38 protein-coding genes and 1 pseudogene are annotated in these 49318 nt (G+C 68.1%); 12 read left to right on the top strand and 27 right to left on the bottom strand.

Annotation, left to right across the window (positions count from 1 at the left end; genetic code table 11):
• Window positions 1–28 precede the first annotated feature (28 nt).
• Window positions 29–283: pseudogene (locus AC6LKG_RS18695) on the top strand (phosphonate monoester hydrolase); the annotation flags it as partial.
• 66 nt (window positions 284–349) lie between these two features.
• Here the strand turns inward: AC6LKG_RS18695 and AC6LKG_RS18690 are convergent.
• The 10 genes from AC6LKG_RS18690 to AC6LKG_RS18645 form a co-directional block, all read right to left on the bottom strand.
• Window positions 350–2044, bottom strand: a complete 1695-nt coding sequence (locus tag AC6LKG_RS18690; protein WP_498166738.1) for an AMP-binding protein — start codon at window positions 2042–2044, stop codon at window positions 350–352.
• Between the two features lie 2 nt (window positions 2045–2046).
• On the bottom strand, window positions 2047–2643 hold the full coding sequence (locus AC6LKG_RS18685; RefSeq protein ID WP_498166736.1) for a chalcone isomerase family protein: 597 nt from the start codon (window positions 2641–2643) through the stop codon (window positions 2047–2049).
• Window positions 2604–3152, bottom strand: coding sequence for a DUF4442 domain-containing protein (locus AC6LKG_RS18680; protein WP_498166734.1), 549 nt, complete (start codon window positions 3150–3152; stop codon window positions 2604–2606). The genes AC6LKG_RS18685 and AC6LKG_RS18680 overlap by 40 nt, the downstream gene beginning before the upstream one ends.
• A gap of 13 nt (window positions 3153–3165) precedes the next feature.
• On the bottom strand, window positions 3166–4365 hold the full coding sequence (locus tag AC6LKG_RS18675) for an acetyl-CoA C-acyltransferase (protein ID WP_498166731.1): 1200 nt from the start codon (window positions 4363–4365) through the stop codon (window positions 3166–3168).
• A gap of 130 nt (window positions 4366–4495) precedes the next feature.
• A complete protein-coding gene (locus AC6LKG_RS18670; RefSeq protein WP_498166729.1) occupies window positions 4496–6886 on the bottom strand; it encodes a 3-hydroxyacyl-CoA dehydrogenase NAD-binding domain-containing protein in 2391 nt (796 codons plus the stop codon).
• A 60-nt stretch (window positions 6887–6946) separates the two neighbouring features.
• Complete coding sequence (locus AC6LKG_RS18665; RefSeq protein ID WP_498166726.1) at window positions 6947–8257, bottom strand: OmpP1/FadL family transporter; 1311 nt, start codon at window positions 8255–8257, stop codon at window positions 6947–6949.
• A gap of 107 nt (window positions 8258–8364) precedes the next feature.
• Window positions 8365–10314 carry a 3-hydroxyacyl-CoA dehydrogenase NAD-binding domain-containing protein gene (locus AC6LKG_RS18660; RefSeq protein ID WP_498166723.1) on the bottom strand — a complete coding sequence of 650 codons (1950 nt, stop codon included), beginning with the start codon at window positions 10312–10314 and terminating at the stop codon, window positions 8365–8367.
• The gene (locus tag AC6LKG_RS18655) at window positions 10314–11603 is read right to left on the bottom strand and encodes an acetyl-CoA C-acetyltransferase (protein WP_498166720.1); all 1290 of its coding nucleotides are present in this window, start codon (window positions 11601–11603) and stop codon (window positions 10314–10316) included. Before AC6LKG_RS18655 ends, AC6LKG_RS18660 begins: the two co-directional genes overlap by 1 nt.
• Window positions 11604–11628: 25 nt before the next feature.
• The gene (locus AC6LKG_RS18650) at window positions 11629–13977 is read right to left on the bottom strand and encodes an acyl-CoA dehydrogenase (protein WP_498166717.1); all 2349 of its coding nucleotides are present in this window, start codon (window positions 13975–13977) and stop codon (window positions 11629–11631) included.
• Window positions 13978–14036: 59 nt separating this feature from the next.
• Entirely contained in the window at window positions 14037–14711 is a 675-nt protein-coding gene (locus AC6LKG_RS18645; RefSeq protein ID WP_498166715.1) for a TetR/AcrR family transcriptional regulator, read from the bottom strand.
• A 356-nt stretch (window positions 14712–15067) separates the two neighbouring features.
• Between AC6LKG_RS18645 and AC6LKG_RS18640 the strand changes: the two genes are divergently transcribed.
• The 3 genes from AC6LKG_RS18640 (at window position 15068) to AC6LKG_RS18630 (ending at window position 18962) form a co-directional block, all read left to right on the top strand.
• On the top strand, window positions 15068–16672 hold the full coding sequence (locus AC6LKG_RS18640) for a glucosamine inositolphosphorylceramide transferase family protein (protein WP_498166712.1): 1605 nt from the start codon (window positions 15068–15070) through the stop codon (window positions 16670–16672).
• A 562-nt stretch (window positions 16673–17234) separates the two neighbouring features.
• A complete protein-coding gene (locus AC6LKG_RS18635) occupies window positions 17235–17984 on the top strand; it encodes a response regulator transcription factor (RefSeq protein WP_498166709.1) in 750 nt (249 codons plus the stop codon).
• A 306-nt stretch (window positions 17985–18290) separates the two neighbouring features.
• Window positions 18291–18962 carry a helix-turn-helix transcriptional regulator gene (locus AC6LKG_RS18630; RefSeq protein ID WP_498166706.1) on the top strand — a complete coding sequence of 224 codons (672 nt, stop codon included), beginning with the start codon at window positions 18291–18293 and terminating at the stop codon, window positions 18960–18962.
• Between the two features lie 69 nt (window positions 18963–19031).
• Here the strand turns inward: AC6LKG_RS18630 and AC6LKG_RS18625 are convergent, their stop codons facing one another.
• The 13 genes from AC6LKG_RS18625 to AC6LKG_RS18565 all read right to left on the bottom strand — a co-directional run bounded on the left by AC6LKG_RS18625 (window position 19032) and on the right by AC6LKG_RS18565 (window position 32591).
• Complete coding sequence (locus AC6LKG_RS18625; protein ID WP_498166703.1) at window positions 19032–20300, bottom strand: glycosyltransferase WbuB; 1269 nt, start codon at window positions 20298–20300, stop codon at window positions 19032–19034.
• Window positions 20297–20857, bottom strand: coding sequence for a putative colanic acid biosynthesis acetyltransferase (locus AC6LKG_RS18620; RefSeq protein WP_498166700.1), 561 nt, complete (start codon window positions 20855–20857; stop codon window positions 20297–20299). Before AC6LKG_RS18620 ends, AC6LKG_RS18625 begins: the two co-directional genes overlap by 4 nt.
• A complete protein-coding gene (locus tag AC6LKG_RS18615; protein WP_498166697.1) occupies window positions 20854–21738 on the bottom strand; it encodes a glycosyltransferase family 2 protein in 885 nt (294 codons plus the stop codon). Before AC6LKG_RS18615 ends, AC6LKG_RS18620 begins: the two co-directional genes overlap by 4 nt.
• A 13-nt stretch (window positions 21739–21751) precedes the next feature.
• Window positions 21752–22888 (bottom strand): glycosyltransferase, encoded by a 1137-nt coding sequence (locus tag AC6LKG_RS18610; protein WP_498166694.1) that lies wholly within the window; start codon window positions 22886–22888, stop codon window positions 21752–21754.
• Window positions 22881–24173, bottom strand: coding sequence for an O-antigen ligase family protein (locus AC6LKG_RS18605; RefSeq protein WP_498166691.1), 1293 nt, complete (start codon window positions 24171–24173; stop codon window positions 22881–22883). Before AC6LKG_RS18605 ends, AC6LKG_RS18610 begins: the two co-directional genes overlap by 8 nt.
• 30 nt (window positions 24174–24203) lie before the next feature.
• Window positions 24204–25121, bottom strand: coding sequence for a glycosyltransferase family 2 protein (locus tag AC6LKG_RS18600; RefSeq protein WP_498166688.1), 918 nt, complete (start codon window positions 25119–25121; stop codon window positions 24204–24206).
• Window positions 25122–25126: 5 nt separating this feature from the next.
• On the bottom strand, window positions 25127–26443 hold the full coding sequence (locus AC6LKG_RS18595; protein WP_498166685.1) for a lipopolysaccharide biosynthesis protein: 1317 nt from the start codon (window positions 26441–26443) through the stop codon (window positions 25127–25129).
• 296 nt (window positions 26444–26739) lie between these two features.
• The gene (locus AC6LKG_RS18590) at window positions 26740–27693 is read right to left on the bottom strand and encodes a GDP-L-fucose synthase family protein (protein ID WP_498166682.1); all 954 of its coding nucleotides are present in this window, start codon (window positions 27691–27693) and stop codon (window positions 26740–26742) included.
• Window positions 27694–27699: 6 nt separating this feature from the next.
• On the bottom strand, window positions 27700–28809 hold the full coding sequence (gmd, locus tag AC6LKG_RS18585) for a GDP-mannose 4,6-dehydratase (RefSeq protein ID WP_006387741.1): 1110 nt from the start codon (window positions 28807–28809) through the stop codon (window positions 27700–27702).
• 10 nt (window positions 28810–28819) lie between these two features.
• Window positions 28820–29227, bottom strand: a complete 408-nt coding sequence (locus AC6LKG_RS18580; RefSeq protein WP_175146593.1) for a VanZ family protein — start codon at window positions 29225–29227, stop codon at window positions 28820–28822.
• A complete protein-coding gene (locus AC6LKG_RS18575; protein ID WP_498166678.1) occupies window positions 29220–30650 on the bottom strand; it encodes a mannose-1-phosphate guanylyltransferase/mannose-6-phosphate isomerase in 1431 nt (476 codons plus the stop codon). Before AC6LKG_RS18575 ends, AC6LKG_RS18580 begins: the two co-directional genes overlap by 8 nt.
• Window positions 30647–31108: a GDP-mannose mannosyl hydrolase gene (locus tag AC6LKG_RS18570; RefSeq protein WP_498166740.1), complete on the bottom strand. Its 462-nt coding sequence runs from the start codon at window positions 31106–31108 to the stop codon at window positions 30647–30649. The genes AC6LKG_RS18575 and AC6LKG_RS18570 overlap by 4 nt, the downstream gene beginning before the upstream one ends.
• A gap of 73 nt (window positions 31109–31181) precedes the next feature.
• The gene (locus AC6LKG_RS18565; protein WP_498166675.1) at window positions 31182–32591 is read right to left on the bottom strand and encodes an undecaprenyl-phosphate glucose phosphotransferase; all 1410 of its coding nucleotides are present in this window, start codon (window positions 32589–32591) and stop codon (window positions 31182–31184) included.
• 247 nt (window positions 32592–32838) lie between these two features.
• On the opposite strand from AC6LKG_RS18565, the gene AC6LKG_RS18560 reads away from it, so the two are divergent.
• The 7 genes from AC6LKG_RS18560 to AC6LKG_RS18530 all read left to right on the top strand — a co-directional run bounded on the left by AC6LKG_RS18560 (window position 32839) and on the right by AC6LKG_RS18530 (window position 42559).
• On the top strand, window positions 32839–33975 hold the full coding sequence (locus AC6LKG_RS18560) for a polysaccharide biosynthesis/export family protein (protein WP_498166672.1): 1137 nt from the start codon (window positions 32839–32841) through the stop codon (window positions 33973–33975).
• 103 nt (window positions 33976–34078) lie between these two features.
• Window positions 34079–36340 carry a GNVR domain-containing protein gene (locus AC6LKG_RS18555; protein ID WP_498166669.1) on the top strand — a complete coding sequence of 754 codons (2262 nt, stop codon included), beginning with the start codon at window positions 34079–34081 and terminating at the stop codon, window positions 36338–36340.
• An 18-nt stretch (window positions 36341–36358) separates the two neighbouring features.
• On the top strand, window positions 36359–37762 hold the full coding sequence (locus tag AC6LKG_RS18550; RefSeq protein ID WP_498166666.1) for a phosphomannomutase/phosphoglucomutase: 1404 nt from the start codon (window positions 36359–36361) through the stop codon (window positions 37760–37762).
• A gap of 13 nt (window positions 37763–37775) precedes the next feature.
• Window positions 37776–39449, top strand: coding sequence for a glucose-6-phosphate isomerase (pgi, locus tag AC6LKG_RS18545; protein ID WP_498166664.1), 1674 nt, complete (start codon window positions 37776–37778; stop codon window positions 39447–39449).
• A gap of 12 nt (window positions 39450–39461) precedes the next feature.
• Entirely contained in the window at window positions 39462–40514 is a 1053-nt protein-coding gene (galE, locus tag AC6LKG_RS18540; RefSeq protein ID WP_498166661.1) for a UDP-glucose 4-epimerase GalE, read from the top strand.
• A gap of 180 nt (window positions 40515–40694) precedes the next feature.
• Window positions 40695–41642: a serine O-acetyltransferase EpsC gene (epsC, locus tag AC6LKG_RS18535; RefSeq protein WP_498166658.1), complete on the top strand. Its 948-nt coding sequence runs from the start codon at window positions 40695–40697 to the stop codon at window positions 41640–41642.
• A gap of 89 nt (window positions 41643–41731) precedes the next feature.
• Window positions 41732–42559, top strand: coding sequence for an NAD-dependent protein deacetylase (locus AC6LKG_RS18530; RefSeq protein ID WP_498166655.1), 828 nt, complete (start codon window positions 41732–41734; stop codon window positions 42557–42559).
• 232 nt (window positions 42560–42791) lie between these two features.
• Here the strand turns inward: AC6LKG_RS18530 and AC6LKG_RS18525 are convergent, their stop codons facing one another.
• The 3 genes from AC6LKG_RS18525 to AC6LKG_RS18515 all read right to left on the bottom strand — a co-directional run bounded on the left by AC6LKG_RS18525 (window position 42792) and on the right by AC6LKG_RS18515 (window position 46702).
• Window positions 42792–43646 (bottom strand): inositol monophosphatase family protein, encoded by an 855-nt coding sequence (locus AC6LKG_RS18525; protein ID WP_498166653.1) that lies wholly within the window; start codon window positions 43644–43646, stop codon window positions 42792–42794.
• Window positions 43647–43845: 199 nt separating this feature from the next.
• On the bottom strand, window positions 43846–45315 hold the full coding sequence (locus AC6LKG_RS18520) for an NAD-dependent succinate-semialdehyde dehydrogenase (RefSeq protein WP_498166650.1): 1470 nt from the start codon (window positions 45313–45315) through the stop codon (window positions 43846–43848).
• 124 nt (window positions 45316–45439) lie between these two features.
• Complete coding sequence (locus AC6LKG_RS18515) at window positions 45440–46702, bottom strand: 4-aminobutyrate--2-oxoglutarate transaminase (protein ID WP_155866354.1); 1263 nt, start codon at window positions 46700–46702, stop codon at window positions 45440–45442.
• A gap of 95 nt (window positions 46703–46797) precedes the next feature.
• Here AC6LKG_RS18515 and pdxR point away from each other — a divergent pair, with 95 nt between their 5' ends.
• Window positions 46798–48327: a MocR-like pyridoxine biosynthesis transcription factor PdxR gene (pdxR, locus tag AC6LKG_RS18510; RefSeq protein ID WP_498166648.1), complete on the top strand. Its 1530-nt coding sequence runs from the start codon at window positions 46798–46800 to the stop codon at window positions 48325–48327.
• 16 nt (window positions 48328–48343) lie between these two features.
• On the opposite strand, the gene AC6LKG_RS18505 is transcribed toward pdxR, so the two are convergent.
• On the bottom strand, window positions 48344–49255 hold the full coding sequence (locus AC6LKG_RS18505) for a DUF72 domain-containing protein (RefSeq protein WP_498166645.1): 912 nt from the start codon (window positions 49253–49255) through the stop codon (window positions 48344–48346).
• Between the last annotated feature and the right edge of the window lie 63 nt (window positions 49256–49318).

Here is a 49318-nt window from a genome sequence, read left to right as displayed (position 1 = left end):
CCACGACTGATAAGAATGAGAGACAGGGTCGGTGCGCACCGCGCGCTGGCGCTACGTCTACTGGCTGGACGAGCCCGAGCAGCTATACGACCTGCAGGCCGATCCCGACGAATTCCAGGACCTGGGCACCAGCATCGCGCACGCGCCGGTGCGGGCGCAACTGCGCGAGCGCCTGCTCGATTGGATGCTGCGCGGCAAGCACCGCACCACCATGAGCGACGCGGCGATCGAACAGGGGACCAATGCGCACAAGCGCGCCGGGGTGTTCTTCGGGCAGTGGTGAGGCAGGCGGACCCGGCGGGCGGCCGATTGCCGGGCCGTGCCAGGCGCCTGCCACGGCGAGCAGGCCCTAGGCGCCCGTCGTGTCCCGCCGCGGCGCGCAGGCGGCGGCCGGCTTGAGTTCGCGCCGCAGGATCTTGCCGACGTTGGTGCGCGGCAGGTCGTCGCGGAACTCGACGTAGCGCGGTACCTTGTAGCCGGTGAGCTGGGTGCGGCAATGCGCGATCAGCGTTTCGGCGTCCAGGTTGGGATCCTTGCGGATCACGTACAGCTTGACCGCTTCGCCCGAGCGTTCATCGGGCACGCCGATGGCGGCCACCTCGCGCACGCCCGGATGCAGCGCCGCCGCGTCCTCGACCTCGTTGGGATAGACGTTGAAGCCGGACACCAGGATCATGTCCTTCTTGCGGTCGACCAGGAAGACGTAGCCGGCCTCGTCGACATAGCCGATGTCGCCGGTGCGCAGGTAGCCGTCGGGCGTCATCACCAGCGCGGTCTCGTCGGGCCGGTTCCAGTAGCCCTGCGTCACCTGCGGGCCGCGCACGCAGATTTCGCCGCGTTCGCCCACGCCCAGCTCGCGCCCGTCGTCGGCGCGGATCGACAGGTCGGTCGATGGCACCGGCAGGCCGATCGAGCCGGTGAAGACCTGCACGTCGAGCGGATTGATGGTCACCGCCGGCGAGGTCTCGGTCAGGCCGTAGGCCTGCGCCAGCGAGCGGCCGGTGACGGCCAGCCAGCGTTCGGCCACGGCGCGCTGCACCGCCATGCCGCCGCCCATGGTCAGCCGCAGGCGCGAGAAATCCAGTCTGGCGAAGTCCGGGTGATTGAGCAGGGCGTTGAACAAGGTGTTGACGCCGGTGAAGGCGCTGAACGGCACCTTGGCCATTTCCTTGATCAGCCCGCCAATGTCGCGCGGGTTGATGATCAGCAGGCTGCTGGCGCCGATCTTCATGAAGGCCAGGCAGTTCGCCGTGAGCGCGAAGATATGGTAAAGCGGCAGCGCCGTGACGATGCATTCCTCGCCTTCCTTGACCAGCGGCTTGATCCAGGCGTGGGCCTGGGTCACGTTGGCGGCCAGGTTGCCGTGGGTCAGCATGGCGGCCTTGGCCACGCCGGTGGTGCCGCCGGTGTATTGCAGGCAGGCCAGGTCGTCCTGGGTCAGGGCGACCTCGTTGAACGGCAGGTCGCGCCCTTCCCGCAACGCCGCGCCCAGGCGGATGGCGGAGGGAATCGACCAGGCCGGCACCATGCGCTTGACCCGCCGCACCACGAAGTCGACCAGGCGGCCCTTGAGCGGGCCGAGCAGTTCACCGATCGAGGTCACCAGCACTTTCTCGAGCGGGGTGTCGGGCAGCGCCTTTTGCAGCGTGGCGGCGAAGTTGTCGGCCACCACGATGGCGCGCGCGCCGGAGTCGGCCAGTTGGTGCGCCAGTTCGTGCGCGGTGTAGAGCGGATTGCAGTTGACCACGGTGCAGCCGGCGCGCAGGGTGCCGAACAGGCACACCGGGTACTGCAGCAGGTTGGGCATCATCAGCGCCACGCGATCCCCCTTGCGCAGGCCGTTGGCGTGCAGCCAGGCGGCGAAGTCGCGCGTCAGGCGGTCGAGTTCGGCATAGGTCATGGTCTTGCCCATGCTGATGTACGCGGTCTTGTCCGCGAACCGCCGGCAACTTTCCCGGGCGATCGAGACCAGCGTGGTGGCGCGGTCCAGTTCGATGTCGGTGGGCACGCCCGGGGGATAGCTTTTTTGCCAGATGCGTTCCATCTTCAAGGGGCTCCCAACAGGGCTTTTTTCAGGGAGGTTTGCGCCGGATCATCGCCCAGCCAGACCCGCAGCAGCGCGCGGCCGAAGGCTGGGTCGTCGATGCGTCCGCGCTGCTTGCCGTTATCGGTGATCGTCACGCCACGGGCGTCGAAGTCCAGGTCGATCATGTCGCCTTCGCGCGCCGAGCCGATCTCGGCCATCAGCGCCGACAGGCGCGCGGCGGACGGCTGCAGGGCGGCGAGTTCCTGTCTGGAGGTGTTGTCGCGCAGTCCCTCCTGCAGTGCCGCGTCCAGGCTCTTGCTGTCGACATCGCGCAGGAGTTGCAGCCGCAGGCGGCGCGGCTCGTTGCTGTCGATCAGGGTCGCGGCGTCGTGGGTCCTGGCGCCGGCATACAACGCCGCCACGTAAACCTTGACCACGAACTTGGTGCGCAGGCCGGCGCCGTTGAGCACCAGCGCCTGGCCGCCTTCGGACAATTGCGCGGGGACGCGCACGCCGGCCACTTCCATGTCGGCGGCCCGTGCCGGGGCGGCCGCCAGGCAGGCGGCCAGGATCAGGCTCAGGGCGGCGGCGCGCCCTCCGGGGATGATGTCACGCATGAGTCTCCTCCAGTCGTTTTCTGCTTGTAGTACTTCTTGTCGGCGATGTAGATCGTGCGTTCCACGACGGCATAGACGACGCCATCCTTGTCCTTCAATTCCACCGAGTATGTCCGGGTGGTCTCGTGGTCGCGCGCCAGGATGGCGCGGATGTCCGCGATTTCTCCCGGCGGCAGCCGGAAGTCCACATACAGCGTGGTGTAGGCGGGCTTGCGGTAGCGGATCGACGCCGCCTTGTCCCACACGATGTGGTCCGCGCCCAGCGCGGCCATCAGCATGGTGGGGTGGGCGCCGTCGGTCACCGCGAACAGCGAGCCGCCGTACATGGAGCCTACGATGTTGCGCGTGCGCCGCAGGAACGGCAGCTTGATGCGGATGTGCTGGAAATCCGGCGACACGTGCAGCACCCGGCCGCCGGTGGCGCGGAACGCCGGGTGCAGGTTGAATCCCACCCGCATCAGGCGCGCGCGCCAGGCCGGCGACAGGCGTTTGAACCAATAGGGCTTCACCGCAATGCCCTGGCTACATGGCCTCGAACAGGCCGGCGGCGCCCATGCCGGTGCCGATGCACATCGTCACCATGCCGTACTTGCCGCCGGTGCGGCGCAGGCCATGCAGCAGCGTGGCAGTGCGGATTGCGCCGGTCGCGCCCAGCGGATGGCCCAGCGCGATGGCGCCGCCCAGCGGGTTGATCTTGGCCGGATCGAGCTTGAGTTCGCGGATCACCGCCAGCGATTGCGCGGCGAAGGCCTCGTTCAGTTCGATCCAGTCCAGGTCGTCCTGGGCGATGCCGGCGCGCGCCAGCACCTTGGGGATGGCGGCCATGGGACCGATGCCCATGATCTCCGGCGGCACGCCGGCCACCGAGTAGCTGACGAAGCGGGCCAGCGGGCTGAGGTTGAACTCGCGCAGCACGCGCTCGGACACCAGCACCACCGCGGCGGCGCCATCCGACATCTGCGAGCTGTTGCCGGCGGTGACGCTGCCGCGCGCGGCGAACACGGGCTTGAGCCGCGCCAGCCCCTCGGCGCTGCTGTCGGGGCGCGGGCCTTCATCGACTTCGACCAGGCGCCGGGTTTCGCGCACATCGCCCTTGGACCCGCCGGGCAGGCGCGTCACCACCTCGAACGGCGTGGTCTCGGCGCGGAAGTGGCCGGCGGCGATGGCGGCGTTGGCCTTCTGTTGCGAAGCGAGCGCGAAGGCGTCCTGGTCTTCGCGCGACACCTTCCATTGCTCGGCCACTTTCTCGCCGGTCAGGCCCATGCCGAAGGCCATGCCGATGTTCTCGGGGTGCGAGAATATGGCCGGGTTGAGCGAGACCTTGTTGCCCATGATCTGCGGCATCGCGCTCATGGACTCGGTGCCCGAGCCGATCATGATGTCGACCTCGCCGCTGCGGATGCGCGCGGCGGCGTCGGCCACGGCCTGCAGGCCCGAGGCGCAGAAGCGGTTGACGGTGACGCCTGCCACGCTTTGCGGCAAGCCGGCCAGCAGCAGGCCGATGCGCGCCACGTTCATGCCCTGCTCGGCTTCCGGCATGGCGCAGCCGGTGATGACGTCGTCGATGCGCGCCGGATCCAGCCACGGCGTCTGCTTCAACACGCCCCGCAGCGCCGCCGCCAGCATGTCGTCGGGCCGGGTGGTGGCATAGACCCCGTTGCGCTTGCCCACCGGCAACCGCGTCGCCGCAACGATGTAAGCCTCTTGAATCTGCTTGCTCATATCATTTCCTCGTATCCATAACAGTCACCCTAAGTCCATCACGATTTCCCACTGGCGGGGCCGCGCGGATCCGGCTTCGCCGGTCCGCCGCCGGCGCCCCTGGGGGTAGCGCCGCAGGCGCTTCGGGGCATCAATTTCGCAATGGCTTGCCGGTGTCGAGGGTATGGCGGATGCGGGCTTGCGTTTCCGGTGTTCGCAGCAGCGCCACGAACTCCTTGCGTTCCACCGCCAGCAGCCATTCCTCGTCGACCTTGGCGCCGGTCTCGACCTCGCCTCCGCACAGCGCCACCGCGGCGCTGCGGGCCACGCGGTAGTCGTGGGCGCTGATCATGCCGCCCTCGCGCATGTTGACCAGCACCATCTCGAAGTTGGCGATGCCGTTGCGGCCGGCCACCGGCACGCCCTGCAGGCGCGGCGGCGGCACGTAGCCGGCGGTGGCGGCGGCGCGCGCCTGGCCGATGGCCACGAACAGCAGTTCGCCCGGATGGAACAGCACGATGTCTTGCTCGCGCGCAAAGCCCAGGTCCATGGCCTCGATCGCGCTCTTGGCGACCCGCGCCATGGCGATGGTCTGGAACACCGGCTGCAGGAACGGGAATACTTCGCCAGGCGTGGCGGTCTTGGCCGCCAGCGCCGCGGCGCGGCCGGCGAATTCCTTGCTGCCGCCGCCGGCCGGGATCAGGCCGACGCCGGCCTCGACCAGGCCGATGTAGCTTTCCAGCGCCAGCACGCGGTGCGAGGCGTGCATCAGGAATTCGCAGCCGCCGCCCAGCGCCATGCCCTCCACGGCCGCCACAGTGGGGATCTGCGCGTACTTGAAGGCCTGCGAGGTGCGCTGGAATTTCTCGACGGTGGCTTCCAGCATGTCCCACTGGCCGGCGGCGCAGGCTTCGGATACCTGCTGCAAATTGGCGCCCACGGCGAACGGCGCGTCATGCCAGATCACCAGGCCGTCGAACTCGCGCTCGGCACGGGCCACGGCCTGCAGGATGCCTTCCAGCACCTCCGCGCCCAGCGTGTGGTTCTTGGACGTGACGGAAAGAATGGCGATGCCGGCGTCGACCTCGGGCAGGTTCCACAGGCGCACGCCTTCGTTTTCCCAGACCGTGGTGCCGCGGTCGTCGGCGCCTTCGCCGAACACGCGCTCGGGGAACAACTGGCGCTGGTACACCGGCAGGGTCGAGCGCGGATGCAGCGTGCCGCTGCGCGCGGAATACGAGCCGGCCGGCGTGTGCACGCCCTGGCGGTCGGGTTCCAGTGCCCAGGCCGGCAGTGGCGCGTCGCTCATGGCGCGGCCGGCGGCGATGTCTTCGGCCACGGCGCGGGCGATGGCCTGCCAGCCGGCGGCCTGCCAGGTCTCGAACGGGCCCTGGGCCCAGCCGAAGCCCCAGCGCATGGCCAGGTCCAGGTCGCGGGCGTTGTCGGCCACCTGGCCGAGCTGCACCGCGCTGTAGTGGAAGATGTCGCGGAACAGGCTCCACAGGAACTGGGCCTGCGGATGGTCGCTGGCGCGCAGGGCGGCGAAGCGCTTGGCCGGATCGCGTTCTTTCAGCAGCGCGGCGACCTCGTCGGCCAGCTTGCCGGCGCTGGGACGGTAGTCCTGGGCCTGCAGGTCCAGCACCTGGATCTCGCGGCCGGCCTTGCGGTAGACGCCGGCGCCGCTTTTCTGGCCCAGCGCGCCCTTGGCGATCAGGGCCGACAGCCAGGCGGGCAGCGTGAAATAACGGTGCCAGGGATCGTCCGGCAGGTTCTCGTCCATGGTGCCGACCACATGGGCCAGCGTGTCCAGGCCGACCACGTCGGCGGTGCGGTAGGTGGCGCTCTTGGGGCGGCCGATCTTCGGGCCGGTGAGGGCGTCGACCTCGTCGAAGCCCAGGCCCAGGCGTTGGGTGTGGTGCATGGCCGCCAGGATCGAGAACACGCCGATGCGGTTCGCCACGAAGTTGGGCGTGTCGAGCGCGCGGATCACGCCCTTGCCCAGGGCGGAGGTGAGCCAGGTTTCAAGCTGGTCCAGCACCGGCGCCTGGGTGTGCGAGGTGGCGATGATTTCCACCAGGCGCATGTAGCGCGGCGGATTGAAGAAATGGATGCCGCAGAAGCGGTCGCGCAGCGCGGCCGGCAGGGCGTTGGCCAGCGCGTCGATCGACAGGCCGGAGGTATTGGAGGCGATGATGGCGCCGGGCGCGACGTGCGGCGCGATGCGCTCGTACAGCGCGGTCTTCCAGTCCATGCGCTCGGCGATGGCCTCGATGATCAGGTCGCAGCCGCGCAACTGTTCGATATGGTCGTCGTAGTTGGCCGGGGTGATCAGGGCCAGGCGGGCAGGGCTGGCCAGCGGCGCGGGCTCGAGCTTCTTCAGGCCGGCCAGCGCTTTCTTGACGATGCCGTTGCGCTCGCCGTCGGGCGCCGCGAGGTCGAACAGCGTGACGGGCACGCCGGCATTGGCCAGGTGGGCGGCGATCTGCGCGCCCATGACGCCGGCACCCAGCACGGCGACGTGTTTGACGACGAACTTGCTCAAGGAAGTCTCCTGAAAATGCGGGCGGAAGGCGGGGCCGGCCTGCCCTCCGCCCCGGCAGGGCTAGAAGCGGGACGACAGTTGCAGGCCGAAGATGTGGCCGCTGCTGTCATAGGTGCCCGCGACGCGGCCCTTGGTCAGCGCATTGCCGGATGTGGTGTCGATGTCCGTCTTGCGCAGGTACAGGTAGGTATACCCTACATCGAGCGTGGTGCTCTTGGTGGCCTGCCATTGCACGCCCGTCGAGAACCAGTAGCGGTCGTTGTCGGGCAGCGAGGTGGGACGGTCCTCGGCCTTGTGGACCGGCGACTGGTCATAGGCCAGGCCGAACTTCCACTTCCAGTCGGGCGCGAACTTGTAGGTGGTGCCCACGGCGATGCGCCAGGTGTCGCGGAAGTTCAGCGGCAGGTCGTCATCGCGCGCGCCGGCGCCGGAGTTGCGGATCTTCAGGTCGGGGATGCTGCTCCAGCCGGTCCAGGAGATATCGCCCAGCAGTTCCCACTTCTCGTTGAGCTGGTGGGTGGCGCTCAGGATCAGGGTGTCGGGCAGGTCGACCGAGGCCTTGGCGTCGAACGAGACCGACTGGCCGGTCGGGCCGATGTTGTCGATGTCGGTGTCGCCCTTGGCGGTGTGCTTGATCTTGGAGCGGTACGACAGGCCGATGCGGGTGTCTTCGGTGGGTTGCAGCATGAAGCCCACGTTCCAGCCCCAGGCATCGCCCTTCAGGTTGAGGTCGGCATCGCCGTTGGTGATGAAGGTGCCGCCGCCGGGCAGCGCCACGGGCACCACGGTCTTCTTCTTGTAGTTGGCGTCGATGTGCTGCCAGTTCACGCCGAAACCCATCGAGAACTTGTCGTTGACCTTGTAGGCGATCGAGGGATTGATGTTGATCGTCTTGATCTCGAACTTGTTCGAGTGGTATTGGCCGGCCCAGCCGTCGTCGTATTCGGTCATGAGGCCGAACGGCGCGCCGATGCCCAGGCCGATGAACCACTGGTCGCTCAGTTGCCACGAGCCGTACAGGTTGGGCACGACGCCCAGGTTGCCGGCGTCGCCGCCGTCGCCGCCGGTGGGACGGGTGCCGCCCAGCGCCGTCGGGTTGCGGGTGTTGCCGTTGTCCGAGAACTTGAACGAGGGCTTGATCAGGTTGACGCCGCCAGAGACATTGATGCCGGGCAGGTAGGTCATGCCCGCCGGGTTGTAGTAGATGATGCTGGCGTTTTCCGGATTTGCCGCCGAGCCCGCGTAGGCGTTGCCCAGGCCGCTGGCATTCTGCTCAAGGAGCTGAAAGCCGGCGCCATGGGCGGCGCTGGTGGCGCCCAGGCCGACCACAATGGCGGACAGGGTGCTCAGGGACAATGAACGTCTGCTCATGGTACTGCCTCCTCATGTTGGATAGGTATGTCTCTATGGCACTGCCGGTCTCGTCGTCCCGGTCTATCCGGCTCAAGGAAATCCAGGCCGGTTTGTCTGTGATTGCGTCAGGGAGATACGCCCTGGGTACTGCGACTGCGTTGGTAATGCAGGGGCCCGCCCGTGAACGGCGCGAACCCGGTTCCGAAAATCACGCCGGCGTCGGCCAGGTCGGCGTCGGCCACCACGCCGGCCTCGACCCGCTCGCGGGTGGCGTCGATCAAAGGCTGGATCAGGCGCTCGGCCAAGCCGGCCGGCGCGGGCGCGCCGCCCTGGCCGTCCTTGACCGGTTTGCCATCGCGCCAGGTGTAGAAGCCGCGGCCGCTTTTCTTGCCCAGGTCGCCGCGAGCCAGCTTCTCGGCCAGGCAGCGCGGCGGCTCGGCGCCGCCAGCCAGTTCCTGGCCCGCCGCGCGGGCGATGTCCAGGCCAACCGTGTCGGCCAGTTCAAGCGGGCCCATCGGCATGCCGAACGCCACCATCGCCGCATCCACGGCGGCGGGCGATAGACCGTCGTCGATCTTTCGGATGGCCTGAAGCATATACGGTGCCAGCACCGCATTGACCAGGAACCCCGGGGCACTACGCACCGGTAGGGCCAATTTTCCGACCTGTCCTACGAATGCGCTGGCGCGCGCGAGCGTTTCCGCGCCGGTGCCGTCCGCATGCACGACCTCCACCAGCGGCATCTTGGCCACGGGGTTGAAGAAGTGGATGCCGATCAGCCGTTCGGGGCGGGCCAGCCCGGCGCTCAGCGTTTCCAGCGACAGGCTGGACGTGTTGGTGGCCAGCAGGGCGTCGGCCTTCATGCGCGGCTCCAGCGATTGATACAACCCGCGCTTGGCCTCGGGGTTCTCGCTGATGGCCTCGATCACCACGTCGGCCAGCGGCACGCCGCCGCCGGCGGGATCGGGCACCAGCCGGTCGAAGGCGGCGCGGGCCGCGCGGCGGTCCTTCAGGCGGCGCGAGAACAGCGTCGCGGCGCGCTTGATGGCGGGCGCGATGCGGCTCATGTCCTGGTCCTGCAGGGTCACGGTCAGGCCCTTGAGCGCGCACCAGGCGGCGATGTCGCCGCCCATCACGCCGGCGCCGACCACGTGCACGTGGCGCACCGGCGCGATGCCGGGCTGGCGGCCGTTGGCCTTCAGGCGTTCCTGCAGCCGGAACACGCGCAGCAGGTTGCGGGCCGTGTCCGAGGCGATGATGGCGTCGATCAGCGCCGGCGCCTGCAGGGCGTTGCCGCCGTGCTTTTCCCAGATGTCGATGATGGCCGGCGCCGCCGGGTAGTGGCCCAGCGGGTCCTTGGCGGCGACCTGCTTGCGGGCGCGGTTGGCGGCCACCGCCTTGAGCGGCCAGCGGTTCAGCCAGGCGCCCAGGCCGCGCGCGCGGCGCGGCGGCTTGCGCGACAGCACCATGCCGCGCGCCGCCGCCTGCAGCAGGCGGGTCGGCACGCGCGCATCGACCAGGCCCAACGCGGCCGCGCGGCGCGCGTCGGCGCCGCGTCCGGTCAGCATCATGTCGAGCGCGGCCGGCGCGCCGATCACGGCGGGCAGGCGCAGCATGCCGCCCCAGCCCGGGAAGATGCCCAGCATCACTTCGGGCAGGGCCAGCGAGGCGCCGGGGGCGTCCTCGACCAGGCGGTAGCGGCAGGCCAGCGCAAGTTCCAGGCCGCCGCCCAGGCAGTGGCCCTGGATCAGCGCCAGCGTCGGGTAGCGCACCGCCGCCAGGCGGTTGAACAGGTTCCAGCCGCGCGCCACCAGGGCGCGGCCTTGTTCGGGGGTGTTCAGTTCGGCGAATTCATTGACGTCGGCGCCGACGATGAAGCCGGTGGCCTTGCCCGAGCGGATCACCAGGCCCTTGGGCGGCTGCGCGTCGAGCGCGTCCAGCACGGTGGCCAGTTCGGTCATGGTGTCGGCCGACAGCGCGTTGACGGCGCTGCCGGCGCGGTCGAACGTCAGCCACGCCAGGCCGTCGGCGTCGCGCTCCAGGCGCCAGTGCGAGAGCGTCTCCAGCGCGTTCATTAGCGGTTCTCCAAGGTTTCGACCAGCATGGCGCCACCGAGGCCGCCGCCGATGCAGATGGCGGCCATGCCGCGGCGCGCGCCGCGACGCTTGAGTGCGTCCAGCAGGTGCAGCACGATGCGGGCGCCCGAGGCGCCCACCGGATGGCCGATGGCGATGGCGCCGCCGTCCACGTTCAGGCGCGCCGGATCGAGCGCGCCCCAGGCGGGCGTGCCGAAGTGTTCCTGGCAGTAGGCCTCGTCCTGCCAGGCCGCCAGGCAGCCGAGCACCTGGGCGGCGAAGGCCTCGTTGATCTCCCACAAGTCCAGGTCATTGAGGCCGAGTCCGTGGCGTTGCAGGATCGGGGTGGCGGCATGCACCGGTCCCAGGCCCATCATGGCCGGATCGAGGCCGGCCCACTGGCTGTCGACGATGCGGCCCAGCGGCCGCAGGTTCCAGCGTTGCACCGCTTCTTCGGAAGCCAGCACCAGCATCGCGGCGCCATCGGTGACCTGCGAGCTGTTGCCGGCGGTGATGTTGCCCCAGGGCTTGTCGAACACCGGCTTGAGCCTGGCCAGTTTTTCGGGGGTGGAGTCTTCGCGCACGCCGTCGTCGTCGGGGTACAGCTTGCCCTGGGCGTCGATAAGCGGCGTGATCTCGGCGAAGGCGCCGTTAGCGCGCCCGGCCAGGGCCCGCGCGTGGCTTTGCGCCGAATAGGCGTCCATGGCCTGGCGGCTGATGCCGAAGCGGGTGGCGACGTTCTCGGCGGTCTGGCCCATCGACAGGCCGACCACCGGGTCGGTCAGGCCCTTGAGCAGGCCGATGACCGGCGCCAGATGGCGCGGGCGCAGGCGGCCCAGCGTGGCGAGTTTGGCGCCCAGGCCACGGGCCGCGTACCAACTGGCCAGCCAGCGCACCATGCCGTCCGAGAACAGCACAGGCGCATGCGACAGGGCATCGGTGCCGCCGGCCAGCACCAACTGCGAGCGGCCGGTCTGGATGTTGGCGATGGCGGAATCCAGCGCCTGCATGCCCGAGGCGCAGTTGCGCATCACGGTCCAGCCGGGCACCTTGTCGCCGCAGCCCAGGCGCAGCGCGATCACGCGGCCGATGTTGACCTCGTCGGCCGACGGCGCGGCGCAGCCGACGATGACTTCGTCCAGGTCGGTGGGGGCGTAGGGCTGGCGCAGCAGCAGGCCGCGACCGGCCTGCACCGCCAGGTCGCCGGCCGTGAACGGGCCGGGGCCCGAACGCGCCTTCAGGAACGGGGTGCGGGCGCCGTCGACCACATATACCGGTTTGAATGCCATCCGATCTCCTTTGTGCGGGCGGGCCTCAGGCGGCCTTGCGTTCAGGCGCCGGCTTGAGCGCGCCCGTGATGCCGAAGTCAAAGGGGAAATCATCCACTTTCACCACGGCGTCGCGCAAGGCATTGCGGCGCTTGACCACCGCATATTCTTCGGCGGTGATGCCGCCGGCCGCATACGCGGCGTCGGCCAGGTCGCGCACGTTGGCCTGCGGGTTGCCGTCGAGCGCGCCGCTTTTCTCGAATTCGCGGACCTTCGATTCGATCGGCTCGGCCTCGAGCGTGGCGGCCAATGCCTGCTCGATCGCGCCGACCGGTTCGTCGGCGCTGGCCGGCAGGTGGCAGCCGGCGGTCAGGCGGTCGCGCGTCGCGCCCGGGTTGATGAGCAGCCGCGCCACGTCCTGGCCCAACTGGTCGGACGGCAGCGACTGCGGCCGGCCCCAGGGGAAGACGATGCGGCGCAGGCTCCACGCCACCACGCGGTTGGGATAGTTTTCCAGCACGCCGTCGATGGCGTCCTGCAGGCGGAACAGCGCGTCCTGCACCGACCAGTGCACCAGCGGCGCGTCGGCGTCCTGGCGGCCTTCGTCCTCGAAGCGCTTGAGCGCGGCGCTGGCCAGGTACATCTGCGACAGGATATCGCCCAGGCGCGCCGACAGGCGTTCGCGGCGCTTGAGGCTGCCGCCCAGCACCAGCATCGAGGTGTCGGCCAGCAGCGCAAAGGCGGCCGAATAGCGGCTCAGCAACTGGTAGTAGCGCTTCATTTCGGGCGCGACGTCGGCGTCGATGCCGATGAAGCGTCCGCCGGTCAGGGCGGCGCCCAGCGCGCGCAGCTTGTTGCGCGCGACAAAGCCGACATGCCCCCAGAAGGCCTGGTCGAAATCGATCAGGCCCTGCCTGCGGTCCGGCGACTGCGCCGCGCGCATCTCGGCCAGCACGTAGGGATGGCAGCGGATCGCGCCCTGGCCAAAGATGATCAGGCTGCGGGTCAGGATGTTGGCGCCTTCCACGGTGATGCCGATGGGGATCTGCTGGTAGGCGCGGCCCAGGAAGTTGGACGGCCCCAGACAGATGCCCTTGCCGCCGATCACGTCCATGCCGTCGTTGACGACCTGGCGCGCGCGCTCGGTGACGTGGTATTTGACGATGGCCGACACCACCGAGGGCTTTTCGCCCAGGTCGACCGCGCCGGCGGTCATGCTGCGGGCGGCGTCCATCATGTAGGTGTGGGCGCCGATGCGGGCCAGCGCTTCCTCGACCCCTTCGAACTTGCCGACCGGGGTGCGGAACTGGCTGCGCACGCGGGCGTAGCCGCCGACGGCGCGCGCGGTCAGCTTGGACATGCCGGTGTTGGACGATGGCAGCGAGATCGAGCGGCCGGCCGCCAGGCATTCCATCAGCATGCGCCAGCCCTGGCCGGCCATGGCCGGGCCGCCGATGATGAAGTCCAGCGGCATGAAGACGTCGTGGCCGCGGGTCGGGCCGTTCATGAACATGGCGTTCAGCGGGAAGTGGCGGCGGCCGGTGTCCACGCCCGGGTGGTCGTGCGGCACCAGCGCGCAGGTGATGCCCAGGTCCTTCTTGCCGCCAAGCAGTCCGTCCGGGTCGTACAGGCGGAAGGCCAGGCCCAGCAGCGTGCAGACCGGCGCCAGCGTGATGTAGCGCTTGTCCCAACTGACGCGCATGCCGATCACTTCGCGGCCCTGCCATTCGCCCTTGCAGACGATGCCGCTGTCGGGGATGGCGGCGGCGTCGGAACCAGCCCACGGGCTGGTCAGCGCGAAGGCCGGCACTTCCTCGCCGCGCGCCAGGCGCGGCAGGTAGTGGTTCTTCTGTTCCTCGGTGCCGTAGTGCAACAGCAGTTCGGCCGGGCCGAGCGAGTTGGGCACCATCACCGACACCGCCAGCGCCGACGAGCGCGTCGACAGCTTGGTCACGATTTCGGAATGGGCGTAGGCCGAGAACGCCAGGCCGCCGTATTCCTTGGGGATGATCATGCCCAGGAAGCCGCTGCGCTTGAGGTAGTCCCAGACCTCGGCGGGCAGGTCGAAGCGTTCCTGTGTGATGTTCCAGTCGTTGACCATGCGGCAGGCCTCTTCGGCCTGGTGGTCCAGGAAGTGCTGTTCCTCGTCGGTCAGGCGCGGGCGCGGATAGGCCAGCATGCGCTTCCAGTCGGGGCGGCCGCGGAACAGCTCGCCTTCCCACCAGACCGTGCCGGCTTCCAGGGCGTCGCGCTCGGTGTCCGACATCTGCGGCAGCACCTTGCGGTAGAGATTGAAGATCGGCGCCGACAGCACGGCCCGCCTGAGCGGGCGCACGCCCAGCAGGACGACGGCCAGCAGCGCGATGACGACCAGCGCGACGATGACTGCGTTCATTTCCTAGCCTCCTTTTCTCGAATTCTCTGGAACCGCCGCGCCGCGCCGACCCTGGGGACCTAGGTGGCGGGATGCTGCGGCAGCGGAGCGCGCAGGCCGCCGAGCAGGAAGCTCATCAGGCGGGGCAGCAGCAGCTCGGGGTTGTCGGGTTGCTCGGACTCGTCCAGCGTCCAGCCGGTCACCGAGCGCAGCAGGTCGGTGCCGATGATGGCGTAGGAGGTGGCGCCGAGCATGAACTGGAAACGCCATACGATTTCGGCGCGCGGCACGTCGGGCAGGGCGGCGAACAAGGCATTGCGGTAGCGCTCGAGCACGTCGGCGTATTCCTCGGCGAACAGCGCGCGGATGAAGCCGGCCGGGTCGGTCATGGTGCGTTCGAGCAGCGGCAGGAACGTGCTGCCGGCCTGCTCGGGATCGGCCGCCAGCCGCAACAGCGTGCCGAAAAAGGCGTCGACGATCTGCGACGGCTTGAGCGGCTTGCCCTGGGCCTGGGCCTCGAGTTCGTCGAGCAGGCGCAGCCGTTCGCGATTCAGGACTTCCAGGCGCCGCTTGAGCACCGCCTGCACCAGCGATTCCTTGGAACCGAAGTGATAGTTGACCGAGGCCAGGTTGACGCCTGCCGCGCCGGTGATCTGGCGCATGGAGGTGCCGTCGTGGCCCTGTTGCGCAAACAGGGCTTCGGCGGTGTCCAGGATCGATTCGCGGGTGCTGGAGGATCTGCTGAGTTCTTGCATTCGGTTGAAATCAAACGTTCGTTTGAAAGCAGTATGCGCGTCATGGTGCGCGCAGGCGATAGTGGTTATCCCTAGCCGGTGCACATGAATCCCGAGACTGTCCGGACGAGCCCTTCGTTCCTTCGCATGAGGGCGCGTGCCGTTGACCGGGAAAAAGTCGGACGCCTCGGCCAAACGGCGCTGCGCCGTTTGTCCTCGGCCAGCCGCCCTAGGTTGAAAGCGGTCTGGAAGGACGCGCCAAAACACCGCAGTATCAGCGCGAGGACTTGAGAGCGTGGCACCGTGGATGCGCCTGGCGAGCCCGATCGCCGTTCCGGTGCCGCAGGCCGATGCGCCCTGACACAGGAGCAGGAGATATGAAGACCTACAGAGTGGGGTTGTTGCTGGACGGGACCGACCAGCCCGGGTGGATCCACGACATGGTCGATTGGCTCACGCGCAGCCAGGACTTCGACATGGCCGCCCTGCTGGTGATGGAGAAGACCGGCGCCGAACCCCGGCTGGGTACCAAGGCGCTTTTCGGCACCCTGTCGCGGCTGGAGTCGCGCCTGCTGCCGGCGCGGCAGCGGCAGATGCTGGCCTGCCGCGACGTGCGCGATGGCCTGCCGGCATCGGTGGCGCTATTGCGCCTGCCGGCCGATCCGCGCGACGCTGGCCGCGACGATGGCGTGGCGGCGCTGGGCCTGGACCTGGTGATCATGCTGGGGGCGCTGCCGCTGGTGCCGCCGCTGCGCGCGCGCATGTCGGACTGGGCCAGACTCGGGATATGGCAGTTGAGTTATTCCGATATTGCGGTCTCGACCAGCCGCTACGCCGGGTTCTGGGAGGTCTATCAGCGCGAGGACCACACCACCGTCAAGCTGTGGCGGGTGGGCGCGAGCCTGGACGAGGACGCGCTGCTGGATCAGCGCAGTTTCAACACGGAAGTGTTCTGGCTGAAGAACCAGACGCGCGCTTTCAGCCTGGGCAATTTCATGGTGTACGACGCTTTGCTGGCGCTGGCGCGTGCGCGGCCGGGCGCGGCGCCGCCCGGCATGCAGATCATGAGCGGCCAGCGCCGCGACGACCCGGCCGAGTGGGACAGCGCCGCTTATATCGCGCGCCAGGCCTGGTTAATGGGGGATTTGATTGTGCGCCGCGTCATGGGACGCAATGTGCGTTGGCGGATTGGTATGTTTCCATCGATCCGGCAACAAGCGGTGGTGTCCGAGGCCATGGTTTTGCAGCCACCCAAGGGCAGATTCTTCGCAGATCCGTTTGTATATACCAGAGACGATAATCCGTATATTTTTTTCGAGGATTACGATTTTAATTCCCGCAAAGGCACGATTTCGGTCGCAACCTTTGAGGGCGGGGCTTTCCGGCTGCTGGGGACGGCCCTGAACCTGCCCTATCATTTATCGTTTCCGTATATATTCGAATACGAAGGTGTTACCTACATGGTGCCGGAAACCTGCGGAAACCGCAGCATAGAGTTATGGAAATGCACCGAATTTCCATTGAAATGGGAATTGGACATTACGCTTATGACCAATGTTTCGGCCGTTGATACGATTATATTCAAGCGCGGGGAATACTGGTGGTTATTAACCAATATCGACCGTACCGATGGCCAGAATCATTGCGACGAGTTATTCGCATTTTTTGCCGATTCGCCGCGCTCGACGCAATGGACGCCGCACGCCTGCAACCCCATCGTGCGCAACCCGATGCGCGCCCGCAACGCCGGCATCGTTGTCTCGCCTGCCGGAGAGGTGATCCGCTGCGCGCAGTACCAGGGCTTCTGCCACTACGGCAAGGGCGTTTCGCTCAATCGCATCGAAGAACTGTCGCCTTCGACCTACGTCGAGACCGATGGCGAAATTCACTACGCCAGTTTCCTGAGGAAGCGTCATGCTTCAATGCACCATTGGCATCATCAGGGGGGGCATACGGTATTTGACTTCGCCTATATGGAGTAAATGACGCCGCAGTCATTGATAATAAAAATGTTACCTATTTTGCGATTGCGGCTTTCCAGTCCAGGCTTAATGTGTCGACGGAAACAAGTAGACAAGCCTGCGCGCCAATCCGGCCTATTCCTGCAGTCCCTTGCGGCCCCCACGATGAGGCCTGAACCTGCCGGGCTGCGGCCCGGCAGCCGGCCCGTGCCGCGCTCGCGGCCACGGCTTGCCGAGGGGAAGCGGACAACGCCACGAAGGGGGACTCGGTAAAAACCCTAGCGGATGAAAGGATGATGGCGCGCTCTCATCCGGATTCACGAGGCTGATTTAAGGCTAACGAATGATTTCTGTTTTTGTCGGATTATATCGCCTGCAGTCGTCTTGATTTTGCCAATTTCGAACCATAAGATGGGTTCATGCCATCCGTTATGTTGGCTACGAAAGTCCCCAGCCCAAACGGCCCGGTACGGCTTCATTAGGTATTCCGGGATATTGCGGATTCCCCGCAGGGTTGGAAAAAAAATAGTCTTCAGCACAGCGAAGATCCCTTCTAGGCCCGTCGAACAACCGGGAGGACACCATGGCCAAGATGGTCCTGATTGAAGCTCATCCGCTACTGCGGCTGGGGTTGTGGCAGATTCTGAGCAAGTTGGACGATGTTTGGGAAATCGAGGGAATGGGGCTGGCCGATGTCTCCAAGGCCAGTGGCGCGCATACGGGCGCCGATCTGCTGATCTACGGCCTGCCCGTGGACAGCGAGGAGGCCTGGAGCACGCTGCATGAGATCCAGCGCGAATTGAGTCCCAAGCGGATCCTGCTGCTGACCGATGTCATGCCGCTGCCGATGCCGGTGCAGGGCCTGCCGGGCGCCAGTGTCTTCGGCTGCCTGATGAAGACGGCGTCGGTCGAGATCCTGGAAGCGGCGATCCGACTGGTCATGGCCGGCGGGCAGTGCTTTCCGAGCGAGCAGGCCTTGCAGGCCGCGCCGCAGGCCAGTTGCGCCCTGCCGGCGCGCGACCTGGACGACGGCGCGGGCAAAGGTTCCATGCCGGTCAGCGCCGGCGCCCAGTTGCTGCAGATCACGCCGCGCCAGTACGAAGTGCTGGTGCTGCTGGCGCGCGGTTACCCCATCAAGACCGTGAGCCGGATGCTGAATATTTCGGTCGCCACCGCCAAGACGCATGCCTGCACGCTTTACCAGCGCTTGCACGTCAAGAACAAGGGCGAAGCGGTGTACGCGGCGCTGCAACGCGGCGCCACGCTGGAATGGCATGAGCCGAGCGGCCGCGAAGCTGAGGCCGGGCAGCTCTACGGCCGCAAACTGGGCTAGGGGCGGGGCGGGCAACCCCGCCATCCCGCCTAGGGCATACTCACTGCGTCATCGGCGGTCGCCGTGTCGCAGCCTTCCTCCTCCAATCATCCTCCTGCACGAGATTCAGCGAACGTAGCCGCTGATAGCATGGGTTGTGTCCGCAAGCATGGTTGAGATGGCGCATCACAATGCGCGCCAGCACGATGCCACGCAGCGGACGAGATTCCCGTGAGCCTGGCCAGGCGCAGGAACCGCCGTTGCCGCCGAGCGCGGCCGTGCCATGGGAACCGTGTCTGGACCCTGCGTCACAAGGTTCCCTCCGGGATGACAACCGTTCTAATCGAAGACTACGCTCTGCTTCGTGTCGCCATCCAGCATGTGCTGGAGCGTGTGCGGAACGCCGAGGACATTCTGGCGATTTCGCCAGCCCATCTCGCCAATATGCAAGGTTCGATCAACCGGCCAGTGGAACTGCTGGTGGTTGGCTGCAGCGGCGTTGCCGAGCCCGATATCGGCCTGTTGTCGCAGGCGATGGCGCTGTTCATGCCACGGCTGGTGCTGGCGCTGTACGCGGTGCTGGACCAGAACGTGATGGCGGCGTGCGCCCGTGCCGGCGTGGCCGGCTATCTGCCCAAGGCATCCAGCCCCGACGCCCTGGCCGCCGCCGTCAGCCTGGTGCTGGCGGGTGGGGAATGCTACCCGCAACCGCTGCCCCGGCCATTGGGGACTTCGCAGGCGCCGCTGCAGGAATTGCGCGAGCTGACACAGCGGCAGGAGGAGATCCTGCAACTGCTGGTGCAAGGCAAGACGATGCGCGAAATCGGCCAGCAGGTCGGCATTTCGGTGGCCACGGTGAAGAGCCACGCGCGCACCCTGTACTGGAAGCTGAACGCGCGCAACCAGGCCGAGGCCGCGTATATCGCGGTGCAGATGGGGTTGGTGCGCGGAGGGACGGGGGCGCCCGCGGGCGTGGGCAAGGGCGATGACACGCCCTAGGGCCGGTTCGCGCCGCAAGGCGCCCGACCGTGCGCAACGGACCTGGGCGCGCCGGGCGGCGCGGCCTTTTCAGCGGCGGGCGTCGCGCCGGGCGGGGGCCGCGTCGGCGGCGGGGGGACCCCGGCGCGCGATCGCGGCGAACGCGCGCTCGGCGGCGGCCAGCACCGTATCCACGTGCAGATGATCGAGCGCATAGCTGCGCGCCGCGGCGCCCAGCGTCTCGCGGATCTGCGCGTTGTTGGCCAGCTTGCGCACCGCCTCGGCCATGGCGGCGGCGTCCTCGGGCGGCGTCACCAGACCGCAATGCGCCACCACGCCGGCCAGTTCGGTGCCGCGCGCGGCGCCGCACACCACCGGGCGGCCGCTGGCCAGCATGCCGGTCAGCTTGGACGGCATGACCAGGTCGGCCGCGCCGGCCCGCTGCGGCAGCAGGTGGATATCGGCGGTGTTCAGCAGCGCGCCCAGCCGCGCAGCGGGCTGCAGGTCCAGAAAGCGCACCCGCGCCAGGCCCTGGCATTGCGCCTGCAGCGGGGCGCGTTCGGGGCCCTGGCCGCAGAACACGAACCACAGCGAGCCCTGTTGTTCCAGCAGGCGGGCCACCTCGGCCAGCGTCTGCAGGCCCTGTTTGCCGCCCATATTGCCCGAATACAGCGCCACCACGGCGTCGGCCGGAATGCCGAGTTCGGCGCGCAGGTCGCCATCGAGGCCGGGCGCGATGGCCTCGACGTCGATCCAGTTTGGCAGCAGCACCGCCCGCGCCGGATCCACGCCCTTGTACAGGGCCAGGTCGAGCATGCGGCCGGAAATGGTCGAGACGCGGTCGAAGCGCCGCATCAGCCAGCGTTCGGCGCGGCGCACGGCCGCGCGCAGCCAGGCGCCCTTGAGCAGACCCAGATCGAACGCCGCGTCCACCTCATAGTCCTGGATGTGCAGCCAGGCGCGGGCCCCGCACAGGCGCGCGGCCAGCCAGGCGGCCGGCGCGCAGAACAGGGCGGGCTCGACCACCACGATCAGGTCGGGGCGGCCGGCCGCGGCGCGCAGCAGCGACGGCAGGCTGGAGAGCGCGAAGCTGGCCAGGTGCAGCAGGCGCTTGGCGCCGCCGGGCCGGGCCGGCACCCACAGCGGCGCGCGCCGCACGTCGACGCCGGCGCGCGTCTCGCGCTGGTAGCGGCCGGCGCGGTAGCCGTCGTGCACGCGCCATTGCGGGTAATAGGGTGGCGCGGTGACGACGCTGACCTGATGGCCGCGCGCGGCCAGCCATTCGGCCAGCTCGGCGCTGTACTTGCCGATGCCGGTCAGCTCCGGCGCGTAGTTGATGCCGTACAGGAGGATCTTCATGCCGGCGGCGCCACGCGGGGACGGACGGGACGGCAGGGGTTGCCGTGGCACACCATCGCCGGCGGCAGGCTGCGGAACACCGAGCTGCGTGCGCCGACCACGGCTTCGCGCCCCACCGTGACGCCCGGGCCGATGAAGACATCGGTGGCGACCCAGGCGCCGTCCTCGATGCGCACGGCGCGCTCGCGCAGCGGAAAGTCCGGCTGCGCCGCATCGTGGTCGGCCGCGCACAGATAGCTGCGCTGCGACACCACGGCGTGCGCGCCGATATGGATAGGCCCCAGGCTGTAGATCACCGCATCGTCGCCGATCCAGGCATAGTCGCCGATCGTCACCTTCCAGGGATAGGTGACCGTGGCGCTGGGTCGGATCAGTACCTTGCGGCCGACCCGCGCGCCGAAGCAGCGCAGCAGCCAGCGGCGAAAGCCGTAGGCCACTTGCGGCGACCAGCGGAACAGCGAACCCTGCACCAGCCACCACAACTGCACCGTCAGCGCCGAGCGGCCGCGCTGGCCGGGCGCCAGGGAAAACTGGTCGAGCCGTTGCAGCGCGCTCATTTGGCGACCCCGCTGAGCGCATCGCCTTGCGCGGGATCGGCAGCCAGGCGGGCCTGGCGGATTTCCTCGGTCTTGATGCGGATCTGCCAGTAGTACATGGCGCGCGCCACCGCGTAGTCGAAGCCGGCGCGGCCATCCAGAAATCCCAGGCGCAGCAGGTAGGAATGCAGGAACGCGACCGGCGCCTTGAAGGGCATGGCCTGGAACAGCCGCTTGAGCAGCGCGCGCGCGCCGACGTTGGCCTCGCGCGGATCGTTCATCAGGCCCTTGGTGCGCAGATTGGCTTCCCAGTCGGAATAGCGGTTGTGCTTGTCGAAATAGTGGTAGAGCGAATCGTGGTCGTTGTGCACCATGCGCTCGCGCAGCGCGAAGGTCTCGCCGCGAACCTGCGGCTGGTAGTGACCCTCGACCTCCCACATGTGGGCCACGTCCAGGTCGTCGTAGTCCAGGAAGCGCGACTGGTCGCGCGCCAGCAGCGCCAGCTTGTAGACGCGGTGGCCGTGGCGCAGCTTGCGGCCGCAGAACACGTAGTCGAACGGCACGAAGGCGCCGCCCGCGCCGGCGGCAAAGCGCGGCAGGGCGGCGCGGATCTCGGCGGCCAGCTCGGGCGTCATTTCCTCGTCGGCGTCGACGTACAGCACCACCGGATGCGTGAACGGCAACTGTTCCAGGCACCACTGCTTCTTCTTCGGATACTTGCCATTCCATTGGAAATTGCTGACCTTGGCGCCGAGCGCGGTTGCCATGGCGCAGGTGGCGTCGGTGCTGTTGGAATCGACCACGAAGACTTCGTCGAAGTCGGCCAGCGCCTTCAGGCACTTGGCGATATTGCGTTCCTCGTTCTTCGTCATGACGACGACGGATACCGGTATCTTGGACATGATGCTTTCCTGTTCAGGACGCGCCGCGCCGCATCAGCGGCTGGAACAAATCGATGACGTCGCGGCAGTGCCGCTCCAGTGAAAAAGCGTCGGCGCGCGCCGGGCCATCGGCCGCCAGCCGCTCGCGCATGCGGCCGTCGTAGGCCAGCCGGCGCACCGCCGCCGCCAGGGCCGCCGCATCGCCCACCGGCACCAGCAGTCCGTAGCGGCCCGCGTCGAGGATTTCGGCGGGGCCGTGCGGACAATCGGTGGAAATGACCGGCACGCCCAGGCAAAGCGCCTCGACCAGCACGTTGCCGAAACTCTCGCGCACCGAGGTCAGGGCGAAGGCGCCGGCGCCGGCGATCACGGGAAACGGGTTGTCGATGTGGCCGGCCAGGGTGACCGGGCTGCGCGAGGGGCGGGCATCGATGCGCCGTTGCAGGGCGCCGTGCTCGGAGCCTTCGCCCAGGATGGTGAAGTGGATGCCGGGGTCGTCCAGCAGGGCGGCTGCGTCGATCAGGGTGGCATAGTCCTTGACCGCCTCCAGCCGGCCCACCGCGACCACGTGGTAGGGCGCGGCGGCGTCGGCCCGCGCCGGGGCCTGACGGCTGGCGCTCTGCTCGCGCACCTCATCGAGCGGCACGCCGTTGTAGATGGTGCGCACCTTGCCCCGCAACGGCGGGAACATGCTGACCAGGTCTTCCTTGACGCCGCGCGAGACGCCCACGACGGCGTCGTGGCGGCGATAGGTCTGGCTTACCAGCCAGCATTTCAGGCGCCGCATGCGCGAGGCGCCGTAGTGGATGGCCGGGCTGCTGTGCTCGAAGGCCACGGTGGCGAAGTCGCCGCGCAACACCTTCTTGGCCAGCACCACCAGCATGTTGCACAGCAGGCCGTGCGAGCAGACGATGGCCGGACGCTCGCGGCGGATCTGCGCCACCAGGCGCGCGAATGCCAGCGGCAGCCGCAGCCGCAGCGCGGTGGGCGATTCGTTCACCGGCAGCGCCCGCGTCACGCGCGGATTGGCAACCGGGTATTCGCGGTTGCGCGAGCGCAGCAGGAACAGCGAGGCCTCGACGCCCCGTTCGGGCAGGGCGTCGGCGATGAAGGCGACACATCTTCCCACGCCGCCGTGCAGGTCGGGCGCGACGAACAGGACATCAGGCATGAGGCATTACTCGCGATGACGGCCGGCGCGCGGAGTCCGGACGGGGGCTGGGCGCCGCGGGCGCCGGCGTGGGCACGGGCATGGCCCGGGCATTGCGGATGAGCGACAGGCAATAGCACAGCAGGAATCCGGTGAATGCGGTCTTGGGGGCATAGGCCAGGCCGCCGGACAGCGAATCGACGAAGATGTAGATCGGCGCCGTGGCCAGCAGGTAGCGCCGGTGCAGTTCCAGGCCGGGATGGACGTAGCGCCGCGACAACGACAGCAGCAGGATCAGCAGGGGCGGCAGCATGATCATCACCGTGCCGACGATGCCGAACTTCATCAGGTAGAAGGCCCAGGAGTTGTGCGCGAAGGTGCTCAGCTCGAAGCCGTTCTCGCCCATCACCCAACTGCGAAAGCCCGCGCCCTTGCCGAACACCGGGCTTTCCGCGAACGAATCCATCTGCCCCTGCATCTCCTGGATGCGGGCGCCGTAGCTGGAGTCCTCGTCGAGCCGTTCGACGCTGAAGATGCGGTTGCTCAGCACGTCCAGGTAGCCGATGCTGGCGAATACCAGCACCCCGGCCACCGCCGCCGGCGCGAAGATCAGCACCACGCGGCGGCGGATCTCCGGGCCCGAGCCCAGCATCATCGCCAGCAGCACCGACACCATCAACTGCAGGTACTGGCTGCGGTTCAGCGAGAAAACCAGCGCCAGCAGCATGTAGACCGTGAGCGCATAGGCCTTGGGGCCGGACACGTTGAGCGTCTTGCGGAAGTACAGCAGCGACACCACCCCGAACGGAATCGCCCAGACGCCCAGGCGCACATTGCGCAGCGGATTGGCCACGCTGAAGCCCTGCAATTGCTCCAGCAGCATCAGTGTGGCCACGGCCAGGCAGGCCGCCACGATGTACTTCTGCAGCACCGCGTAGGCGGCTGGGCTGTCGATGTCCTTGTAGCAAAGGAACGGCACGCTCAGGAAGTAGAAGACGATGCGCAGGTCGCGCGCCACGTCGCCGGTCTCGATGCCGGGGTGATGCAGCGACACCAGCAGCAGGTAGACCACCGACAGCACCTGCATGCCCAGCAGCATGCCCAGCGCCCCGCGTGGCAGGGCGTAGGAGGCCGGATCGGCCAGCCGCAGGGCCTTGACGGCGAGGATGGCCACGAACAGCACATCGAAGGGCGACAACTTGAAACTGCCCACCCCCAGGATGAAATGGTCGTCGTTCAGCGCCAGCGCGGTGAAGGCGAACAATCCCAGCAGGTGCAGCGTGGAAAGGCGGCGGTGCGGATGCATGGCGGCTCCGTGGGCTGGGAAGGAATGGGGTCAGTGCGCGGCCCAGTCGTCGCGTCCGAACAGCTTGATGGCGAGCTTCTCGACCAGGTACGACAGATCGCCCTGGCGCGCATGCGCCGCCACTTGCGAGGCGCGGCACGACAGCCCGAACAGCTTGCCCATGCCGGGTTCGGTGCGGCGGATGCGGTCGACGATCTGTTCGCGTTCTTCCAGCAGCACGTCCTGCATCAGCGCGGTCTTGGTCTCGTCATGGGCGGTGTAGACGCCCATGGCGTCCGGCACGATCAGGTTCCTGCCCTCGCGCAGCAGCCGGCTCCACAGTTCCAGATCCATGCAGTAGCGCATGCTCTCCTGCAGCAGGCCGTGTTTGCGCAGCAAGTCGCGGCGGAAGATGGCCGACTGGTTCGGGATCGAGGCCTTGACCACCGTCAGCGTGCCGCGGTTGACCGGGGTGTAATGGATCTTGCGGAAGATGCGGTTGTCGGCATCGGCCACGAACAGATTGCCGCTGATGATCGGCGCCCGGCCCCGGGCCGCCGCCGCGCCCAGCTTGCGCAGCGCGCCGGGGTAGTAAAGGTCGTCGGAATTCTGCCAGCCGACATAGTCGCCGGTGGCGCGTTCGAAGCCCTTGTTGATGGCGTGCGACTGACCGCGGTCGGGCGCGCTTTCCCAGTAGCTCAGGTAGCGCTCGTACTTGCGGATGATGTCGACGCTGCCGTCGGTGGAGCCGCCGTCGATGATGATGTATTCGAGCCGCGGATAGCCCTGGTTCAGCACCGAAATGATGGTGCGCTCCAGGAACCGGGCCTGGTTGTACGAGGGCGTCACGATGGTCAGCTTGGGCAGCAGGCCGCCGGCGATGGGCGCGGGCGGACGCAGCTCGCTGACGAAATCGATGAGCTGACGCGAGTACTCATTGTGGCGCTTGCGCATATGGGACCTCAGCATGATGGCTACCGGGTGGCCGCAGGCAGGGCGCCCGGGTAGTCGGGCCGGGATTGACGGATGGCGAGCGCCACGCCGGCCAGCGTGATCGCCGCGTAGGCCATGCGGCCCCAGGCGGCGGCGTGCTCGCCCGCGGCCTGCACCAGGAAGGCCATGACGCACAGCATGGCCAGGCCGCCCAGGCCGTTCAGAATCGCCACCGCCCGCGAGTTGCCCAGGCCCAGCAGCGAAAAGTGCGCGGCCGCGTTCAGGGACAGCAGGCCCGAGGCGATGATCAGCAGGCGGAACGTGCCCAGGTGGCCCGCCGCCACGGCGTGGCCGAGCAGCAGGTCCAGCAGCGGCTGGCTGACCGCCAGCACCGCCAGCGTGGCGCCGGCCGACAGCAGCAGGTTCCACAGCATCAGGCGGCGGATTTCCTCCTCGGCCGCGCCGGGATGCGGCGGCGCGGCGCTCAGGCGGCTGACGCGCGGCATGGCCTTCTGGAAGATCGCCACCGAGGCGGTGTGGATCATCTGGCCGACTTGCACGCCGACGGTGTAGATGGCCAGCGCCGCCGGCCCCATCAGGCTGCCCACCAGCACCCGGTCGACCGAGCCGAACGCCAGCGCGCTCAGGCTGTTGAGCCAGGACCAGCGCGAGAACCGAAATGCATCGAGCATGGCGCCGCGATCGCGTACCGGACGCACCAGCACGTGGGCGTAGCGGCGCGCGAACACGCGCATCTTGACCGAACCGGCCAGCAGCAGGCCGAGCGCCTGGGCCAGGCCGGTCCAGGTGGGCGAGGCCGTCAGCCAGGCGGTGGCGCAAGCCAGGGCCATGGTGCCGCTGCGGCTGACCAGCTCGCACAGCGCGGTGGCGCGGAAGTCCTCGCGGCCCTTCAGGCAGCCCGACATCAACTGGTCGTATTGCTGCGTCAGGTAGACGGCCAGCGCCGGCATGGCCAGCAGGGTGACGGCCACGCCGCCGAAGGTGGCGGCGGGCCAGCCCCACCACACGCCCAGCCACAGCAGCGCCGCCGCCAGCGTCACCACGCCCAGCGCGCAGCCGATCAGCGACATGGCCACGCCGGCCGCGCGGTAGGCGCCGCCGGGTTCGTGCATGCGCTCGGACACCAGCTTGGTGGCGGTGACGGCGGCGCCCAGGTTGGCGGCGTTGCCGAAGCCGGCCAGCGCGATGATCATCGAGTACTGGCCGAATCCCACCGTGCCCAGTTGGCGGAACAGGATGGGCAGCGCCACCAGCGCCGCGACGGGGCCGATGCCGTATTCCACCAGCCCCCAGAACGAGGCATTGCCGGCGACGTGCTTCCTGATGAGTCGGTACATTGGAATGCCTGTTCTCGATAGGCGTGGTTAGGGTCTGTTCACACTGAAAGGAGCCTCGCACAGGCCGGTAATCGGCCGCCAGGCTAGGCGTGGTCGCTGCCGCGTGGCTGTGCCACGCAAGGTGAGCGCAACGACGCCTGGCGGCCGATTACCGGCCTGCCCGAAGGGTGAGTACCCAAATGAGCGCCTCTCAGCGTTGCGAATGCTCGCCGGGGACCTGCCACGACTGCGCTTCGCGCCTTGATAGTCACTCATTTGGGTACTCATGCGAGGCTCCTTTCAGTGTGAACAGGCCCTCAGGCCACGGGCAGCGGTTGGCGCGCCTGTTCGCGCAGGAAGTGGCCATAGGCCAGCGTCACGCCGTGATTCAGGGCAATCTCCGGCTTCCAGCCGAGCGCGCGCACGCGGGACGAATCCATCAGCTTGCGCGGCGTGCCGTCGGGCTTGCTGGCGTCGTAGGCGATGTTGCCCCGGTAGCCGACCACCTGCGCCACCACCCGCGCCAGTTCGGCGATCGACAGGTCTTCGCCGGCGCCGATGTTGTAGATGCCGTCGGCCGACGGCGTTTCCATCAGCATGACGCAGGCCCGCGCCAGATCGTCCACGTACAGGAACTCTCGCAGCGGCTTGCCGCTGCCCCACAGGGTGACGCTGTCCAGGCCGGCCTCGCGGCCTTCGTGGAACTTGCGGATCAGCGCCGGCAGCACGTGGCTGCTGTGCAGGTCGTAGTTGTCGTGCGGACCGTACAGATTGGTCGGCATGGCGCAGATGAAGCGCGCGCCATATTGCCGCTGGTAGGCCTCGCACAGCTTCAGGCCGGCGATCTTGGCGATGGCGTAGGGCTCGTTGGTGGCCTCCAGCGGACCGGTCAGCAGCGCGTCCTCGCGGATCGGCTGCGGCGCCTCGCGCGGGTAGATGCAGGACGACCCCAGGAATAGCAGCTTGCGCACGCCGGCCGCGTAGGCGGCGCGGATCACGTTGCACTGGATCATCAGGTTGCGGTAGAGGAAGTCCACCGGATGGTTCTGGTTGGCCAGGATGCCGCCGACCTTGGCGGCGGCCAGGTACACCACGTCGACCGGCGTGGTCGAGAAGAAGCGGTGCACCTGGTTCTGGTTTTCCAGGTCCAGTTCGCTATGGCTGCGCGTGATGATGTCGCGGTAGCCGCGCTCCTGCAGCTCGCGCACCAGGGCGGCGCCCACCATGCCGCGATGGCCCGCCACGAACACGCGTTGGTCCGGATTGCTCATGGCGGACTACTCCTTGTAGGCGTAGATTTCGTAGCCGTTCTGTTCCACCAGCGCATCGCGCCGGGCGTCCTTCAGGTCGCTTTCCACCATTTCCTTGACCAGCTGGGCGAAGCTGGTGCGCGGCGACCAGCCGAGCTTTTCGCGCGCCTTGGTCGGGTCGCCCAGCAGGGTCTCGACCTCGGTCGGACGGAAGTAGCGCGGGTCGACCCGCACGATGACCTGACCGGGCTTGATGTCGTGCACCGGGCTGAACAGCACGGTGGCGGTCTCTTCCAGCCCTTCGCCTTCCCAGGCCAGCAGGATGCCCAGCTCGCGCGCGGCGGTGTTGATGAACTCGCGCACGCTGTACTGCATGCCGGTGGCGATGACATAGTCCTCCGGCGTGTCCTGCTGCAGCATCAGCCACTGCATTTCGACGTAGTCGCGCGCGTGGCCCCAGTCGCGCAGCGCCGACAGGTTGCCCAGGTACAGGCATTCCTGCAGGCCCAGCACGATGCGCGCCAGGCCGCGGGTGATCTTGCGCGTCACGAAGGTTTCGCCGCGCTTGGGCGATTCGTGGTTGAACAGGATGCCATTGCAGGCATACATGCCGTAGGCCTCGCGGTAGTTGACGCTGATCCAGTAGGCGTACAGCTTGGCGGCGGCGTAGGGGCTGCGCGGATAGAACGGCGTGGTTTCCTTTTGCGGGGTTTCCTGCACCAGCCCGTACAGCTCCGAGGTCGAGGCCTGGTAGAAGCGCGCCTTGTCCTCCAGCTTGAGGATGCGGATGGCTTCCAGCAGGCGCAGGGTGCCCAGGCCGTCGGCGTTGGCGGTGTATTCCGGCTCCTCGAACGACACCCCGACGTGGCTCTGCGCCGCCAGGTTGTAGATCTCGTCGGGCTGCACCGATTGCACGATGCGGATCAGGCTGCAGGAGTCGGTCATGTCACCGTGGTGCAGCACGAAGTTGCGCGGCTGGTCATGCGGATCCTGGTACAGGTGGTCGATGCGCGCGGTGTTGAACAGCGACGCGCGCCGCTTGATGCCGTGGACTTCATAGCCCTTGGCCAGCAGGAACTCGGCCAGGTAAGCGCCGTCCTGGCCGGTGACGCCGGTAATCAGTGCCCGTTTTGGCATGGTTTTATCCTTAAGACTTAGTCACTGCACGAAAAGAGCCGAAGGCTGCGGAACCGATGTTCAACGAGATTACTGTCGCACCCGCCGCAGAGATATCGGCCAAAAGGTCTAAGAGTTCGGCCTGTCGATAGGCAAAAAAGGACTGGATGCCTTCGTCCAGCGCACCCAGGGCGGAGACGGCCAGCAGCGCCGTCAGCCCTGGCCGCCGCTGCACCGAGAGGTAGACCAGCACGGTCAGGAAGGCATAGGCCGCCAGGTGCAGGCGCTTGTCGCCGAACGCGTCGGACATCTCGGCGGCCAGCCCCGGCAGGTTGCCCACCGTCACCAGGGTGACGAAGAACAGCGCCGCCAGCGGCAGGCAGATCCGGGCCAGGCCCGGCCGCCAAAAGGATGAGGCCGCGCGCCGGGGGTCAGACACGGCCGTACATGTCCTGGAAGCGGACGATGTCGTCCTCGCCCAGATAGGCGCCGGACTGCACCTCGATGATTTCCAGCGGGATCTTGCCGGGGTTCTCCAGGCTGTGGATTTCGCCCAGGGGGATGTAGGTCGACTGGTTTTCGGTCAGCAGATACTGCTTGTCGCCGTTGTAGATGCGCGCCGTGCCCGACACCACCACCCAGTGCTCGGCGCGATGGTGGTGCATCTGCGACGACAGGCGCGCGCCGGGTTTGACCGTGATGCGCTTGACCTGGTAGCGCGGGCCCTGGCCGACCGAGTCGTACGACCCCCACGGGCGCTGCACCTCGCGGTGGTGATTCAGTTCGCTGCGATGCTGCACCTTGAACGCCTCCACCAGCCGCTTGACGTCCTGCGAGCGGGTCTTGTGCGCCACCAGCACGGCGTCGGCGGTCTCGATCACCACGATGTCGTCCAGCCCGACCGAGGCCACCAGCCGGCTGGTCGAATGGATCAGGCAGTTGCGCGAGTCCTCGACCATTACGTCGCCGCTGGTGGAGTTGCCCTCGGCGGTCTTGCGGGCGATGCCCCAGACCGCGTCCCAGGCGCCGACGTCGCTCCACGGCGCGGCCAGCGGGATCACCACGGCGCTGTCGGTGCGTTCCATGATGGCGTAGTCCATCGAGTCGCTGGGGCAGGCCTCGAAGGCCGGGCCGTCCAACTGGAACAGCGCCTGCTCGCCGTGGCCGCCGGCCACCGCCGCGCGCACCTGTTCCAGGATGCGCGGCGCCAGCCGCTCCAGCTCGGCCAGGAAGACCGAGGCCTGGAAGGCGAACATGCCGCTGTTCCAGTAGTAGCCGCCATCCTCGATGAAGCGCTGCGCCACTTCGGGCGAGGGCTTTTCGACGAAGCGCCGCACCTTGCAGGCCGGCGCCAGGGCGCCGGGCTCCGCGGCCTGGATATAACCGTAGCCGCTCAGGGGCGCCGTGGGGGTGATGCCGAAGGTCACCAGCGCGCCCTGGCGCGCGGCCTGGTAGGCCTGGGCGAAGGCGGCGGCCAGCACCGGTCCGTCCTCCAGCACGTGGTCGGACGGCATGATCAGCATCACCGGGTCCTCGCCGTCGCGCATGGCGCGCAGGGTGGCGGCGGCGATGGCGGGCGCGGTGTTGCGGGCGAACGGCTCCAGCACGATCTCGGCATCCTGGATGCCCAGTTCCAGCGCCTGTTCGGCGGCGATGTAGCGGTGGGCGTCGTTGCAAACGAGCATGGGGCGCGCCTGGGCGCCGGCCGACTCCAGCCGCAGCAGGGTGTTTTGCAGCAGGCTGCGGTCATCGGTCAAACGGATGAACTGCTTGGGCAGCAGCTCGCGCGACAGCGGCCACAGGCGCGAGCCGGAGCCGCCGCAGAGGATGACGGCCCGGTACGGGGGAGGAGGGTTGGTCATGGCGCTGACTCCTTGAAGTAGGCCTGGGTGTAGGGGTGGGCGCCGGGGTCGGCGGCGATGGCCGCCGCGGGCTGCCAGCGGTAGCGACGGTGCTGGCCGAGCGGCAGGCTGGCCGCGTCCAGCGTCGACTCGGCCTCATAGGCGAGGACGATGTAATGGGTGGAGCGGCCGGGTTCGCCGGCGAAATTGGTGCCATAGAAGTGTTCGTACACGCCACGCGGGCGCCAGGCCTGTGGCGGCAACGTCACGCCCAGTTCCTCGCGGGCGATGCGCTGCAGCGCGCGCGACAGGGTTTCGTTCTTGCGGATGCGGCCGCCCGGCACGAACCAGCTGCCCTGGGCCGGCGGGTTGCTGCGCAGGCCGGTCAGGTAGCGGCCGTCGGCATCGCGCAACAGCAGGTCGATGGACACCAGCGGCAGCATCTCCACCGCGCGGCGGAAGTCATCCTCGGCCAGCAGGCCGGGCGGCGGCGCGGCGGGGGCGGGCGCCGGGCGCGCGCGCGACGGCACGATCAGGGGCCAGCCCAGCGGTTCAATAGACATTTCGCCCCGTCCATCCGGAGACCGCCGTGCGGGCGATGATCATCAGGTCCATCCGGAACGTCCAGTGCTGGATGTAGTAGATGTCGTGCTCGACGCGGTCGCTCATCTTGCGCAGCGTGTCGGTCTGGCCGCGCAAGCCGTTGACCTGGGCCCAGCCGGTGATGCCCGGCTTGACGCGGTGCCGCATCATGTAGCGCTGCACCAGGTCCTTGTACAGTTCGTTGTGCTCGAGCGCATGCGGGCGCGGGCCGACCACCGACATGTCGCCACGCAAGACGTTCAGGAATTGCGGCAGCTCGTCCAGGCTGGTGCGGCGCAGGAAGCCGCCGATGCGGGTGACGCGCGCATCGTTGCGGGTGGCCTGCGTGACCACGCCGTGCTCCTGGTGCACGGTCATGGTGCGGAACTTGTAGACGTGGAACACCTTGCCGTCCACGCCCAGGCGCGGCTGGGTGAACAGCACCGGCCCGCGCGAGGTCAGCTTGACCAGGCAGGCCACCGTCAGCATCAGCGGCGACAGCCCGATCAGCGCGCACAGCGCGAAACTGCGGTCGAAGGCCTCCTTGGCCAGGCCGCGCACACCGGCGGCCGGCAGACTGTTGAGCTGGATCGCCGGCAGCCCGAGGAACTCCCCGATGCGGTGGCCCAGGAGCTGGATCGACATCACATCGGGAATCCAGCGGATGTCGACCAGGTCATTGCGCAGGTGGTAGAGCACTTCGCGCAGTTCCTGGCCGGCCTCCATCGGCAGCACGATCCAGACTTCGCGCACGTTGTGCTCACGCACGAAGGCGTGCAGCGCGTCCAGTTCGTGCAGGCGCCGCACCTGCGGCGGCAGGATCTCGTGCGGTTCGGCATAGATGCCCGCGACTTCGTAGCCAGCCTCGCGGTAGCGCTCGACGCGGCGCCACAGGTCATGGCCGAGCGCGCCGAACCCCACCAGCAGCACGCGCTTGCGGTTCAGGCCGCGGTCGCGCGCCGCGCCCAGGACGGCGTAGACCGCCAGGCGTACTCCGGCCAGCGCCACGGCGGCCGACCCATACCAGGTTGCCGCCCACAGGCGCGATACCGACGCGCTCTGGTGCATCAGGAAGCTGACCAGGATGCCCAGCGCGAACACCAGCGACCAGGCCGTCAGGCTGCGCACGATCAGGTCGGTCAGGCGCCGCCCGCGCCACGAGACGTACAGGCTGAAAGCGGGAAACAGGGCGACCGCCCCCAGGCCGCACAGATAGATCAGGAACAGATGGATCTGCGGAGGATCCACCACCGCCTCGTCCGAGAACTTCAGCTCGGTGACGGCCAGGCCGCAGATGATGATGATCGCCGCGTCCAGCAGGCGATACAGATAGCCGGATCGGTTCGACCTGCTCGACGTGTCCGTGAGGGACGGGTCCATCGCGTACTCCTTTGCTCGGAGAGTCGCCCTGCGGCCGCGGGGACAACAACGGTGCACCGCCGCAAAGCATGGGGCTACCGGGGAAATCTTATTGAGTGCCCGGCGCACCCGAAACCTCCAAACGATGTAGGAGAAGGCTTAGGGCATCCGTCGAATGTGCGGGGCCGGGAAAAGAGAGTGGAATGTCGCAACCCGTTACGCATCGGGCTCCTTTCCAAGCAACGAAGTCATTCACAGTGGATTCGCCATGACGACATTTATCGGAACGTTGGGCCGAGCCATCGCTGCCATCGCGCTCGTGTCCTCGCTGGGCGCCTGCGCCCTCTCTCCCGGCATGACTTTCGATGCCAAGCATCGGGTCGATCCGCTCGACCCCAACTCGGTGGCCGAGGTCAAGGAAATCACGCCCAGCCTGGTGCTGGAAGACAACCGCGCGCGCCTCGCGCTGCTGGACAACGATGGGGTTTCACACCTGGTCGACAAGGCCGAGCCATACCGCATCGGCCCCGGGGACATCCTGTCGATCGTGGTCTGGGACCACCCCGAACTCGTGCTTCCGACGCAAACCTACGCCATTGGCACTGGGGTGACCGAACTCGCCATTGGGGATACCGCCTCGGGCATTCCGGGGTATACGGTCTCGTCCTCCGGATATATCCAATTTCCCTATACGGGACTGCTGAAAGTGGCGGGGTTGACGGAACTTCAGGCGCGCAATCTCATAGTCAACAGTTCGGGTAAGTACATCCAGGATCCGCAGATCACGGTGCGCGTGCTGGGCTATCGCAGCAAACGGGTCTACGTCGAAGGCGAGGTGAAGACGCCGGGTACCGTCGCGATCAATGACATTCCCATGACCCTGATGGAAGCGATCAATCGAGCGGGCGGCGTACTGCCCACGGGGGACCGCAGCAGTGTCTATGTCATCCGCGCGGGCCGCAAGACGCGTGTGAACCTGCCCGCCCTGATCGACCGCGGCCAGGACCTGAACCAGGTCATGCTGAAGTCGGGCGACATCGTCAGGGTGACGCCGCGCGACGAAAGCAAGGTGTTCGTGACCGGCGAAGTGACCACGCCGGCCACGATCGTGATGCGCGATGGCAGGTTGACGTTGAACGAAGCGCTGGGCGTGGCGGGAGGGCCCAACCAGTTGACTGCGGACTCGTCGCAGGTGTTTGTGGTGCGCAGTACCGAGCAGGCGACGCCGCTGGTGTTCCATCTGAACGCGGCTTCGCCGCAGGCATACGCGGTGGCGGAGAAGTTCGAGTTGCAACCCAAGGACGTCGTCTTCGTGGATACGGCGGCGCTGGTGCGGTGGAACCGCTTCATCAGCAACCTGTTCCCGAGCGCGCAAACGGTGCAGACCGTGCATTCAATCAAGTAGTCGACCCTCGGGTCCGTCCCGCGCCATTGGGCGCGGGGGCGGGATCCGGCCCACGCCTTTGGGGGCGCCGCGACCGCGGCGGCGCCTAATCTTGGAGAGCTGCATGTCGTTGCCTATCGAATCGTTCGAGCCCTCCGTCCCGGCTCGCCAGCAGGAAACCCCGCTGTCCTCGCATGTGGACGCCATTTTCTCCAACCGGTGGATGATCATCGCCATCACCCTGGTCGCGCTGTTGGGCGCGGTCCTCTACGTGATGGTCACCCCTTCGGTCTATTCGGCGGACATCATCGTCCAGGTGGAGGAGGAGGCGCCGCAGGGGCAGAACCGCAGCCTGCTGGGCGATGTGTCGGCCATCTTCGACACCAAGGCCGAGACGTCCGGCGAAATGGAAGTGCTGCGTTCGCGCATGGTGGTTGGGCCGGCGGTCGACAAGTTCCTGCTCTACATCCATGCCAAGCCGCGCTACCTCCCGGTGGTGGGCGAATGGCTGGCGCGGCACCATGAAAGCCTGCCTTACCCGTCCGGCTGGCCGCGCGGCGGCTATGCCTGGGGGGGCGAATCGATCTCGGTATCGCAGTTGGACGTGCCCAACGAGTGGCTCGGCAAGTCCTTTCGCGTTACTTACCTGGGCGATGGCGCCTACACCTTGAACGACAAGGTCACCGGCGCCACGTTCAAGGGCGCGGTCGGCAAGCCCGAGCATTTCATGCTGCCCGGCGGCGGCGCGCTGGACGTGCACGTCGACGCCTTGAACGGCCGGCCGGGAACCGAGTACACGGTGTCGCGCAGTTCGCGCCTGGCGGCCATCGAGGATGTGCAGGCGCGCCTGGGGATCTTCGAGCGCGGCCGCACCTCGGGCGTGATCGGCGTGACGCTGGAAGGCAACGATCCGGTGTTGACCACAGCCGTCCTGAACCAGATCGGCCAGGAATACGTGCAGCAGAACGTCAATCGCAAGGCCGCCCAGGCCGAGAAATCGCTGGCATTCCTGGACCAGCAACTGCCGCAGCTCAAGCGCGAGCTGGACGCGGCCGAGACCAAGTACAACGCGCTGCGCAACAAGCGCGGCACCATCGACCTGAGCGAAGAGGCCAAGCTGATCCTGGCGCAGTCGGTCGACGCCCAGACCAAGGTGATGGAGCTGCGCGCCAAGCGCCAGGAGATGATCACACGGTTCGCGCCGACCCATCCCAGCATCATCGCCATCGACCGCCAGATCGCCTCCCTGACCGGCGACGTCAATCGCATCGGCAGCAACATCAAGCAGCTACCCGATCTGGAACAGGACGTGGTGCGGTTGGTGCGCGACGTGCGCGTCAACACCGAGCTGTATACCGGCCTGCTCAATAATGCGCAGCAACTGCGCCTGATCCGCGCCGGCAAGGTCGGCAACGTGCGCATCCTGGACGCGGCGGTGCAGCCCGACAAGCCGGTGCGCCCCAAGGCGGCCATCATCATCGCCGTGGCCACGGCCATCGGCCTGATCTTCGGCGTGCTGTGCGCCTTCGTGCGCAACGCGCTGTTCGGCGGCCTGTCCGAACCGGACGATGTCGAGCGCTATACCGGCCTGCCGGTGCTGGCGGCGATTCCGCACAGCGACCTGCAGGACAAGCTGTGGCGCCGCAGCCGGCGTAAGAACGCCACCGTTCCGGCGCTGCTGGCGCAAAGCCAGAGCAATGCGCCGCCGATCGAAAGCCTGCGCTCGTTCCGCAATGTGCTGCAGGCATCGCTGCGCCAGTCGGCCAACAACATGGTCATGTTCACCGGACCGGTGGCCGGCGTCGGCAAGTCGTTCCTGTCGGCCAACTTCGCCTTCATCCAGGGCGGGGTGGGCAAGCGCGTGCTGCTGATCGACGCCGATTTCCGCAAAGGCCAGCTCAACCGCTATTTCGGCGTGCCGAAGGAAGACGGCTTGTTCGAAGTGCTGTCCGGCACCCTGCCGCTGGAGCGGGTGCGCAAACACAGTGTTTCCGAGGGGGTGGACTTCATCGCCACCGGCGCGGTCAGTTTCGACCCATCGGAACTGCTGGCCTCGCCGATCTTCGGCCAGACCCTGCGCGAACTGGCCAGCCAGTACGACATGGTCATCCTGGACACCGCGCCGGTGTTGTCTTCGCCGGATGCGGCGGTGGTAGGCACGCATGCGGCCGCGGTCATGGTGGTGGTGCGTTCGGGCATGAACACGGTGGGAGAAATCCGCGAAACCGCCAAGCGCCTGATTCAGGCCGGCGCGCCGGTGGACGGCGTGCTGTTCAACGGCCTGAAGCTGATGCCCGAGCGCTTCGGCTTTCGCTCCAAGTATGGCGGCTACCGCTATTCGCGGGCGGCCTATTACGGCGATTTCAAGCAGAACGGCCTCAAGTAACCCGCGCGGAGAACTGGCATGCATGGAACGTTTGGCTGGGAACCCCCGCAGATCCTGGATGCGGTCTTCAAGGCATACGACATACGCGGCACCGTGCCCGACGAAATCGACGCGCGCTTCGCCCACAGCCTGGGCATGGCGGCCGGGGCGCGGGCTCTGGAACTGGGCGCGCGCGCCATGGTGGTGGGGCGCGACGGGCGCCTGAGCAGCGTCGAACTGGCGGCGGCGCTGCAGGCCGGGCTGCGCTCGGCCGGGGTGCACGTCATCGACATCGGCATGGCGACCACGCCGATGGTTTATTTCGCCACCTGGCTGATGGACACCGGCGCCGGCATCGCCGTGACCGGCAGCCACAACCCGCCGGCCCACAATGGCTTCAAGATCGTCATGGACGGCGCCTCGTTGTATGGCGACGGCATTACCGCGCTGCGCGATGCCATGCGCCAGCCGATCGAGTCGGCCAGCGTGGCCGGCGGCCGCACCCAGATGCAGATCCAGCCGTGCTACGCGGCGCGGCTGGTGGGCGACATCCGCATGGCGCGGCCGATGAAGATCGCCATCGACTGCGGCAGCGGCGTGGCCGGGGCGGTGGCGCCGGCCTTGTTCCGCGCCCTGGGCTGCGAGGTCACGGAACTGTTCTGCGAAGTGGACGGTTCTTTTCCCGGACACCATCCCGATCCTGCCGATCCGCAGAACCTGCAGGACCTGATCTATTGCCTGCGCTATTCCGATTGCGAAGTAGGGTTGGCGTTCGATGGTGACGGCGACCGGCTCGGCGTGGTCACCAAGTCGGGCCAGATCATCTGGCCCGATCGCCAGTTGATCCTGTTCGCGCGCGACGTGCTGGCGCGCAATCCGGGCGCCGAAGTGCTGTACGACGTCAAGTGCAGCCGCCACGTGGCGCGCGCCATCGCCGAGGCCGGCGGCAGGCCGACCATGTGGAAGACCGGGCATTCGCTGATCAAGGCCAAGATGCGCGAGACCGGCGCGCTGCTGGCCGGCGAGATGAGCGGCCATGTGTTTTTCAAGGAACGCTGGTATGGCTTCGACGATGGCATCTATGCCGCCGCGCGCCTGCTGGAGATCCTGTCGGCCGCGCCCGATCCGTCGGCCTTGCTCGAAGGCCTGCCGCAATCGTGCGCCACCCCTGAAATCAAGCTGGAAACCACCCAGGGCGAGCAGTTCGCGTTGGTGGAGGCGCTGCGCGAACACGGAGAGTTCCCCGGCGCGCAATCCGTCAACGACCTGGACGGGGTGCGGGTCGACTACGCCGATGGCTTCGGCCTGGCGCGGCCGTCCAACACCACGCCGACGGTGGTGCTGCGTTTCGAAGGAGACACTGTGGCCGCATTGGCCCGCATCGAGGAGGACTTCCGCAATGCGTTCCGGCGTGTTGCCCCTCATATCCGTTTACCGTTCTAAGGAGCATCACGCGATGGGAAAGGCGAATTTTGCGAGAGAGGCGCGAGCGGGGGGCGAGGCGGACAGCCTGGCCGACAGCCCCGAATGGCTGGCGTTCGCGCAGGCGGCGCGCGGCGCCGCACTGGACGCGGGCGCGCTCAAGGTGATCGAGGCGGCCGGTTTGTGCGTGGACCTGACGATGCAGCGGCAGTCGGCGGCGCTGGATGCCGCGGCGCAGGCGCTGTTGCGCGCCCGCGGGCTGGATGCGGCGCGCCAGGCGCTGTTTGCCGGCGGGCCGGTCAACTGGACCGAAGGCAAGCCGGCCTGGCACACGGCGCTGCGCGCCGGCCGCACCCGGGAGCAACCGGACGGGCAGGACGAGGATTCGGTCTGCGAGTATTCGCGCATGGCCGATTTCGTGCGCCGCATCGACCAGGGCGCCGATTTTTCCTCCGTGCTGCACATCGGCATCGGCGGCAGCGACTGGGGGCCGCGCCTGGCGATCCAGGCCTTCGGCGGCGCCGGCAAGCGCCGCCAGATCCGCTTTGTCTCGAATATCGACGGCCATGCCTTCCACGACGCCGTGGCCGGGCTGGACCCGCGCCGCTGCCTGGTGGTGGTGTCCTCCAAGTCGTTCACCACCGCCGAGACCCTGCACAATGCGCGCGCGGCCATCGCCTGGCTGCAGCGGGGCGGGGTGGCGGACCCCGCGCCGCACCTGGCGGCGGTCACCGCCAACGTGTCGGCGGCGCGCGCCTTGGGGGTGCCCTCGAGCCAGGTGTTCCACATGTGCGACTGGGTCGGCGGCCGCTATTCGGTCTGGTCGGTGGCCGGCCTGTCGATCGCGTTGACGGTGGGCATGGACGTGCTGATCGGCATGCGCGCCGGCGCCGAGGCCATGGACCAGCACTTCCAGCAGGCGCCGCTGGCGGCCAACGCGCCGGTGCAACTGGCGCTGGCGGGGCTGGTCAATTGCAGCGTGCTGGGTCACGGCTCGCTCAACATCGCGGCCTACAGCGCGCGGCTGCTGCACCTGGTGACCTATCTGCAGCAACTCGAAATGGAGTCGCTGGGCAAGCGCGTCGGCGGCGATGGCGCCGAGGTCGACGTGCCGACGGCGCCAATCATCTGGGGCATGCCGGGCACCGACGGCCAGCACACGTTCTTCCAGTGGCTGCACCAGAGCGCGCAGGGCGCGCCGGTCGACTTCATCGCCAGCCTGCAGGGTCACGCCGACAGCCCCGACGCCCACCGCATGCTGCTGGCCAATTGCCTGGCGCAGCGCCAGGCGCTGCTGCGCGGCAAGAGCCTGGAGCAGGCGCTGCTGGATGTGGCGCATATCGACGACCCCGACAGGGCGCTGAGCCTGGCGCGCCACATGGTGCATCCGGGCGGGAGGCCGTCCACGCTGATCGTGCTGCGCCAGCTCGATCCGCGCTCGCTGGGCGCGTTGCTGGCGCTGTACGAGCACAAGGTGTTCGTGCAGAGCGTGGTGTGGGGCGTCAACCCCTTCGACCAATGGGGCGTGGAACTGGGCAAGCGGCTGGCCAGCGGTATCGAGCGCGAACTGGCGGTGCCGGTTTCGGCCGGCGTGGTCGACTGGGGCCACGACGCCTCCACCTCGTACTGGATCGACCGCTATCGCGGCCATGCCCAGGCGCCGCGTCCGCGCCATGCCTGGGTGCCGGGCGTGGCGGCGCATCTTTGACGGAGAGCGGGCATGACGGACATGCGCGTGCTGGTCACCGGCGGCGCCGGCTACATCGGCGCCCATACCCTGGTGGCGATGCTGGCGGCGGGCCAGCGGCCGCTGGTGCTGGACAATTTCAGCAACGGCAGCCCCGAGGCGGTGCGGCGGGTCGAGCGCCTGTGCGGCGCGTCGATCCCGCTGGTCGAGGGCGACATCCGCCAGACCGGGCTGGTGCAGGCGCTGCTGGCGCGCGAGGCGCGGCGCGGCGATCCGGTGCAGGCGGTGCTGCACCTGGCCGGCTGCAAGGCGGTCGGCGAATCGGTGGCCGATCCGCTCAAGTATTACGACAACAATGTGGCCGGGTCGGTGGCGCTGCTGTGCGCCATGCGCGACGAGGGCGTGACGCGGCTGGTGTTCAGTTCGTCCGCCACCGTCTACGGCGAGCCGCGCGCGCTGCCGTTCACCGAGGCGCATCCGCTGGCGCCGGCCAATCCCTATGGCCGCAGCAAGCTGATGGTCGAGCAGATGCTGCGTGACCTTTGCGCGGCCGAGCCGGCCTTCGGCGCGGTGACGCTGCGCTACTTCAACCCGATCGGCGCGCATCCCAGCGGCCAGATCGGCGAGAGCCCGCGCGACGTGCCCAACAACTTGTTCCCCTACATCACCCAGGTGGCGGTGGGGCGGCAGCCGTTCCTGAACGTGTTCGGCGACGACTACGCCACCGAGGACGGCACCGGCGTGCGCGACTATCTGCACGTCATGGACCTGGCGCAGGGTCACGTGAACGCCCTGGCCTACGCCGCGGACCACGCAGGTTTCGTGGCGGTCAACCTGGGCACCGGGCGCGGCACCAGCGTGCTGGAACTGGTGCATGCGTTCGAGCGGGTCAGCCAGCGCCGGATTCCGCTGCGCAAGGCGCCGCGCCGTCCCGGCGACATCGAGCGGATGTGGGCCGATCCGGCGCTGGCGGCCACGCTGCTGGGCTGGCGCAGCACCCGCGGGGTCGACGCCATGTGCGCCGACGGCTGGCGCTGGCAGCAGGGCAACCCCGGCGGTTACGAGCCCGAGCCGCCGGCGCCATAACCCCAACGCCGTGTCGGTTGGGTTCCGCGAAGCGGGCCGAGCGGTTACAGTTGACGGGAATATTGCGAAGCAGCATCGCCGTGGCCCGCCGCCGCGCGCGATGCACCGTCACCGAGGCACTGTCATGCTCGATTCTCTTCCGTTCGCCGGCCAGGCCGGCATCCCACAGGGGCTGTCCCGATGAGCGGCCCGGCCTACCTTCCCACCGCCCACTGGAACCTGGACAGCATCGTCTCCGGCCTGCGCCAGGCGCGCGTGGCCTGGCGTGGCCCGCGCGGCCGCCTGCGCGAAGACGCCGGCCTGCGCGAATTCCCGTCGCAGGAAGCCCTGCGCCAGATCGTCAAGGACCTCTGTGGCGCCTTGTTCCCGATGCGCCTGGGCCCCATCGACCTGCGCGAGGAAGTCGAGGATTTCTACGTCGGCCACACCATCGGCGCGGCGCTGGACGCCTTGCTGCACCAGGTCAACCTGGAGTTGCAGTACGTGGGCCGCGACGATCCTGCGCTGCTGGCCGATTCGCAGCCGCGCGCCATCGAGATCGTGCGCCAGTTCGGCGCCGAACTGCCGCGCGTGCGCGCGGCGCTCGACCTGGACGTGACCGCCGCCTATCAGGGCGATCCGGCCGCGCACAGCGTTGACGAAGTGCTGCTTTGCTATCCCGGCGTGGCCGCCATGATCCACCATCGCCTGGCCAACGTGCTGTACCGGCTGGGCGTGCCGATGCTGGCGCGCATCGTGGCCGAGATCGCCCACGCCGACACCGGCATCGACATCCACCCGGGCGCCACCATCGGCCGCAGCTTCTTCATCGACCACGGCACTGGCGTGGTGATCGGCGAAACCGCCATCATCGGCGACCGCGTGCGGCTCTACCAGATGGTCACGCTGGGCGCCAAGCGTTTCCCGCCGGGCGAGAACGGCGAACTCAAGAAAGGCCTGGCGCGCCATCCGCTGATCGAAGATGATGTGGTCATCTACGCGGGCGCCACCATCCTGGGGCGCGTCACCATCGGCAAGGGCTCGACCATCGGCGGCAACGTCTGGCTCACGCGCAGCGTGCCGCCGGGCAGCAACGTCACCCAGGCCAGCCTGGTCAGCGATATGCCGGACTGCGGCCTGGGCGGCTGACGGCGTTCGCGTTGCGCAGGGCGGCCTTGACGCCGCCCGCGTTTCGCCCGGGCGGCCCGCACGCCCGCGCCTCGATACGGGAGCCCTGGATGGACACACGAGTTTCGGATCTGGCCGCGTTGCGCGGCTTCGTCGACCGCCACCCGCGGCTGTTCGTGCTGACCGGGGCGGGCGTCAGCACCGATTCCGGCATCCCCGACTACCGTGACAGCGACGGCGAATGGAAACGTTCGCCGCCGATGACGCTGCAGACCTTCATGGGCGGCGAATACGCGCGCGCCCGTTACTGGGCCCGCAGCATGGTGGGCTGGCGCCGCTTCGGCCGGGTACAGCCCAACGCTTCGCACCGCGCGCTGGCGCAATTGCAGCAGCAGGGGCGGCTGTCGATCCTGGTGACGCAGAACGTCGACGGCCTGCACGAGGCCGCCGGCAGCCGCGACGTGGTCGACCTGCACGGCCGGCTCGACCAGGTGCGCTGCATGAACTGCGACTGGCGCGGCGCCCGCGATGCCTGGCAGGACGCGCTGCACCAATACAACCCCGGCTGGATCTCCTTCGAGGCCGACGATGCGCCCGATGGCGACGCCGACCTGGAGGGCGTGGATTTCGCGTCGTTCCAGGTGCCGCCCTGTCCGGTCTGTGGCGGCGTCGTCAAGCCCGACGTGGTGTTCTTCGGCGAGACCGTGCCGCGCGAGCGGGTCGACCGCGCCAACGCCGGCCTGATGGCGGCCGACGCGGTGCTGGTGGTGGGCTCGTCGCTGATGGTGTATTCGGGCTACCGCTTCGTGACCGCGGCCGCGCGCAACGGCATGCCGATCGCCACCATCAACCTGGGCCGCACCCGCGCAGACAATCTGCTGACGCTGAAGATCGAGCTGCCCAGCGCGGTGGCGCTGCAAGCGCTGGCGTCGGCATGAAAGTCGGACGGACAGCGGCCGGTTTTTGACCGGTTTAACCAAGTGCCTGCCCTGTAAGGACTTTTTTGCGCTGTTACAGACCTTTCCATAGGGTTGTCCACAGATACTGTGGATAATTCCTAGGGATTACCCCGATCTTGCGAGGAGGCCAGGCCCGCGACCAGCGCCATTCCCGCGCCTTGGCGGGCCCTGTGCGAGGGCATCCCCGGCCCCGGTATCCAGCCGGCGGCAGTCAGGCTTCGGCGTCGGCCACGGCGTCGCCCAGCAGGGCCTTGCGCGCCGCGTGCCAACTGCCGGCGTCCGGCGCGTACAGCAGGCCGCCGCTGCGGTGGGTGGGCTTGTAGGGCGAACCGTCGAAGCGCGCCGCGTATCCGCCGGCCTCGCGGTGCAGCAGCCAGCCAGCGGCGTGGTCCCAGGCGGTCAACTGGTTGTACAGCGCGACATGGCTGTGGCCGGCCGCCAGCATGCGGTATTCGTGGGCGGCGCAGCGCAGGCTGGCGGTGCTGCCCAGGCGCGACAGGTTGCCGTTGACGGTGCTGCGCAGCGGTTCTGGCAGGGCGCCGGTCGAGATCAGGCCGTCCATGTCCTCGGGCGGCGCGGGGCTGGCCACGGCCAGCGGCGCCTGCTTGCCGTTCTCGTATTCCATCCAGGCGCCTTCGCCGCGCACCGCCAGCGCGCTGTCGCGGTTGACCGGGTCGTAGATCACGCCGGCGATCACGTCGCCGCGATGGCAGGCCGCGATCATCATGCCGAACAGCGGCAGGCCGGCGACGTAGTTGCGGGTGCCGTCGATGGGGTCGATCAGGAACGCCAGTTCGGCGTCCACCAGCATGTTCAGCAGGGCGGGGTTGCGGGTCGAGGCTTCCTCGCCGATCAGCACCGCGCCCGGATGCAGCTTGGCCAAGCGCGCGGCGATCAGGCGCTCGGCGGCCTCGTCGGCGTCGGTCACCAGGTCGCGCGGCGAGCTCTTGTCGCGCACGCTGCCCTCGGGCAGGTTGCGAAAGCGCGGCATGACCTCCGCCTGCGCGGCTTCGGCCAGGATGCCGGCCAGCTTGCGGGTGTCCTCACGGGTAAAAGTTCTGCTCATGGTCGCTCGTCCAGGGAACGCGCAAATCTATCACGCCTGGGCGGCATTTGATCGCGATTCATAACCGCATGAACCTAAAGGGAATTTAGCACCTGTGCAGGACTTATCTGCCAGGTTGTCCACAATTCCTGGGGATAAACGGGACCGGAGCCCCGTTTATCTTCCCCCGGGCGGACGCCCGGGGGGAGGGTGGGCGCGCTCAGGCGCCCAGGTCGACGCAGAGGTACTTGATTTCCAGGTATTCCTCGATGCCGTACTTCGAGCCTTCGCGGCCCAGGCCGGATTGCTTGACGCCGCCGAACGGGCCGACTTCGTTGGAGATCAGGCCGGTATTGATGCCGACGATGCCGTATTCCAGCGCCTCCGACACGCGCCAGATGCGGGCGTAGTCGCGGGTGAAGAAGTAGGCGGCCAGGCCGAAGATGGTGTCGTTGGCCATGCCGATGACTTCGTCCTCGGACTCGAAGCGGAACAGCGGCGCCACCGGGCCGAAGGTTTCCTCGGTCGCGAAGCGCATCGACTGGGTCACGTCGCGCACCACGGTCGGTTCGAAGAACGTGCCGCCCAGCGCATGCGGCTTGCCACCGGCGATGACCTTGGCGCCGTGCGCGGTGGCGTCGGCGATGTGTTCCTGCACCTTCTCGATGGCGTTGGCGTCGATCAGCGGGCCTTGCGTCACGCCGTTCTCGAAGCCGTCGCCGACCTTCATGGCGTTTACCTTGGCCACCAGGCGCTTGGCGACTTCCTCGTAGACGCCGGCCTGCACGTAGATGCGGTTGGCGCAGACGCAGGTCTGGCCGGCATTGCGATACTTCGAGGCCAGGATGCCGTCGACCGCGCGGTCCAGGTCGGCGTCGTCGAACACGATGAAGGGCGCGTTGCCGCCCAGTTCCAGCGACAGCTTCTTGATGGTGGGGGCGCATTGCTCCATCAGCGTGCGGCCGACTTCGGTCGAGCCGGTGAAGCTCAGCTTGCGCACCACGTCGCTTTCGCACAGGGCCGCGCCGATCTCGCGCGAGCTGCCGGTGATGACGTGGAACACGCCGGCCGGCACGCCGGCCTCTTCGGCCAGCACCGCCAGCGCCAGCGCGGTCAGCGGCGTCTGCTGGGCCGGCTTGACCACCATGGTGCAGCCGGCGGCCAAAGCCGGGCCGACCTTGCGGGTGATCATGGCGGCCGGGAAGTTCCACGGCGTGATGGCGGCGGTGACGCCGATCGGCTGCTTCAGTGCCAGCAGCCGTTGGCCGGCCTTGGGGCTTTGCAGCACGTCGCCGTCGATGCGCTTGGCTTCCTCGGCGAACCATTCCAGGAACGAGGCGGCGTAGGCGATTTCACCGGCGGCTTCGGTCACGGGCTTGCCCTGTTCCGAGGTCATGATGGCGGCCAGGTCCTGCTGGTTCTGCATCATCAACTGGGCCCACTTCAGCAGGATCGCGGCGCGTTCCTTGCCGGTCTTGGCGCTCCAGGCGGGCAGGGCGGCCTGGGCGCTGGCGATTGCCTGCTCGGTCTCCTTGCGGCCCAGCTTGGGCACCGACACGATGGTCTTGCCGGTGGAAGGGTTGTCCACGGGGATCGACGGGCCGTTGCCGGCGGATACCCACTTGCCGTCGATGTAGCAGGCGTCGCGCAGCAGTTCCGGGCGCGCCAGGGGATGGGTCAATGTCGTCATTTGCAATAGTCTCCTATATAGGAACGCGGCCGCCGGGGCGGAACTGACGCGGGCGCAGCGGAAATCCGCTACGCCCGCAATCGCCGTGCCCGACGGCCGGAAAACCGGATGATCGGATTGGCGCTTAAGCGGCCAGCGACTCGGCCAGGATGTCCAGCGCGCGGTCGAACTGGGCGTCGGGAATGGTCAAGGGGTACAGGAAGCGCAGGACGTTGCCGTACACACCGCAGCTTAGCAAGATCAGGCCTTGCGCGATGGCGCGGGCCTGCACCTTCTTGACCGCTTCGGCGTCGGGCTTGCCGTTGGCGTCGTTCAGTTCCAGCGCCACCATCGAACCCAGGCCGCGCACGTCGGCGATGCCCGGCACCTTGGCGCGCAGGCCCTCGAGGCGGGCGCGCAGCTTGTCGCCCAGTTGCACCGCGCGTTCGCACAGCTTTTCCTCGGCGATCACGTCCAGCACGGCGTGGGCCGCGGCCACCGCCAGCGGATTGCCGGCGTAGGTGCCGCCCAGGCCGCCGGCGGCCGGGCCGTCCATGACGTCGGCGCGGCCGACCACGCCCGAGATCGGGAAGCCGCCGCCCAGGCTCTTGGCCATGGTGATCAGGTCGGCCTGCACCGAGTGGTGCTCCATGGCGAACAGCTTGCCGGTGCGGCCGAAGCCGGTCTGCACTTCATCGGCGATCAACAGGATGCCGTGCTCGTCGCAGAGCTTGCGCAGCGCCACCATCAGTTCGGGCGGGGTGATGTTGAAGCCGCCTTCGCCCTGCACCGGTTCGATGATGATCGCGGCGACGCGCTTGGGATCGATGTCGACCTTGAACAGCAGGTCCAGCGCCTTGAGCGAGTCGGCCACGGTGATCGACTGGGTGCCGTTGGGGAACGGCACGTGGTAGATGTCGCCCGGCATCGGGCCGAACGACAGCTTGTAGGGGGCGACCTTGCCGGTCAGCGCCATGCCCAGCATGGTGCGGCCGTGGAACGAGCCCGAGAAGGCGATGACGCCCGAACGGCCGGTGGCCGAGCGCGCAATCTTGACGGCGTTTTCGACGGCTTCGACGCCGGTGGTGAAGAAGGCCGACTTCTTCAGGCCGTCGATCGGGGCCAGGCGGTTGATGCGCTCGGCCAGCGAGACGTAGCCTTCGTACGGCACGATCTGGTAGGCCGTGTGGGTGAAGTTGTCGAGCTGGGCGCTGACGGCGGCCTTGACCTTGGGGTGCAGGTGGCCGGTGTTCAGCACCGCGATGCCGCCCGCGAAATCGATGTATTCCTTGCCGTCGGCATCCCACAGCGTGGCGTTCTCGGCGCGCACGGCGTAGAAATCACACATGACGCCGACGCCGCGCGGCGTGGCCAGGGAACGGCGGGTATTCAGGTCCTGATTCTTCATCTCAGCCTCGGATGGCAAGTGGGCGGTAAAACCCTACTTTAATGCTACTATGGCCCTATTGGTGGGAACCACTTTTATAAATCAGGTAGAACCAATTGCGGTCCATCGTTGGAGACTTGTTGCAGTTGCGTCTGGCCGATGCCAGCGGCGGGCCGATGAACAAGCGCCTGTACCACGGCATCCGCGAGGCGATCCTGGATGGATCCATCGCCGCCGACTCGCGCCTGCCCGCCTCGCGCGACCTGGCCGCCGAACTCGGCATCGCCCGCAATACCGTGGTGCACGTCTATGGCCAGTTGCTGGCCGAAGGCTACACCCGCAGCCTGCAGGGCAACGGCACCTTCGTCAATGCCTCGCAGCCCGACTCCTATCTGGCCAGCGGCCGCCAGTCGCGCCGCGCGCCGGTGCCGCAACCGCGTCCGGCGCTGTCGGCGCGCGGCGCCGCCATCGTCGACGGCGTGTCGGCCTCGCCCTACCAGTGGGGCGCCTTCATGCCGGGCGTGCCCGACCTGACCGAATTTCCGCACAAGAAGTTCGGCCGCATCTTTTCCGCGCTGTGGCGCAATCCGGCGCCCGACCTGCTCACTTATGCCTACGGCGGCGGCCTGCCGGCGCTGCGCGAGGCGCTGGCGCAGCACCTGGCGCTGACGCGCTCGATCGACTGCGACCCCGACCAGATTCTCATCACCGAAGGCTCGCACCAGGCCATCGACCTGGCCACCCGCATCCTGGGCGAGGCCGGCGAGACCGCCTGGGTCGAGGACCCCGGCTACTGGGGCGCGCGCACGGTGCTGCAGGCCAATGGCCTGCACACGGTGCACCTGCCCGTGGACGAGGAAGGCATGCGCCTGCCGGACGCCGACGCGGTGCCGGGCATGGCGCCGCCGCGCTTCATTTTCGTGACGCCGTCGCACCAGTACCCGTTGGGGCCGGTGATGTCGCTGGCGCGGCGCCGGCAATTGCTGGCGATGGCGCGCCAGCACGGCAGTTGGATCATCGAGGACGACTACGACAGCGAATTCCGCTTCTCGGGCCGGCCGATCGCCTCGCTGCTGGGCCTGGAGCCCGATGCGCCCGTGATCTACATGGGCACCTTCAGCAAGACCTTGTACCCGGGCCTGCGGGTCGGCTACCTGGTGCTGCCCAAGCCGCTGACCGCGGCGTTCCAGGCGGCCCACGCCGAACTTTACCGCGAAGGCCACCTGATGACGCACGCGGCGCTGGCCACCTTCATCGCCGAGGGCCACTACGCCGCCCATATCCGCCGCATGCGCATGCTGTACGGGCGCCGCCGCGCCATGCTGGTCAACCTGATCGAGCGCCGCCTCGGTCCCGACTGGCTGCACCGCGATGCCAGCCTGGCGGGCCTGCACCTGGTGCTGACGTTGCCGCCCCACATGGATGACCTGCGGGTGGTCGAGGTGGCGCGCCGCAAGGGCGTGCTGACGCGCGCGCTGTCGCGCTACTACGTTGGCGCCGAGGGCCGCCGGCCCGGCCTGCTGCTGGGCTATGCCTGCGTGCCGGAGCACGACATCGCGCGCAAGTTCGAGGTGCTGCTGGAAAGCCTGGCCGAAGTGGCGCGCATGACGCCGGCCGCGCCGGCGGTGATGGCGCAGCCGGCCTGACGCCGGCCCGAGCGCCTCAACCCAGGCGGTTCTGTCCGCCGCCCAGCGCCGCCGCGAAAGCCGCGGCGTTGCGCATGCCCTGGTCCTCGAAGTTGGTGTTGAACACCGCATGCGCCTGCCCGCTCTGCCGGGCCAGCTCCTGGAAGCGGCGCGCCAGTTCGGCCAGCTCGGCCTCGGAATATTCATACTGGAAACGCCCGGACGAGGCGGCGCCGCTCGCGTTCCAGGTGGCGGCGTTGCGCCCGTGCAGGCGCAGCAGCGTCAGGTCGGGGTGGGTGCAGGCCCACACCGCTGGCACGCTGTTGTCGAATCCCTGTGGCGCGTCCACCACCGTGTGGACCACACCCAGTTCCCGTTCGAACGCCAGCGTGGCGTCCGTGGCGGCGGCCGATTCGAACCAGCCACGGTGGCGGAACTCGACCGACAGCAGGTGTTCCGGCAGGCGCCGCGCGCATTCGGCCACCAGCGCCCGGCCGCGCGCGTCGCGCCGTATCCATGGCGGGAACTGGAAGTGCACCGCGCCCAGCTTGCCTGCCATGCGCAAGGGTTCCAGCGCCAGCGTGTAGCGGCGCCAGAGCTCGTCGCGCAGGTCGTCCGGCATGGCGTGGTGGTAAATGACGGGTTCGGGCCAGTCGGCCAGCTCGCGGCGGATGTCGGCGGGCAGCGAGGCCAGCGGCGTCTGGTGGCCGGTGAAAAGGCGGTAGGCCTTGATATTGAAGACGAAATCGTCGGGCGTGCGCTGCGCCCACAGGTAGGCGTTCTCGGCGCTGGGCAGGGAGTAGTAGCTGGAATCGACCTCGGCCAGCCCGAAGCGCGAGGCGTAGAAGCGCAGCCGGGCCTGCGCGTCCTGCGCCTGGCGCGGATAGAAGCGGCCGCACGCCAGCAGCGTGGGGTCGGTCCAGGAGGCGGTGCCGGCAAGCAGGCGCATGGGGGCAATGGGAGCGTGGCGTTCTGGTGGCGGCGCCGTCTGCGGGCAGGGGCGCCCGCGGAC

This window comes from Achromobacter sp. 46006, assembly GCF_059761975.1.
The sequence above is the reverse complement of the archived record's forward strand: the minus strand, read 5'-3'. Positions and strand labels throughout refer to the sequence as shown.

What these genes read in the sequence shown, in the direction of transcription:
- AC6LKG_RS18690 (WP_498166738.1), bottom strand. Translation starts at nt 2,044, where the DNA reads ATGGAACGCATCTGGCAAAAAAGCTATCCCCCGGGCGTGCCCACCGAC.
- AC6LKG_RS18685 (WP_498166736.1), bottom strand. Translation starts at nt 2,643, where the DNA reads ATGCGTGACATCATCCCCGGAGGGCGCGCCGCCGCCCTGAGCCTGATC.
- AC6LKG_RS18675 (WP_498166731.1), bottom strand. Translation starts at nt 4,365, where the DNA reads ATGAGCAAGCAGATTCAAGAGGCTTACATCGTTGCGGCGACGCGGTTG.
- AC6LKG_RS18665 (WP_498166726.1), bottom strand. Translation starts at nt 8,257, where the DNA reads ATGAGCAGACGTTCATTGTCCCTGAGCACCCTGTCCGCCATTGTGGTC.
- AC6LKG_RS18660 (WP_498166723.1), bottom strand. Translation starts at nt 10,314, where the DNA reads ATGAACGCGCTGGAGACGCTCTCGCACTGGCGCCTGGAGCGCGACGCC.
- AC6LKG_RS18655 (WP_498166720.1), bottom strand. Translation starts at nt 11,603, where the DNA reads ATGGCATTCAAACCGGTATATGTGGTCGACGGCGCCCGCACCCCGTTC.
- AC6LKG_RS18650 (WP_498166717.1), bottom strand. Translation starts at nt 13,977, where the DNA reads ATGAACGCAGTCATCGTCGCGCTGGTCGTCATCGCGCTGCTGGCCGTC.
- AC6LKG_RS18645 (WP_498166715.1), bottom strand. Translation starts at nt 14,711, where the DNA reads ATGCAAGAACTCAGCAGATCCTCCAGCACCCGCGAATCGATCCTGGAC.
- AC6LKG_RS18640 (WP_498166712.1), top strand. Translation starts at nt 15,068, where the DNA reads ATGAAGACCTACAGAGTGGGGTTGTTGCTGGACGGGACCGACCAGCCC.
- AC6LKG_RS18635 (WP_498166709.1), top strand. Translation starts at nt 17,235, where the DNA reads ATGGCCAAGATGGTCCTGATTGAAGCTCATCCGCTACTGCGGCTGGGG.
- AC6LKG_RS18630 (WP_498166706.1), top strand. Translation starts at nt 18,291, where the DNA reads ATGACAACCGTTCTAATCGAAGACTACGCTCTGCTTCGTGTCGCCATC.
- AC6LKG_RS18625 (WP_498166703.1), bottom strand. Translation starts at nt 20,300, where the DNA reads ATGAAGATCCTCCTGTACGGCATCAACTACGCGCCGGAGCTGACCGGC.
- AC6LKG_RS18620 (WP_498166700.1), bottom strand. Translation starts at nt 20,857, where the DNA reads ATGAGCGCGCTGCAACGGCTCGACCAGTTTTCCCTGGCGCCCGGCCAG.
- AC6LKG_RS18615 (WP_498166697.1), bottom strand. Translation starts at nt 21,738, where the DNA reads ATGTCCAAGATACCGGTATCCGTCGTCGTCATGACGAAGAACGAGGAA.
- AC6LKG_RS18610 (WP_498166694.1), bottom strand. Translation starts at nt 22,888, where the DNA reads ATGCCTGATGTCCTGTTCGTCGCGCCCGACCTGCACGGCGGCGTGGGA.
- AC6LKG_RS18605 (WP_498166691.1), bottom strand. Translation starts at nt 24,173, where the DNA reads ATGCATCCGCACCGCCGCCTTTCCACGCTGCACCTGCTGGGATTGTTC.
- AC6LKG_RS18600 (WP_498166688.1), bottom strand. Translation starts at nt 25,121, where the DNA reads ATGCTGAGGTCCCATATGCGCAAGCGCCACAATGAGTACTCGCGTCAG.
- AC6LKG_RS18595 (WP_498166685.1), bottom strand. Translation starts at nt 26,443, where the DNA reads ATGTACCGACTCATCAGGAAGCACGTCGCCGGCAATGCCTCGTTCTGG.
- AC6LKG_RS18590 (WP_498166682.1), bottom strand. Translation starts at nt 27,693, where the DNA reads ATGAGCAATCCGGACCAACGCGTGTTCGTGGCGGGCCATCGCGGCATG.
- gmd (WP_006387741.1), bottom strand. Translation starts at nt 28,809, where the DNA reads ATGCCAAAACGGGCACTGATTACCGGCGTCACCGGCCAGGACGGCGCT.
- AC6LKG_RS18575 (WP_498166678.1), bottom strand. Translation starts at nt 30,650, where the DNA reads ATGACCAACCCTCCTCCCCCGTACCGGGCCGTCATCCTCTGCGGCGGC.
- AC6LKG_RS18565 (WP_498166675.1), bottom strand. Translation starts at nt 32,591, where the DNA reads ATGGACCCGTCCCTCACGGACACGTCGAGCAGGTCGAACCGATCCGGC.
- AC6LKG_RS18560 (WP_498166672.1), top strand. Translation starts at nt 32,839, where the DNA reads ATGACGACATTTATCGGAACGTTGGGCCGAGCCATCGCTGCCATCGCG.
- AC6LKG_RS18555 (WP_498166669.1), top strand. Translation starts at nt 34,079, where the DNA reads ATGTCGTTGCCTATCGAATCGTTCGAGCCCTCCGTCCCGGCTCGCCAG.
- AC6LKG_RS18550 (WP_498166666.1), top strand. Translation starts at nt 36,359, where the DNA reads ATGCATGGAACGTTTGGCTGGGAACCCCCGCAGATCCTGGATGCGGTC.
- pgi (WP_498166664.1), top strand. Translation starts at nt 37,776, where the DNA reads ATGGGAAAGGCGAATTTTGCGAGAGAGGCGCGAGCGGGGGGCGAGGCG.
- galE (WP_498166661.1), top strand. Translation starts at nt 39,462, where the DNA reads ATGACGGACATGCGCGTGCTGGTCACCGGCGGCGCCGGCTACATCGGC.
- epsC (WP_498166658.1), top strand. Translation starts at nt 40,695, where the DNA reads ATGAGCGGCCCGGCCTACCTTCCCACCGCCCACTGGAACCTGGACAGC.
- AC6LKG_RS18530 (WP_498166655.1), top strand. Translation starts at nt 41,732, where the DNA reads ATGGACACACGAGTTTCGGATCTGGCCGCGTTGCGCGGCTTCGTCGAC.
- AC6LKG_RS18525 (WP_498166653.1), bottom strand. Translation starts at nt 43,646, where the DNA reads ATGAGCAGAACTTTTACCCGTGAGGACACCCGCAAGCTGGCCGGCATC.
- AC6LKG_RS18520 (WP_498166650.1), bottom strand. Translation starts at nt 45,315, where the DNA reads ATGACGACATTGACCCATCCCCTGGCGCGCCCGGAACTGCTGCGCGAC.
- AC6LKG_RS18515 (WP_155866354.1), bottom strand. Translation starts at nt 46,702, where the DNA reads ATGAAGAATCAGGACCTGAATACCCGCCGTTCCCTGGCCACGCCGCGC.
- AC6LKG_RS18505 (WP_498166645.1), bottom strand. Translation starts at nt 49,255, where the DNA reads ATGCGCCTGCTTGCCGGCACCGCCTCCTGGACCGACCCCACGCTGCTG.